A 57,671-nucleotide genomic window follows, 5' to 3' on the forward strand; every position below is an offset into this window, starting at 1 on the left:
TTCCGTTCTGTTCTTTTTTATATGTACTTCATTCTAAAAATGGCAACCAATTTATTTTTAAATTGAATCAGTTACACACCATACCCTAACATCTACGACATTCATTATATTTCACTCTTAAATCACTACATTGCTAAGTGTTCAGCATACTGTTTTTTTCTTTTATAATAATTTTTAACTTTTTTCGGCATTGAGCCACTTTGTAATTCATCTTTAGTAATAATCGGGTAATTTTTAAATACAATAGATCCTATATATCCACAAATGGCGCTTCCAGTAGCACATAAGGATGCAACAAGAACGACAGTCAACGCATTATTGAAACCAAACATAACCATCAAACCAGCAATAGGTGTAGCTGTACCAGTTGCTTCGTTAACTAAACCAAACATAGCTATAATGACACCGGATACTGCGCCGCCCATAAAGTTCGTAAGATAAACAGGAATAGGATTTGCCGTAACAATATCTGCTTGTGATAACGGCTCAATAGCTACAGAAATTGTTGTTTTACGATCTCCAAATTTCATACGCTTAAATAAAACAAAATTCATAAATGATGATCCAAAAACAGCTAAAGCTCCAATTGCCATGGGTGTGCCAGTTAACCCTAACAAAGCGGTGAGTGCCATAGAACTCAATGGCGCAGTTGCTACTACTGTTATAATGCCACCAAGCACTATCCCCATTAAAATAGGACTCGAAGTTGTAGATTCTTTAATAATATTCCCAATTTGCAATAACGTCGCATCTACTACAGGCGCTACGCCTACTGCGATTATTCTTGTAATAGGAGCAATAATAATAATTGAACCTATTAAATCTAAACCATCTGGAAATTTTTGTTCTATCCATTTCATGCCAAAACTTGCTATGTATCCTGCTACAAAACCTGGTAGTAAGTCCATGTTACCGCACGCAACTGCAATAACAAATGCGTACACCGGCGAAACACCCATCGCTAACGCTACTAGTCCAGCTGCAGCAACCCCACCTAAACTTCCAGCTGCATCACCCAGCTGTCCTAAAAAAGGAATACCTAATAGATCCCCACCAACATACTTATGAAAAGCTTCTACTAAAAATGAAGCAATTGCTGCATTCGCGAGGGCGCCCATTGCTTTACCACCATTTGGTGCTTTACTTGTAAATAGTGTAAACAAACATAATACGATACCTAAAAATATAACCCCTAAAAGTAAATTCATAAAAACACCTTCCGTTATTTGTATGCGCTTTCATTTAACAAATATTAGTATATCATAATTTATATTTTACTCAAATCATATTTTATATCAATATATAATTTTTCAAATAAATTTACACTATTCAGAATATTCATTTTTTATATATGTTACACGGCTATTTTTGAACATATCCATATTTTATTTTAAGTATGATTGTAATGTTCTAATGATTGATTCAATCCTTTTACGTTGCTTTTCATTTATGTAAACGACAACTGTCCGTTCATCTATGTCGCTTCTCTTTTTACTTAAATACTCCATTTTAATTAACTTTTGTAATGCTTTCGTTAAGTAATAAGGTTTTAACTCAGAATGTTGGGCGATTTCTTTCGCTGTAACTTCACTTGAATTACATTCATGTAGATAATTTAAAATAAATACTTCTTCATAGTTTAATTTGTGGTGCTTTTTAGTCTGCTTAAAAAATGTTTTTCCTTGTTGATATAATGAGATTAATTCATTTAATTCCTTTATCGTTTTCATAAAAACCGCTCCTTATGTTTTTTCTTGTTGTTAATATACACGAAAGTTTTCTTATCTATTTGTAACATAATTTTATCCTATTCATGCTATTTAATTCAATATAAGTAACTATGAAAAATGTTATGATTTACTACTATTTTTTTAATTTTATTTTTTATTTTCAAAATTTAGTACCTCATACATCCTTTTTATTAATAAGAAATGATTTTTATTGCATTTTCAATTCTAAAATGATTCGTGAACATAATACTTACAGATAAAGTAATCGTGGGTGAATTAAAATTCCAATTTTTCTAAAAAACATAGTTGTTAGAAAATCGTATTGTCGACTATAGTTGGATCAATATTATATTTCTATATCTAATTATGATCATTTATTTTTAATATTATAAAAAAACTTGAGATATAAAATTAAATATCCCAAGCTCTTAAAAAGGTTATAGTTATCTGCACATTTTTATTTATTTTATTCAAATATAAATGATTTTACATCATAAAGTTAAATATCATGCGAAGTAATTATTTCTTTTTACAATCTAAAGTGTCTAAGAAGCTTAGTGCTGCCATACCAGACAAGTCTAATGCATGTTTTGCGCCAGCTTTACCATGGCCTGCTTCAAAATGTTTATATGCTGCAACACCAAGAACTGAAATTGTTAATAGTGAACCAATACGTGATAATCTTTTACTTGCAAAGCTTAATACGAAAAATACAGCACTTAATGTTTCAACTGCGCCTGCTAACGGTACCGCATTTGAAGGTAAATTAAACACACCAGTAAAGGTATCTTTCATTGATTGATCACCTTTTAACTTTGGTTTTGCAGCTCCGTATAATTCTTTTGCTAATTTTAAGTTTGTTAAATAACGTAATATCATTACTTTAATCTCCTTCTATTTGTTTTCAAAATATTTATCTACAACAGGTTTTACCCGCTCAGCCAATAATTTAATTGTACGAATTGTGTTTTCGTGTGGCATGGATCCTACAGGGGTATGCAACATAAAGCGTGATAAACCTAACGTTTCAATCGTATCAATGATTTTATTTGCTACTGTTTCTGGACTACCTACATATAATGCACCATTTGGCCCTGCTTCACGTGCAAAACTATTTTCATTGTATAAAGGCCAACCTCGTTCTTTGGCCAATACATCGTGACTTGCTTTGACTGATGGGAAAAATTCCCGAAACGCTTGTTCATCTGTCTCAGCAATATATCCCCATGAATGTGTTGCAACAGTTAATTTATTGACATCATGACCATAAGATTCAGCTATTGACTTATACATCTCAATATTTCTTTGAAATCTTTTTGGGTCCCCGCCAATTATAGCATAAGTTATCGGTAAACCAAGTGCTCCTGCTTTCAATGACGATTCAGGTGTGCCACCTGTTGCGATTGAAATGGGTAATGAACCATGCTCAACCCTAGGGTAAATGCCTAAATTCTGTATACTTGGTCTAAGATGACCATCCCAATTCACAATTTCATTTTGATTCATTTGCATTAATAAATCAATTTTTTCATTAAAAAGTTGTTCATAATCATTTAAGTTATAGCCAAACAATGGAAATGATTCTATAAATGAGCCTCGCCCAACCATTATTTCAGCTCGCCCATTAGATACCGCATTTAATGTAGAAAAACGTTCATAAACTCTGACTGGGTCATCTGAAGATAATACAGTAACGGCACTGCTCAACTTAATGTTCTTTGTATGTCTAGCTGCTGCTGCTAATACAGTAACTGGGTCAGATACAGCATAATCAGGTCGATGGTGTTCACCTAGACCATAAACGTCAAGGCCATAATCATCAGCAACTTCAATTTCTTCAATAATATTCCTAATCCTTTGGGCGTTACTAATTGCAGGTGCTTTACCTTTATCAGTATATATATCACTATTATCTGCAAATGATGTCAAACCAATTTCTACCTTCATATATTCACCTCGCTTACCAAGTATATTTTTTATACCTATTATATTAAAAGCTTTTCTATTCGGTGTCAATATCAATGTTTAGCAAAATCAAAATACGTCAATCTTGATTAACCCCAATTCTTTATATATGAAATAGTATCAAAATAAAGTAATTAATTTAAATTTTAAATAACTAATTGTTAGCATTAAATAACATTTGTAATTTTCTGTTATTTTACAGCTTTGTAATAAATTAGAAAGCAATATTACACTGAATTCACCTTAAAACGCCATGGCTACAGCCTTAAGACGTAAAATAATCACCCCTTATTTTGTTACATATCCCCCATAATTATTAGAGATAAATTACAAAACGATAACATTGCACACAAAACGACAAATTTCTGATAGAGTAATGCTTGTCGTTAAAACAACGAAAAAAACTAAACATACTATAAACAACGTCATTAGAGACTGAGATAATAAATTTAAAAGCTTTATCATTATTAGGAGGATATTTTACAATGAAAAAAATCGCTACAGCTACAATCGCTACTGCAGGAATCGCTACATTTGCATTTGCGCAAAACGAAGCAGATGCTGCTGAAAATAACAATGGTTATAACCCAAATGACCCTACTTCTTATAGCTATTCATATACTATAGATCAACAAGGTGATTACCACTATACTTGGCAAGGTAACTGGAATCCAAGCCAAGCTGATCAAGCTCATTCAAACTATACTGGTAATACAAATAGTGGTCAAAATAACACTTATGGTTCTACATATGGTACTTCAACTCAATCATATACAGCGAACAACAACACAACAGGTGGCGGTGGTGCTGCTTCAAACGCTACTTCAGACCGCAACATCCAAGTAACTACAACTAGTGCACCATCAAGTTCATCAAGTTCAATTTCAAATACTTCAGGCTCTTCAAATAATTTATATACTGCTGGACAATGTACTTATTATGTATTTGATAAAGTAGGCGGTAAAATTGGTTCAACTTGGGGTAATGCAAATAATTGGGCAAGCGCTGCTGCTGCTTCTGGTTATACTGTAAACAATTCACCTTCTCAAGGTTCAATTTTACAATCATCAACTGGAGCTATGGGACACGTAGCATACGTTGAAAATGTTAACAGTGACGGTTCAATCCAAGTTTCTGAAATGAACTATGGTCAAGGCCCTGGTGTTGTTACTTCACGTACTATTTCAGCTAGCCAAGCTTCAAGCTATAACTACATTCACTAATTAAAATAGTTTATATATCCTGGGACACGAAACAATGTTCCAGGATTTTTTTGTATGTATAGTAGATTGCTAACCAGCAACAAAGCCCTAATAAAAATAGAAAGCTTTTATCCTGTTTTTTATTTAATTTCATAAAAAAGCATCAACTCACTTATTATTTCGTGAGTTGATGCTTCTTTATTTATAACCAATATGCTAGGCTTATCCAATAGATAAAAGCAAGTAAGTAAAGTAATGGAAAACTTTCTGATACTTTATCTTTCACTTGCTTATAGATAACATAGACGCCAAAAGCAAGTAATATAATACTCAATGCCATTCTTGCAACAAGCAATTCTTGTATTGATATAACCACTGTTGATGATACAGGTACCATCGCTAACAACAAGGTTAAAACCACAATCATTATTGTGTAACATATAGTATCTTTTGTCTTATTACGATGAGAATTGACCCAATATAAAATCAAACCAAATATCGTAGTAAGTAATATTTCATGTATAATAGTTGGTTTTTCAAACAAATCGGTTCTATACTGTATCATCGCTACAATATACAATATAAAACCGATTATAAAATAGATAATAGAAGGATATTTAAAATCTTTACCTATATTGAAATATTGATGAATTCCCAATCCTATTAGCAATATCGCTACAATAATTACTAGATACAACACGGAATCACCTCATCCATAGTTTACTTTATCCTTTTTATCTAACTGGTAAACATATTATTATTACTCTCGCTTTAATTTTTAAATGAACAAATGTTTATTTTTTATTGCTAATACAAAAGCACAGCCCGCTTCATTAAAAAAACACCTCCGTATAAATTCAGTTGAATATGAATTTAACGAAAGTGCCTTTATTTTATTTCTAAGTTTTGATATCTGTTCAATTTCATCTCAGATTTTTTACCCTTTTAATGTAAAGAATAATTCAATTTTTTAGCTTTGCTCATGATGCTTACTATGATTCATGGTTAACTTTAGCGCGTTTAATACCAATACCAGTAAAACCATAAAAAATCGCGAATAAAACACATAAATAACAAGGTACAGTCCATATAAAGAATTGATCAACAGACACGCCTAATTGTTGTGTATAATAGATACCTGAAGTACCCCAAGGTATAAGCGGAATAATCATTGTACCTGAATCTTCTAGCGTCCTTGATAGATTCGAACGGTCTATTCCCATCTTATTATACATATCCATCATTAATACGCCTACCATAATAATGACAACAGAAGCAACGCCTGCAGCTAGCACCATCATTAACCCACCTAATACAGTTGCAAGAATTAATGTGCCAACTGAGTTAATATTGCTAGATATTTTATTCAATATAACGTCTAGACATCCTGCTCTTTCTACAATACCTGCAAAGGCGTAACCACAAAAAATAGTGACCACAATTTCAGTCATGCTCATCATGCCGCCTTGTTCTATTAAGCTGACCGCCTTATCAGAAAGTGAATTATCTAAATGTGGTACCATACTTTGATTAAAGCCATCAAAAGTAGCCTTGAAGCCATCAGTCATATTAAATCCATTGTTGAAAGTGCCGATGATTATCGCACTAATGCTTGATATTAACATCGATGGCACTGTAGAAATTTTAAATAACAAACATACTATAATAATAATTAATGGTAGCCACACAAAAAAGTTAATGTTATAAATTGTCGATAACTCTTTAAGCATGGCATTCACTTGAGACGTGTTGACACTGCCTTTGAATTGTAGCCCAGCAAAGTACCATACGATTAACCCGATAATTGATGCTGGTACTGTAGTCCATATCATCGCTCTTATATGAGAAAAAATATTCACTTTTGTAACTAGGGCTGCTAAATTAGTCGTATCTGATAACGGCGACATCTTATCACCAAATACTGCGCCAGCAATAATTGCACCTGCAGCCATACCAGCTGGGATATTTAATTGCGAACCAATTGCCATTAGCGCTATGCCTGCCGTAGAAGCTGATCCCCAAGCAGTTCCGGTAGCAACAGAAGTAATTGCAGCTATGATAAATGCCGATACTAAAAATAAGTTAGGGTTTAAAAATTCTAAACCATAATATATTAATGCAGGCACTGTTCCTGAATACATCCAAGTGCCTACAATAATACCCACTGATAGAATAATAAATATCGCAGGCATTGCTGTTGCTAAACGGTTAGTAATGCCTTCTTCTAAATCTTTCCATTTCAAACCAACGCGTCTCGCAATGATTGCGGCATATGCTGAGGAAAGAATAAGTAACGCTTGGATAGGAATATCAAAAACAACAAATCCTGTAATTACAATAACAATCATTACCAAAATCGTTGAAATTGATTCTAAAAAAGTTGGTTGTCTTTTCATACACATTTCCCCTTATTTATATAAATGGATGCGTTTTTGACTAGTGCAATCCTAACTTATCTTTTCCTAACTCATCAATTGTTAATCCTTCTTCAAAGAAATCGCGTTCTAAAATAGTTGATGCAATGACCACGATGGCGTCTATATTAGGCGTAGGCACGTCAATTTCTCGTCCTAAGCTAGACCATAATACTAAACCATATGCGATATCTTCTGTTAAATAACGATTTTTTACATGGTTAGGTCCTTTAATTTGGGAAAAGACAGGACTTGTGTTAAACAAACGATTTAACGGTTCATCTTCATCCTGTCTTTCTAAATAGCCACGTTCAATACGTGCTTCTTTAGCAGATGATAATTCAAAACCTAATTTTCGCCCCAAGGTTAGTCGCTCTAACTCTACTGCATGTAATAAACGTACTGTATGTTTTGTTATCCCCTCTTCATACAGTGCAAATTCATCTGCATAATCAATTCTACCTACGTTTAATAGTGTGGGACCCGGATGTACTTCAGGGTTACCATTTTCTAAATTTGTTTTCCAAAGACTTTCTTCTTTGACAATGTATGGATATAATGTTTCTATTTTATCAAAGCTATCGCTTAGCTCTTCCTTATCATACGTTGAGAAATGCACTTTTCTAACGTTTAAAGATAAATCCACACGTGCTTCTTCAAAATCTACACGCGTGCCGTAAGTTAACGTATTTACTTCTGCAAATTTAGGCATAACTTCAATTTGCATATCCTCTAATACATTCATAAAACGAATAGAGCCCATAGCAGCAGCGATATTGAAGAATATAAGTTGGTCTTCTGTGATAAACGGTGCCATTGTATATGCATAATGCTCAATAAACGATGATGGTATTACAACTTGAATGACTTCGGCGTCCTCAAGTACATATTCCATATCATCACTGATATCAGTAAATTGTACGAAGCTCTCTTCGCCTTCATTACTGAATGTAAAACCACCTTGTTCTATTGCTTTATCAAATTTATCTATAGACTGGTTTCTACAGTATAATTTGACTTCATGTCCTTTGGTAATCATATCTAATGCTGCAGTAACAGCACCATTCCCTGATCCTACAATAGCTATCTTCATAAACACCCTTCTTTCTCTAAACATTGTGTATTTTTTATTAAACATTACTCTCATGTATAACCTATTAAGAAAAAGAATAAACACTGGCCTTCAACCTATTTAAGTTATCATTAAAAGTAACGCATTGCTTTATAACATTTCTATATTTTAACAGGATAATAACGCTGTATATAGTCCTATTCAAAAAATTTATAATTTTTTCAAATGATGTGCAACTGATTTTGTTATTTTGTTATAGTAATGTTAAACAAAAGGAGGCAAACTACTTATGACTGAAAATCACACAAATCGTGAAGTATTAAATCAAGAACCGAACAGTGATGCAAGATTAATGGCTACATTAATCTATGTACTTAGCTTTTTCACCACTTTTTTAGCACCACTTATAATTTGGCTTATTAAACGTGAAGATTCTGCATTCGTTGATAGAGCAGGCAAAAATTATTTTAATTTTTTAATTTCATATGTTATTTGGTTTATTATCTCTGGCATTTTAATGCTTATTATTATAGGATTCGTTCTATTTCCTATTGTGGCCATTTTGAACTTTATTTTTACAATTGTAGCTGCAGTAAAAGCATATAATGGAGAAGATTATTTACCACCTCTGTCTATTAGATTTTTTAAATAATTTCAATTTCAATTTTGTGATTTTTTACACGCGTTGTAATAAATCGATTGAGCAAACGCTTATAAGATGCTACTAAATCTTATACTTGCGCACTTTATGCAATATTACAATAAGTTGCGCTTTTGTAACCTCACATGTTGTTTATTACAGCAATATGTGAGGTCTTTTTAATTGTTTTACAAATACGTAACATTCCACACAAACACTTTTTCTTCTGTTATTGTATTAATTGTCGTTGAAACCAACGCGTTAATTAAAAAATTAATTTCTATTCAAATAATATATCTATTTAAAATTCGGGAGGACTTTTTTATTATGAAAAAATTAGTAACAGCAACAACTTTAACAGCAGGAATCGGAGCAGCAATTGTGGGATTAGATCATGGGAACGAAGCAAATGCTGCTGAACAAACAACACAAGTAGATCAAAACTCAACTCAAGCGACATCAAGTTCAAGCTCAAATCTATACACTGCTGGCCAATGTACTTGGTATGTATTTGACAAAACAGGTGGCGACATTGGCTCTACATGGGGAAATGCAAATAACTGGGCATCTGCAGCATCCGCAGCTGGTTACACAGTAAACAATTCACCAGAAGCTGGTTCTATCTTACAATCTAGTGAAGGAAGCATGGGCCACGTAGCATACGTTGAAAATGTAAATAGTGATGGTTCAGTAAATGTTTCTGAAATGAACTATAGTGGTGGGCCATTCTCAGTAAGCGAACGCACAATCTCAGCAGGTGAAGCTAGCTCATATAACTATATTCACCTTAACTAAGATTATTTTTCAAAATATTATTTGGGAGTCAAGCTGGTAAAGTCTCGTACTTTATCAGCTTTTTTTATTGAATTGCCCTTTACATATTGCAGCCAAATTAAAAATTTGAGAAAATAGTAGCGTTTAATGTGAATAAGGAGGTTGAGACAAATGCAGTGGTTTAAAGTTATTTTGGCAGGCATCATAGAAATATTATGGGTAACTGGTTTAAACACGGCTGATTCAGTTTGGAGTTGGACAGGCACGATTATCATTTTAATTTTAAGCTTCTATTTAGTCATTTCAGCTTGTAAATCATTACCTGTTGGGACAGTATATGCTGTGTTTGTAGGCATTGGCGCAATTGGTACTGTACTCGTTGATATGATATTTTTCGGTGATGCATTCAACGTGATTAAGATAGCACTGGTTATTTTACTCGTAATAGGTATTATTGGCTTAAAACTAACTACAGAGGAGGCTGAACAATAATGGCTTGGACGATACTATTTATTGCTGGTCTACTGGAGATTGTTGGTGTCATTATTTTAAATGAAATCGCACGTACTAAAAAGAAAATATTCGTAGTTTTTTTAGCCCTCGCCTTTATTTGTAGTTTTAGCATGCTTAAATTGGCAATGTCTAGTGGTATTCAAATGGGGACGGCTTATGCTGTTTGGAGCGGTATAGGCACTGGTGGCGGAACGCTAGTCGGGATGCTCATTTATAATGAATCTAAAAATATTAAACGTGTAGGTTTTATCTTCTTAATTATTTTAGCAATTGTAGGTTTAAAACTGGTTAGTTAAACTATCTTACTTTAGATTCATATCGCCGATGATAATAAAATTCTTTTTTGTTTATTCGGTTTATAGTCTGTGATATAAATCAATATACTAAAGCGTTTATTGATATTAGTTTTTATACTGACATCGGCCAACTTCGAAATAAAGTGATACTAAATTATGGTACAAATGTTTAGCTTTGCTACGCTCCGAATTAACTGTAACTTGATCAGTAAGCAAATGCTTTTAAATATAGGTTATTTTTACCTCGCTTATATGATAATATAAATTAAATTAATAACCTTTTTAATTGGCTTACAACGTAAAAATTTGTTTACTATTATGAAATTTACTATACTTTAGGTAAAGGAAGTGATTATACATGGTAAAAGTTTATATTGCAGGTCCAATACCTGAAGTTGGTTATAATTTATTAAAAGAGCAAGGTTATGAAGTAGATATGTATGAAGGCAAAGGTATTGTTGATAAAGAAACCTTAATTCAAGGTGTGAAAGATGCGGACGCTTTAATCAGCTTACTATCTACTAATGTGGATCAAGATGTAATTGATGCAGGTTCAAATCTAAAAATCATTGCAAACTATGGGGCTGGTTTTAACAACGTGGATATTGAACACGCAAAACAAAAACACATCGATGTGACAAATACGCCCAAAGCCTCAACAAATTCTACTGCCGAGTTAACTTTTGCGCTTGTACTCGCTGTAGCAAGACGTATTCCTGAAGGTGATAAATTATGTCGTACAACAGGATTTGATGGATGGGCGCCACTATTCTTCCGCGGTAGAGAAGTTTCTGGAAAAACAATCGGTATCATTGGTTTAGGAGAAATTGGCAGTGCAGTAGCCAAACGTGCTAAAGCATTTGATATGAATGTACTTTACACAGGCCCTAACCAAAAAGTCGATAAAGAACGTGAAATTGGTGCTAAATATGTTGATTTTGAAACACTTTTACAACATTCAGACTTCATTACAATCAATGCTGCATATAATCCAAGTTTACACCATCAATTTGATACTGAGCAATTCAAAATGATGAAACCAACAAGTTATTTAATTAATGCAGCGAGAGGTCCAATTGTTCATGAGGAAGCTTTAGTTCAAGCACTTAAAAATAAAGAAATCGAAGGCGCTGCCTTAGACGTGTTTGAATTTGAACCAGAAATCAACGATGAACTCAAATCATTAGATAATGTTGTTATCACACCACATATTGGTAACGCGACATTCGAGTCTCGTGATATGATGTCAAAAATTGTAGCTAATGATACAATTAGCAAACTGAACGGCGACCATCCTAAATACATTGTGAATTAATTAAAAAATACCAAAAGCCAGAAAGTACTTATAAACTGTACTTTCTGGCTTTTTATTATTTTTACTTTTCTTTAGATTTATATAAGAATTTGGTTTGGTTAGATATCAGTTGATTTGTATGATTTGCGCTATTTTATTTCTCACTTTAACCACAAATTTATTTGTTCTTTGAGCAATTTTGCCTATTTTTCTAGAACGTTTAATGACTTTCTTCGTATGCTTGACCCGTAATTTATTATAACGTTGCAATGCCATATCAAAATCGTATGTTTGTATGCAATTAGCTAAAACAATAGCATCTTCCATTGCTTGACCTGCGCCTTGTCCCATATTGGGGGTCATCGCATGTGCTGCATCTCCAAGAAGCACTACGCGTTGGTATACAAACGTTTTTAGCGGGTTTAAATCATACATGTCATGTAATAATATATCTGTTTCGCTTTGTTTATCTAGAACTTGTCTGACTTCATTAGGAAAATGATTAAATCTTGCTTGTAAATGCGGTTTTGCAAATGCGTGTATCTTAGTATCATTTTCTTTAGCTGTTATTGAAATAAACCAATAAGCTTGGTTATTTAATAGAGGCACGATGCCTACTCTGCCTTTTGAAGACCAATATTCTTTAGCCACATTGCCATCCTTAAGGTCTATTTCATCTACTAAACCTCTAAATACTGTATAACCTTGATAAATCGGTTTATTATTTGGCGCGACAGCTTGTCTTGTATTAGAATGAATGCCATCCGCACCTATACATAAATCAAAGGATTGTGAAGGTTGCTCGGAAAATTGTAACGTTACTTTTAAGTCACCGTTTTCAATATCCGTTACATAATGGTTTGTAAAAATTGCGCTATCAGGTACATAAGATTGAATTACATCTAATAAACTTTGGCGTGACATCGTTAAATTAACAGTGTTTTTTTTCAATTTAATTTTTGACAATGGGTTTGCTTTTTCATCAAGTACTTCCATGACATCAACCACTTGTCCTATATTTTTAAGTCCTTTTGCTAAATCATGATTATTTAATTTATCAATCACGTTGCCACCAATGCCAATACCAGCCCCTAGTTCAGATACTGCGTCTTTTTTTTCAAACACACTCACATCATGACCTTGTTCTATTAATAAAGCTGCTGCAGTTAAACCGCCTATGCCTGCACCAACAATTGCTATTTTCATCTTAATTCACTCCAACTTTCCCTAGTCTTTTAAAAATTTCCATACTTCATTATTAAATAATGACATTGTTTTTAATACCCAATGATATAATAACATATAAAAAAGAAAACAAATCCACTAATAAAACAATATTGTCTTTTTATATTGAATCCATTATAGGTAATAATCTTTATTGATATCATCTTTTTTAATACCTAAATTTTTATAGAAATGTTTCATAAACCATGCGATATTTTCATCCCAGTCTACATCACTCGCGTATTGATGTTCTCCTGGTTCTTTTGGATTCCATCTCATTTGATATAAAGAAATCTGCTTATTATTAAAATAATTATTTCTTACAAATTGGGCGCCCCCCATAATTGCTTTATCGGGAGAAGTCCAAGCTTGTTTTTTAGCAAAACTGCTTCCAGTATGGACAGCATTTTCATCGAACGCACCTATTCCAAAAAAGTTATAATATTTTTTCCCATTGTCTTCAATACCTTTAGCTAATTCAGATTTACCATTTCCTGTTTCTACTAAGGCATGGCTTATTAAATATAAAACGTTGACTTCATATTTATCTTGCGCTTTTAGGAAAGCTTTACCTTTTCCTTTTAACACGCCCTTACTTTTTAAAATATCATTCACTTCATCTTCAGATAACGATACTTTTTCAGAAATATCCATGTGGTTCAAATCATCTTGGTCACTGTTTACATCCATTGCTTTACTAACATCTTTCGTTGAAGCTTTTAGAAATTTACCATCTTTTTCTTTCATATTTAAAGTACCAGAACCAACTTGTTTATCTACCGCCTCATCAAATGTATGCGTTTTTTGTTTTTCAAACAAAGATGTTTCATTTATGACTAACAAAATAACAAATATTACTATAATTAATATCAATAGTATTAATGGTATTCGCTGTTTAACACGCTCATTCATTATATAAAAAACTCCCTATTTTACATTTTATTTAGTTAGTGTGAAATAAGCAAAAGCAATTGCCACAAGCACAATAATAAAAGAAAGATTAATAGCAATGCGCATGCCCTTTTTATGTCTAAATAAAGTGTTGAATATCACTAAACTGATTGCTAATGAAACAACAAACATAGTAATAGCCATAACAATATTTAAAGTGATTAAAAAAATAATACCGATAACTAAAAATATGTTAGATATGATAGCCATCGTTTTTACCATTTTTGGGTTAATAAGACTTCCACTCCTTGTAAAATATTCTAAATATATCGCTCTATTAACTGAAATTGTATCATATTTGCCTATCTTTCAGTATGTCATTTTTAATATAAAAAATTAGCACTCATGTGAGCATTTCACATTGAGTGCCAATTTGATTATACCTACATTCAATTATTTTTACTCTCTTGACATACCTCTAAGCATATTTAACATATATGTTAAACTACGGTTCATCTCATCGTCTTTAAGTACGCCCATCAAGCCAGTGATAGATGTTTTTTGATTTGGGCTCGCTTGGTTAGCCACACTTAAGCCCTTGTTTACTTTGTTTAACATTTGGCTTAAATCATTAACATTTAAATCACCCAATAAAAAGACAAGTGAAGCCATATTTGTAATTAGACCAGTGTATTGCTCTTTATTTAACTCTACTGAGAATTTATTAGCAATGACACCTCGGCTTTTTACCATACCTGATAATGCATCGAGTAATTTAGCTTCATCTAAAGTACTAATAATATTAATCGCTTTCATAATACTATCCTTATTTGCTGCAATTGCGTCTGTTACTTCAGCTAAACTTTCTTGCTTAATCTGCGCTTCTGACTTTTGCATGCGTTTAATATGCGTTATTCTCTCTGCCATTACCTATTCACCTTACTTCCTGGGAAAGTATAGTCGTCACGTTTCCACTTATCTTCAACACGCACACTGTATTGTGGTTGTCTTTGTTTGTTGATACGGAAGTTTGTTGGATTCAATGGAGATTTACCTCTCCGTGTTTTAACTTCCATACGACAGCTTGTACGTTTATATGAAGGTGTGTCTGTATCTTTGTCCACATCGCTGTTAGTCAATAAGTTAATAGCGCCTTGGTCACCATTTATCATTGCGTCATTATTTAATGGAATATAAATTTCTTTACCTTTCACTCTATCTGTAACGTGTGCAATAAGTTCTGCCTCGCCACTGTCTGAAATTAATTTAACTTCTGCCCCTTCGTGAATATCTCTTTCTTTAGCTAATTCTGGGGAAACCTCAACAAACGGATGAGGCACTTTGTATGCAATGCCTGGAACTTTATAAGTCATATTTCCTTCATGGAAATGTTCCAATAAACGACCGTTATTTACATGTAAATCATATTCTTCATTAACTTTAAAGAAGTTATCAAATGTTAATGGATAGAAGTTCGCTTTACCATCTTCAAAGTTAAAGCCATCTAAATACAATGTTGGTTGGTCTGTGCCATCTTCGGCTACAGGCCATTGAAGGCTATTGTATCCTTCTAATCTATCGTAATTAACACCTGAATATGATGGTGTTAATCTAGCTATTTCATCCATTATTTGGCTAGGGTGCGTATAATTCCAATCATATCCTAATGTTTTAGCAATTTCCTGAATAATTACCCAGTCTGGTTTCGATTCACCTTTAGGTTCTAATGCTTGGTATAAACGTTGAATACGACGTTCAGTATTTGTAAATGTTCCTGTTTTTTCCAATGAAGGACTTGCTGGTAAAACAACGTCAGCGTATGAAGCAGTGAAAGTGAAAAATTCATCTTGGACTACAAGGAAACCAACTTTTTCAAGCGCTGCTTGTACATAATTGATGTTTGAATCGACGATGCCTGTATCTTCACCGTATAAATATAATGCATCAATTTCTCCTTCGTGAATCCCTTCCATCATTTGGTGATTATCTTTACCAGGGACACTTGGTAAGGTTTGGCCATATTCTCTTTCAAATTTAGCGCGAATTTCATCGTCCGCTACTGCTTGGTAACCAGGGAATTGATCTGGCATACTACCCATGTCACTACAACCTTGCACGTTATTATGACCACGTAGTGGATACGCGCCAGTACCAGGTTTTCTATAATTTCCTGTAGCTAACAATAAGTTGGAAATTGAAGTTGATGTATCACTACCAATATCTTGTTGTGTTACACCCATTGCCCATGCAATTGAAACTGTTTCCGCATTAACCATTTGGTGTGCAAAGTCTATTAAATCTTCTTTAGGAATACCTGTTGTATCTTCTGCAAACGCCATTGTATATGGCGCTAATGATTTATAATATTCATCAAAACCATTTACCCATTCATCAACGAACGCTTTATCATGTAAATCATTGTCTATGATATATTTCGTTACAGCTGATAACCAAACTAAATCTGTACCTGGTTTAGGTTGATAGAAATTGTCTGCTCTTTCTGCCATCTCATGTTTACGTATATCAAATACATTTAACGTATTGTTATATAATTTATGTCCTCGCTTAATACGCGAAGCAATAACTGGATGTGCTTCAGCCGTGTTAGTACCAATTAAAACAACCATGTCAGCAATCTCAAGGTCATCAATTGAACCAGAATCACCGCCATGCCCTACTGTTCTAAATAAACCTTTTGTAGCTGGTGCCTGACAATAACGAGAGCAATTATCTACATTGTTTGTGCCAATGACTTGTCTAGCAAGTTTTTGCATTAAGTAAGATTCTTCGTTAGTTGCTTTAGAAGAAGAAATAAATGCTAAGGCATCTGAACCATGAGACGCTTTAACTTTTTTAAAGTTTTCAGAAACTACTTTTAGTGCTTCTTCCCACTCTACTTCTTCAAATTGATCGTTTTTACGTACTAATGGTTTAGTTAATCTTTCTTCTGAATCAATATAATCCCAACCAAATTTTCCTTTAATACATGTTGCAATTTTGTTTGCTGGGGATTCATGTTGTGGTTGTACTTTTATTACTTCTCTACCTTTTGTCCATACATCGAAAGAACAACCAACACCGCAATATGTGCATACAGTTTTAGTTTTCTCGATGCGCTCTTCACGCATAGCTGCTTCTGAATCAGATACAGCAAATAATGGACCATAACCTGGCTCTGCCTTTTTAGTTAAATCAATCATAGCTGCAAGAGAACCTGGCTCTAAATCTGTCATATAACCAGCATTTCCTTCCATCTTCACTTCCATCATTGCATTACACGGACATACCGTCGCACATTGGCCGCATCCAACACATGATGAATCATTGATGGATGTATCATTGTCCCAAATAACACGTGGTTGTTGACGTTCCCAATCAATTGTCAGTGTTTCGTTGACTTGAACGTCTTGACAAACTTCAACACAACGTCCACATAATATACATTGGTCTGGGTCGTAACGATAGAAAGGACCATAATCTTTTTCATATGGTTTTTCTTTATATTCATACGTTTGGTGTTCTAAACCCCATTGGTCCATTGTATTATGAATTTCGCAATCGCCGTTGTTATAATCACACACTGTACAATATAGCATGTGATTTTCTAAAATACGGTCTAATGCTTCTTTTTGGCTTGTTTGTACATTATCATTTTGTGTATTTACTATCATTGGTCTATCTATTGTCGTACTACAAGCACGCTGCATTTCGCCATCAATTTCGACAGTACATGTATCGCAAGTTTCTATAGGACCAAGCGATTCGTTATAGCATATAGAGGGTACAAAAGTATCTTGTGACTTAATAAATTGTAGTAAGTTTGTACCGGGTTCTACAAGATAATCTTTACCATCTAATGTAATAATTAAATGTTCCTGCATATTCTTCACCCCTATTAATGTTTGTTAAGCCCATGTTTATTCTTCAAAGATGTTTAATAACATTCCATCTTAAAAGCCCCACACTTTTTTGGTAATGTTAATTACATTGTATAGGTATTTCATCAAAATGTTAAGGTTTTCTACTATTTTCTCTCTGTTTTATTTAAATGTTAATTGATAGTGTTAAATATTAATTAATCAAAAAAGACATTCTCCATAAAAAAAAAGACAAAAAACACCCCTCAAAGTATTTTTATTGTTTACTTTGAAGGGTGTTTGTGTGATCAAATCAGACATATTTATTTTAGTCAGATGCCCAAGTTATTTTTGACGCTTGCCTCAATTTCAGTTAATGAACTTTGGCTAGGTATAAAGTAATAAAGACCGTCGTCTTGAATACCACCCTGTCCTTCTAATTGATGACGGTGCACATTATCATTTGCATCTTTATAATTTCCTCTAACTTTATTAAGTTCACCTAAAGTTAAATCTGTTTTAACATTATCTTCAACATGGTTCATCAATGAATTAAAGTGCGTTACTGAGCTAATACTTGTCAACTTATTTGCTAAACCTTGTATGACTAATTGTTGACGTTCTTGTCTGCCAAAATCTCCGCCAGCGCCTTCTTCTTTACGGCTTCTAATGAAAGCCATGGCTTCCTTACCATTCATGTGCGATTTTTGCCCATCATTAAATTGAAAACCATCATAAGAGAAAGTTGCATTACTTGTAACTTCAATACCACCCACGGTATCAATCATATCTTCCATGCCATCCATATCAATCGTGGCATAATGATCGATTGGAACATTTAATAATTTTTCAACTGATTTCACTGCCATGTCAGGCCCGCCATATGCATAAGCATGATTAATTTTTTCTGTTGTCCCTTTACCTACAATATCGGCTTGCGTATCTCTTGGTATGCTAACAATTTCAGTTGTTTTTTTATCTGGGTTGATAGATAGCACCATGATTGTATCACTACGTTGACCCCCGCCATTAGCATCTCGCTTGGCATCTGAATCAACACCAAATAAAGCTATCGTAAATGGATCCCCATTATTCAAATTGACATTTTTATCTCTTAAAGACGATTTATCTCTATCTAACGGGTTATGTATTGCCCCACCTACAGAAAATATTTTAAATCCTAAATAAATAACTGCTAAAATTGCTAAGATAATCAGTATGCCAAAGAACCATAAAAATATTTTTGTCGGTAATCCCATTTTCTTTTTACTGTATTTATCAGAACGATTCACCTTTTCATTCTCCATTCTATATTCAATTTTCTGTTTTATTATAATTAATTACTGATTATATAGTAATTAATATGAATGAACATGGTTCTTTAGTCCTATCATTAAATGAAGTCATTTACAAACAAATTTTAAACTATTTTTGATAACCTGTATTTGCATTTAAAATCTTCAAAACTTCATCATGACAAGCTTTATTACTAATAATAAAAGGCCCTGCTTTTGCAAAATCTAAATCAGTATTGTCTAATGTTGTCATTTTCAATCCTAGTTCTTTTGCAAATAAAAACTGTGCAGCAATATCCCAAGGTTTAGGATTTGTATTCACATGCGCGCCAAATTGACCTAAAAATACACGTGTTGAATCTAAGCCACATGAGCCAATAAAGCGATAGCCAAACGAAGCACTATTTAATTCATGAATCGTGGCATCATTCATCACTAAGGTGTTAAATGAAATAATCGCATCTTCTAATTTTAAGTCTTCTGGTTGGGATAACGGCTGATTATTAATATAAGCACCTTGCCCTTTAATTGCTTTATAAAGTTTTCTATGTGGGTAATCATAAATATATGATAACGTTGGTTCTCCATCTATGAAATACCCTAATATAATACAATAATCCTCTTGCTGCTTCACTAAATTTGTCGTGCCATCAATCGGATCCATAACCCAGACATGGCCTTGGTAAGCATTGACTTCTTCATTTGACTTTTCTTCAGCAAAAAGTTGATGCTCCGGAAAATGTTCATGCAAAAAATCTTCGAAATTTTGTTGGATTGATTTATCTACATTAGTTACAAGGTCAAATCGATTACGCTTTGTTGTGGTAACCATGTCTTCTATTAATTGCGGAATAATATCATCTAAGGTTGTTAACCAATGTCTCACTAAATCATCTATATTCGTTAATGCTTCTTTATTCATTTGAAACCTCCTCTTTAAACTACGCTCTATTTTTTATTATATTCATTTAATATGTATAATTTGTTTTATTTTATCATATAAACTTTATTATCGTAACAAACCTTCAGAACAAATCTTCAATCACCTAAATAAAGCCAACTAGCTATGCTAGTCGGCTAAATAGAAAGGAAAGTAAGTAATAAATATTGAAGATGTTTGCTTAGTAACTCGTACGAAAAAGATGTTAACAAAACTATATGTAATAGCTACCCCTTTGCCATCTTTTCGCTACCCCCTTGTTACTAAATATTATACTAACATAAAGGTTCAGAAAATGTAAGCGTTTTCTAAATTTTTTTGGAAAAACTTTATAAATGTCGTCATTGTCACTTTTGTGATATAATGAATGTAATATGTAATCATTTGGGAGGTGACTTTCTAATGAATAAACGCGAAAGACAAAATAAACTGGTACAAGCAATACAGAACAATAAACAAATTACTGCTACTGAACTTGCAGCAAACTTAAATGTTTCGAAACGTACAATTTTAAGAGATATTCAAGATTTAGAAGATCAAGGTGTGAAAATTTTAGCAAAACACGGAAAATTAGGCGGTTATCAACTTCAAGAAACACCGAATAGTTATGAACTTGAATTAACTGAAAATCAGCTTACTGCTTTATTCTTGATTTTGAATGAAAGTCAATCTTACACAACGCTTCCTTACAAAGAAGAGATTAATGCTATCATTAAAAAGTGCTTAAATCTACCTTACACAAAGATGAGACGTGCACTTAAAAAGCTCGATCGCTATATTAAATTCGATCAGCAAACGCACACCGATTTACCACCTATTTTTTCAGAAGTTTTAATCTATTGTACAGAACGAAATGTGATGGCAATGGAATATAACACTAATGGCAATGTCGCTACTGAAAATGTGATATTTATTGGCTTATTATGCACAGATGGATTATGGAAAGCCGTCGTCTTTGAAATTGGTCTCGGTAAAACAAATGAAATACCTATTGTTGATATTCATGATATCTCTTACTCTTTTGAGAAAACGATTAAAACACAAGATATAACCATTAATAATTATCAACAATTTTTAAATCCCACTGAGTCCTAAACAACTCACTGGGATTTTTTTAAATCAAAAACTTATGTATATAAGGTAATTATAGTAAAGATAAATGAAATCAAATTATTCAACATATGAAGACTTACACTAGCAATAAGTTTACGACCTGATTTCAAATAAACATATACCATTGCAATAGCTAATATTAAATAACTCCCTATTTCAAACGGTGACTCTGCGCCAACCACATGCATCAATGAAAAAAGAATGGTTGATACAATACCCATAGCGATGAAATTAAATTTCTTACCTAATTCACCTATTAATAAATGTCTAAAGCATATTTCCTCAACTAATGGGGCACCAATAACTATTAATAAAAATGTAACTGGCAAAAATGCAGGCTTATCAAATAGCCCCATTAATTCTAACTCATTTTGTGTTTCACTAAACCCAATTCCATCCGGTAAGTATTGCATGATTGTATTATATATAGTGCTACAAACCATCATCGTTACTGTCACTATAATAAGAAATAAGTAATGATTTTTTACAAAGTTTATATTTTTGCGCAAATGATATTTAAAATCATTCATATGTAAAAAATAAAAGCTACACGCTGTCACTAAATAGGCAAGTAATTGCGCAATTACACTTATCTTTAATGCAATTTTTTCAGATAAATTGTCTATATACAAGAAACCAATCACTATACCAAGCAGTGAAAAAACGATCATACTTGCAATTAAAATGGCAAGCAATGAAAAATCTTTCCACACAATATCTTTAAAACGGTATTTCCTTCTTTCCAATTTTAATAGGCTCCCTTCAATTTCTAATCATTTTATATTGCTTATAATATCATCATTCATTATTTAATAAAAATGAGTTCATTACTTTAATATAAATAATTTTAGAAAGGATGTCTTTCATGTATAACTTAGAATATCATCAATTAGAAGAACGTATTCATAACTTACTTAATTTAATTGAAGTTTATAAATTTGCAATCGTAACTCAAAACCGAAAAAAAGCACAACATAAAATTGATATTGAACATTTTATTAGCCAAGAACTCTCCTCATTTTCAGATGTTTCAATGCAACGATTTTCACTCCCACACTATAATTACTACCAATTTCTTGTAAAACATAGCAATCATCCAATAGAAGAATTAACAATCGGCAACACAATTAAATACATTGAAGCCATCCAACGTCACCTATTAGATATACACAAAACGTTGAGCAACTTCTTGTAATAAAATTTCAAAAACTATGCCCTTTTCAAATTAAAATTGTAATACTTTTTCATGTATTGTAAAATGAAATCGATTACAGCAATATAGGAGTGATAACAATGCATGGCTTTTCTATTTACTTAGGACAACCCATTGATAAATCGTATATTACACGAATGATCTCTTTGGGATACACTACGATTTTCACATCTGTCCAAATTCCTGAGGAGGAGGATAAAACAAAATATCGCTATTTGGGAGAACTATTAGATTATTTATCAAACAATCATCTGACGTATATGATTGATATCAATCCTTCATTGCTGGATCACTCTTTTTATGAGTTTCTGCAAGCATATCAACATGCGCAGTTTATAATTCGTATTGACCACAGCACTTCTATTGAAGTCATTAATGATATCATCAATCATGGTTTTCAATGTTGCTTGAACGCAAGTATACTTTCCGAATCAATGCTACGACAACTGTATGAACAACTAGATGATTTTTCCTATTTATGTTATTGCCATAACTATTATCCACGCCCTGACACTGGTTTAGATGATCAATTTGTAAATAAGCAAAACATATTAATTCTTAAGTATAATCCAAACGCGACTATTTTTGGATTTATCGCAGGAACAACCGCTCGAGGCCCTCTTTTTAAAGGGTTACCTACAATTGAATCAACCCGAGATAAACACCCTGTAGAAAGTGCGCAACTACTATTAAATAATGCGACGACGCAAATTTTAATCGGTGACTCTAAACTAGATGAGACAACGGCGCAGCAATTAATCAGTATATTATGTCATAGACACTTTACTTTTACGTTAAATTTATCCGACTTACAAGCAACATCTATATTACAACAGCAACATACGGTCAGGCCTGATGCCCCTAATCTTGTTGTTAGGTCCCAAGAAGCACGTCATTATTGTACATTTGACATTAAACCTAACCAAACCATACACCGAAGAACTGGCAGCGTTACGTTAGATAATAAATTGAATCATCGCTACCAAGGTGAATTACAAATTATACGCACTGATTTACCTGCCCATCAGCATGTCAATGTTGTTGGTGAAATCATTGCATCAGAACATGCATTAATTCATTGCATGCAACCAAACGATACTTTTAACTTTATTCTTAAAACAAGGGAGCAAAATTGATGAGCGATTTAACAACCGAATCTAGAAATGACGCCACAATGCATTTAGATGAAATGACAATAAAAGAAATACTTGAAACAATGAATGACGAAGATCAAAAAGTGCCTCAAGAAATCAGAAAAAGTATTCCTAATTTAACTAAAGTTATTGAAATTACGACCCAGCAATTCAGAGCTGGCGGACGCATTATTTATATGGGTGCGGGCACTAGTGGCAGATTAGGTGTACTTGATGCTGCTGAATGTGTGCCAACTTTCAATACTTCTTCAGATGAAGTGATTGGGTTAATTGCAGGAGGACAAAAAGCAATGACTATGGCGGTCGAAGGCGCAGAAGATAGTGCGCCTTTAGCAGCAGAAGATTTACAACATATACATCTGAACGAGAAGGATGTCGTAATTGGTATAGCAGCAAGTGGGCATACGCCATACGTCATAGGCGGTTTACAATACGCGAATGACGTAGGCGCACACACTATTTCAATTGCTTGTAATACTGATGCAAAAATAAGTAAAGTAGCAAACAATTCAATTGAAGTGAATGTAGGCCCTGAAATATTAACTGGTTCTACGAGATTAAAATCAGGTACAGCACAAAAACTAATACTCAATATGATTTCCACTGTGACAATGGTCGGTGTAGGTAAAGTTTATGATAATCTTATGGTAGACGTAAAAGCTACAAATCAAAAACTAATCGACCGTTCTATTCGTATTATTCAAGATATCTGTGACATTTCACAACAACAGTCCCAACAATTGTATAAATCAGCAGATCAAAATCTAAAAATTGCTATTGTCATGCATATGTGTGACATCTCTAAAGTGGAAGCAACTAAGCGTTTAGAAGATAATAATCATATCATTAAACAAGCGATTAAAAATTAAACACTGATATATAGGAGGTTTGTCTGATGTCTAAAGAGCAAACACTTGCGGAAAATATCGTCGATGCAGTCGGTGGCCTAGACAATATGGATAATGTCATAAACTGTATGACGCGCGTTAGAATTAAAGTGATTGATGAAAATAAAATCGATTATGATAAATTAAAAGCTACTGAAGGCGTTATAGGTGTTGTGAAAGATGACCGTGTCCAAATCGTAGTTGGCCCCGGCACTGTTAATAAAGTAGCGTCACATATATCTGAAATAAGCGGTGTTCGTTTAGGTGAAACGATCCCCCACCACTCAAGAAATTATAAAGCTGAGACTGAAGCAAGGGCTAAAGAAAATAAAGAAGCTTTTCAAAGTAAGCAAAAACGAGGTAAATTCAATAAATTATTAAAGACAATTGCTAATATTTTTATACCTTTAATACCTGCGTTTATTGGTGCAGGATTAATTGGCGGTATTGGCGCAGTATTGAGTAACTTATTAGCAGCTAATGTTATATCTGGAGAATGGATAACACAACTTGTCACTGTCTTTAATGTAATTAAAGATGGTATGTTAGCTTATTTAGCAATATTTACTGGTATTAATGCGGCAAAAGAGTTTGGTGCGACACCAGGTTTAGGTGGTGTCATTGGAGGAACAACATTATTAACTGGTTTAACTGACGAGAATATGATTGTTAACATTTTCACTGGTGATCCTTTACAAGCAGGGCAAGGTGGGATTATCGGCGTCATCTTTGCTGTTTGGTTATTAAGTTTAGTTGAAAAGAGATTACATAAAATTGTGCCGAATGCAATCGATATTATTGTCACACCTACAATCACACTGTTTGTAATAGGTTTATTAACTATATTTATTATTATGCCTTTAGCAGGTTTCGTATCTGATGGTTTAGTATCTGTTGTCAATGGCGTTATAGATATCGGTGGTATCTTTAGCGGCTTTGTAATCGGTGCTTTCTTCCTACCATTAGTTATGTTAGGATTACATCATATATTTACCCCTATTCATATTGAGATGATTAATCAATCTGGTGCTACTTATTTACTACCTATTGCCGCGATGGCTGGCGCAGGACAAGTGGGCGCCGCATTAGCACTTTGGGTAAGATGCAAGAAAAATACTACACTAAGAAATGCGATTAAAGGTGCGCTTCCTGTAGGTTTCCTAGGCATTGGTGAACCTTTGATTTATGGGGTCACATTACCGCTTGGAAGACCATTCTTTACCGCGTGCATTGGTGGCGGCATCGGAGGAGCAGTAATTGGCGGCATCGGACATATTGGTGCCACTGCTATCGGGCCAAGTGGTATTTCGTTATTACCTTTGATTTCAGATCATATGTATTTAGGTTATATTGCTGGATTAATCGCTGCTTATATCGGTGGTTTCCTCTTCACCTTCTTCTTAGGTACAACAAAATCAATGAGAGAATCTGATAACTTAGGTGGTTAAACTATGACCAACGTACTTTATAAAATTGATAATATGTATGGAACTTTTACAAAAAGTGAAAAGAAAATTGCTGATTTTATTTTAAATGCACCACATCGTATTATAAACATGTCTGTTCAAGATCTTTCAAATGAAATCAATACAAGTACAGCTTCGATTGTGCGTTTTAGTAAAAAAATTACTGAAAAAGGGTTTCAAGAACTTAAAATAACAATTTCACGTTATTTGCCTGAAGATGCAATCAATAATAATTCGATGGAACTAATAGATCATGAATCTGTGGATGTTATTAAATCAAAAATGCTTGCAAGAGCCACAGATACGATGAGTTATGTTGCATCCCAAATTGAGCAGCACAACATAGACAATATATGTGACGCATTAAAACAGGCGCGTACGATATTCTTATTTGGATATGGTGCATCACTCGTAATCGTTACAGATTTATATCAAAAATTGTCTCGAATCGGACTAAATGTAAGGTTAATTCAAGAAACACATTTATTGATGACTACAATGGCTACACACGATGAACAAGATTGTGTTATTTTCGTAACGAATCAGGGTACTCACAGTGAAATGCAATCAATGGCCAAAGTCGCCACAGATTACAACATTCCCATTATTACCATATCAAGTTCTACTGATAACCCTGTGGCCAAAATTTCGGATTATATTTTAACTTATGGTCAAACAGATGAAAATGAACTTCGTATGGCTGCAACAACATCTTTATTTGCACAATTATTTACAGTAGATATCCTTTATTATCGATTTATTGCGTTAAATTATCAACGTTCTTTAGATTCCATTACACAATCTAAAATGGCACTTGATAATTATCGTAAGCATTTATCTAAAATTCAATTTAAGCATTGATGCATCACTTTTTAATCTATAATATTTCAAACAAAAAATGAGAGCAGGGCAGAAATCACAGTTTTCAAAAATGATTTCGTTGTCCCGCTCTAGCAAAGAAGATTATCAAAACAGTTAGGTTAAGCGAATTACATAAGCATGCGTTCATGTATAAGTGTTACTTTAGAAGCCGCACTTTATCCGCTACGCCTATATAATATAAGAGCTCGAGACATTATTGATGTCTCGGGCTCGTTTTTATGCGAATCTTTTATCCTTATATTTCAAAACGCTTTTGAAAGTTTATTAAAAATAATCAATGTTAATAATGTATTACACCGCTACTTCACATCGCTTTGAAAGATATCAAAAATATTTTTGGCATTATCTGTATTATCTATGTTACCTTTAAATTTCTCACTGCCAGGACCATAAGCATACGTATTTACATCCTCTCCAGTATGACCTGTAGTTGTCCATCCTGTATGTGATTTATCATTAATAGGTTTTTGTACTGCATCTTGAACTTTTTGCAATTGTGCTTCATATTTATCTTTGTCTTTTTTAAAGTCTTTCAGTTTCTTAGCTTCTTCTTTTATATCATCCATTTGATTTTTTGAAATCGCGAAACCATAGCCTTTGTTAATCACTTTTTCGACGTTTTTACCTTTTTCAATTTCTTCAGTCATGTATTTACCAGAATGCTTCATTTTATGTATTGAATCTGGATTCCATACATAATCTTCGCCTTTAGCAATAGACAGTCCACCTGTCGAATGATCTGCTGTCGCTACAACCAGTGTATCTGGATTATGCTTTGCGTAGTTCGTTGCATATTCAAATGCTTTTTCAAATCCTTCCATTTCCGACATCACACCTGTTATATCATTTGGATGGCCTGCTTTATCGATAGAAGCCCCTTCAACCATTAAGAAAAAGCCTTTATCATTTCCTTTTAATTTACTTATAGCATTATCTGTCATATCTACTAATGTAGGGTTTTTATCTGGTGCATCAATTTGCAAAGGCATATTATTATCTGCAAATAACCCTAAAATTTGCTTACTTTTTGAATTTTGCATTTCATTTTTATTAGTAACTACATCATATCCATCTTTTTTAAATTTATTTTTTAAGTTATCATTATCTTTACCAAAATACGCCGCGCCTCCGCCAAGTAATACATCAACTTTGTGTTCTCCATTAATTTTATCATTATAAAATTGTTTGGCGATTTCGTTCTTTTTATCTCGGCTATCTACATGTGAAGCATAAGCAGCTGGTGTAGCATCTGTGATTTCAGCTGTAGAAACTAAGCCAGTCGATTTTCCATTTTCTTTCGCTTGTTCTAAAACAGTTTTGACTTTATTTTTATCAGCATCTACGCCAATGGCCCCATTATAAGTTTTATGTCCAGAACTAAATGCAGTTGCGCCTGCAGCTGAATCTGTAACATTTTCTTTCGAATCATTTGGATTTGTACGTTGACTCCCTACGTGGTATTTATCAAACGCAGTTTGCTCCATTTCTTTCGTTTCTGGATTATCTGCAAAATAGCGATAAGCCGCATTATATGAAGGTCCCATACCATCACCGACTAAAAAGATGACATTTTTAGGGTTTTCTGTATTACCCGTATACACGACATCTGACGTTTTTTGAGCATCTTCTGATGTGCTTTTTTGGCCAGATGCATAAGTTGTTTGTACACTACCCAATGATCCGCCTGCAATCATTACACTTGCTACAGTTGCAGTAGCTAACTTATTTAATAATTTCATAAATGATTAACTCCTTCTGATATGTATTATGACCCTGCAAGTTAAGTGTAAATCAAGTGTTTTGAGTGAATGTATCGATTAGATTAATTTTTTGTAAATAAATTATTCATGATTTACAATTTTATATCCTGCTTTAAATCACTCTTTTTAGATAGCACATAACATGGACAAATAAAAAGGTTAGGATAGAAATCTAAATTTTAAAGGTATGCATTATTCTGTATGACCTTCACTGCCTAAATAACATTTAAGGCCGAGACATTATTTTGCCTCGACCTCATTATTTGTAGCTGCCATGTAATAACTTGAAAAACAGCTGAAAATGTTATTATAGTATGCAATTATCTTATTGCTTAAAGTTGCTTATCGTCACTTAATTTATGGTAGCCTTTCATATAGTAAAATAGTGTCATAAATCCTAAAAATACGATACCAATAATAACTGAAACTACTGTTTCTTTATTAAATAACATGCCGATGAGCACCATGATAAAGAAAGCCATCGTAATATAATTCGTTACTGCTCCACCAGGCATTTTAAACGGATGATCCTTTATCTCTTCAGGATGATTTTTTCTAAATCTTAAGTGACTGATTAAAATCATAAACCATGGCACCATACCTGGCAAAATAGATGCACTATATACATAAACAAAGATGCTGTCTGCACCTTTAATAAATAATGGTAAAATGACGTTTAATAATGCACCAATTAATATGCCAACTGCAATTGCAGTTACTGTCCAAACTGGAACACCATTTTTCATAACTTTACTAAAGCTTTTAGGTAGCATACCTCTTTGAGATAAGTTCAATGTCATACGACTAGCACTAAATATACCAGAATTACATCCTGACATTGCTGCAGTTAGTACGACAAAGTTAATAAGTCCTGCAGCAAATGTAATACCTACTTTTGCAAATGTCGCAACAAATGGACTTCCAATATTTCCTAATTCGTTCCAAGGGTATACAGTTACAATTACAAAGATAGCACCTATATAAAAAATTAATATACGCCAAATGACACCGTTAACCGCACTTTTAATATTCTTTTGTGGGTCTTTGGTTTCTCCTGCTGTAATACCAATTAATTCAACACCTTGATACGAACCAATTACAATTGAAAGGGCAAAGAAGAAACCAATCCAACCGTTAGGCATAAATCCACCATGAGCCCATAAGTTAGAAAGCCCAATAGCTTCTCCACCATTACCAATTCCAAAGAAAATCAATCCAAAACCAGCGATAATCATTAAGATAATTGTTACTACTTTAATCATGGCAAACCAAAATTCAAATTCTCCAAATGCTTTGACTGATACCATATTAGCTCCCGCTAATAAAAGTACTACAATAATACCTGGGATCCATTGAGGCAAATCAGGGAACCAATAATTCATATATTCTCCGACAGCAATTACCTCACTCATACCTACTACAACCCACTGGAAAATATTACTCCATGCTGTTAAATAGCCTGTAACTGGGTTTATGTAATCACTTGCAAAATTTGCGAAAGAACCAGAAGTTGGATGTAAATATACCATTTCTCCCATAGCTCTCATTACTAAAAATAAAAATAAGCCCGCAATTAAATATGCAAATATAACTGAAGGCCCAGTCCATTTAATCGTACTGGTCGCTCCCATAAAAAGACCTACACCAATCGTACCGCCAAGTGCAATCATTCTCATTTGACGTGCACCTAGTCCCCTTTGTAATTCATTAGTCTCATTCATCATTCAAACCCCATCTCATTCAAATATAAGTGAAAACAAATCACTTATTATGTCGCTATTATACTATAAATTCAAAAAATTTAAATAATTATTTTTGTTAATGTAAGCCCTTACATCAACGCTATCATTATAGTTTATTTAATAGTAAAAAGCAATGTCATTTTTGCTTCGATTTATACATCTGGGACCTTATACTTAATTTTCGCCCTAACGCATCTTATAGTCAGTATATCACTGGTATAAAAAGTAGAAAGTGATACTTAGGTACAGCCACAAGTTCATATAATCTGCTTAACCTTAGTAACACTTATGCATGCGGCAAGCTTAAGTCATTCGTTTAAATGAATATCTCTTTGGTAGTGTGATTTACCTATATAAGGAGACTAAATCTCTTTTAGAAAAAGATGATTTTTGTCTCACTCCTCTATATCCTGTTATATAAAACCAAAAATAATTTGTGATTTATTTCACAAATGCGTTATATCATAGTATACTATCTTTAATTAACGGAAAGTGAGGTTAAGGTTTTGAACGAGAAAAATATTAAATGGGATAAAGTTTTTTATGGTAAAGCATGGGTGCATCATGTGGTAGAAACAATTCGAGCCAAAGATATTTTACAAAGCTTTTATTTAAAACGATACTTATTGCGTGCGATTATGGCAGGGTTTATCTTAGGTGTCATCACAGTGTTTGTATTACTTATTAAAGCTGCCTTAACACCTAGTGTTTCTGTGGGTTTAACTAATTTAATAGCTGCTATTGCATTTAGCTTTGCATTAGTGCTCATACTTTTCACAAATTCTGAACTTTTAACTAGTAATTTTATGTATTTTACAGTCGGTCTCTATTATCGCGTTATCACCCCTATGCGTGTCTTGAAAATATTTATAATGTGCTTTATTGGCAATGCTTTAGGCGGATTTATATTCTTTTTATTAATTCGAGCTTCAGATGTTATGACACCTGCAATGATGCAACAGCTAGAAAGTACGATTGATCATAAGACATTATCCGCAGGTTTTATAGCAATTATGATTAAAGGTATTTTTGCTAATTTTTTTATTAATATTTCATTGGTCATCGCTATGCAAATTGATGATGTTTTAGCAAAAATGTTTGTCATGATGTTTGGTGTCTCCATTTTTGCATTTATGGGTTATGAACACGTCGTATATAATACAGTACTTTTTGCCGGTGGGATAGTTTATCAAAGTGACATTTTCTCAATTATTCCAGCTGCCATTAACCTGATTGGCGCTGGTATTGGTAATTACATAGGCGGCGGCTTAGTGATTGGTTTATTCTACGCTTATTTAAATGACCACCATCAATATCATGGAGATAAAAAGCATGCCAAATATTGAATATTATTTTGATTACATTGGTATAATTTACAATAGATGAAATTATAGTTACCTTACTTTATATGGTATAATGCTCAATAGATTTTATTAAAAAGGAGTTCAATATGAATAAACATCTATTGAAGCGAACAATCACAGTTGCAATTATCTTTGGTGTGTTGTTTTTCTTAATTAATTATTTTAGTAGTAATGATGCTTCTGCAGGCCCATTAATTTTAAGAAGTCTGCTTACCATAGTCGTATTTGGTATCTTGTATTATTTTATTTTTGCCATTGTGAACTCACCAGAACGAAAATATAAATTTGGAATCACGCTTCCTATCTCATTACTAATTGCAATTATTATTAGCGCCATGTTTTCTGCACTTAAAATAGGCATTATAGTTGGACTCATCATCGGTATAATAGCTGGTTATATTTGGGAATTTGCAGAAAAAAATAAAAATGGTGGTGATCAGTCATGAGTATTTTTATAGGTATTGTTGTTGTTGTTTTATTAATTGTAAGTCTAATCCCTAATTTAAAAGCTGTTAAAAAATCGAAAGCTACAGGCGAAAAGAATCCACGTTTTGCAATTATGGTAGGTATTGACGCTATTCTGCTTGTTTTAGTTGTTGTAACGCTTATATTTCAATTCTTAAAATAATACTTACCTTTAGGGAACACGATCGTTTCCTCTATTCATAGTTTATAATAAACCCCTGATCTGAACATTTTTTCATCCAAGTGTTCAAATCAGGGGTTTTAATTTATTAAAATTGATCTTGTAATACTAAATAATATAATACGAACGCGCCCAGTAAATAAATGAAGCTTCCAACCATAAACGATTTAAATTGAATTTTCAAAGGCACTTTTTTATTAAAAATAGGACCAAGCACTAAATTGCCAATAGCTAGAACAATAGGACCGCCTAAGAAAAATAAAATTAAATAACCATTCATATTTCATTAGCCTCTACTTTTTTCAAAATAGTTTTCGATAATTTCTGTGCCGGTTAAATCTTTACCAACATATGAAACGTGGCTAAAATCTTGTTGTTCTGTCATTTCGTTTGTATTCACAATCACATCTAATCCTGCATTTACAGCTGCAGTAGCACCATTGACTGAATCTTCTATTGCTAGGCAATTAACCGGATTATAATTTAATCTTTGAACCGCTGTTAAGTATAAATCAGGACTCGGTTTGATTTCTTCTACGTCCTCACGTCCAACTACTACATCGATATACGTATCTAATCCCAATCGGTCAAATGTCGGTTGAATATCATTTCTAAAACTACTTGTAGCAATAGCCATAGGAATATGACGCTTTTTACAGTATTCCATTAGTTGCTTAATATGCTTAACCATAGGTAAATTTGCACTTGTTTCATTATGTTCTTTATATATGGCTTCTTTGCGTGCTTTGCCAAGTTGTGCTTCTAAATGCTGGTGCAATGCTGAAGCAAGCCCACCAATTGATTGTCGATAAAAATCAAATGTCACTTCCTGTAAACCATAATAGTTTAAATGTTTATTTATAATCTCGAATAAATGTTTTTCTGTGTCTACCACTGTGCCGTCAAAATCAAATACAACCGCTCTATACATACATTTTCCTCCCAAAATATATAAGTTCATATTATTGTAAGTGTATCATATTTACTACTGTGTAAGGTCACGTTTTATATTATTGAAATCAAAAAAGAGAGTGAGACAGAAATCATTTTATAAAATGATTTCGTTATCCCACCCTGACAATGATAACTAAAAAAGAGGCCCACAGCTAAAGCGCCAGTATTAATCACTAATAGAATCAAGTAGATGAACGTGAGCTAAAACACATGCACAAACGTTGTTAATTATCATTCTAGCCATCTACTATCAATATCACATCCAGGGTTGAAACATGATTGACGTGCTAGAGTCACACTAAAATATGCAAAACGATAATTCAAAAATCATAACTTTAAGTTTGTCATCATTTCAAACATCCCATGCCGATTTCAAACCGTAAATGTAATATTGATTTATTTTAAATGATTACCTCTTTTTATAATACATATATTACAATTACTTATGTCAACATTGTGTTCACCTTTTATTCCAATATTTTGCAAGTATTGGACCTGTAATATTATGTATTAAGCTAAATACGGCCCCTGGCACCGCAGATAATGGGCTAAAATGTACCGTTGCAAGAGAAACCGCAAGACCAGAATTTTGCATACCTACTTCTATCGATACAGCTTTTTTATCTGGACGATCTAATTTCATAATTTTTGCCAATGTATAACCAAGCGTATAACCAACGATATTATGCAAGATAACAACAGCAAATATAAGCAAACCAGTTTCTAATATTTGCGTTTTACTCCCGCCAACCACTGATGCGAGTATTAATGAAATAGCTACCACTGATACAATTGGTAAAGCTGTCGCAGTTTTATCCGCGAATTTTTTAAATATTTTTTGAAGTATAAAGCCAATAATAATAGGTATTAAAATAACTTGAACAACTGACCAAAACATACTTAAAAATGAAACCTGTAGCCATTCATGCGCAAATAAATATATTAAAGCTGGCGTCAAAAATGGCGCTAACAATGTAGAAACACTCGTGATAGCCACTGATAGAGCAACATTCGCATTTGCCAAATAACCCATCACATTACTAGATGTTCCACCAGGACAACATCCGACTAAAATGACACCTATAGCTACTTCTGGTGGCAAATGAAATAATTTAGCAATTAAAAATGCAGTTAAAGGCATAATTGTATATTGAAGTACAACGCCTATAATCACTGAACGTGGTGCTTGGAATACGATTTTGAAATCTTTAGGGTCTATCGTTAACCCCATGCCTAACATTACAATTCCTAATAAATAAGGTACCCAACTACTTAAAGTAGCAAGTTGCATTGGGAATATAAACCCAATAATCGCTGCAATGAGCATCCATACCAAGAATGTGTTCGTTGCAAACTTACTCACTTTTGATAACATCTAGAAACACTTCCCTTTATGTATTAATAAAGAAAAATGTACCATACTTTAAAATCCTAAACAACAGAATTTTCAAAATATTCGCAATCTGATTATATAAAAATATAAAGAAAATGAACACTTCGTTCTAAAGACCTAGTGTCTTCTTCGAAAAAGAGTGGTACAATTTAATAGAATTTAAAACATGTATAATTTTTAAGGACAATAATATATTAGGTTTAATATGCACTTGTCACTTTACATAGATACGGAGGTATAATATGTTTTTAGATAAAACTGAAACGTTTGTGTTGAACATCAGTGGTTTGAATAAACGTGCCATTCGCAAAAATTTAATTAGACTTTGCAAGCAAATTCACTTTTGTGAATCATTTAAGTTTGCTATTTTCAAAAAAAATAATTTGTTTGCTTTAGAAGTTAATTTATCAAAGCAACAATTACCTTATTTAGTAAGTTTTCTCAGTTTCCATAATTATTTAATCTATCAAATACTAGAAAGTAACCACTCACATGAACTCATCGATCTAGATCATTTGTTATTATCATCTAAACGTTTCGAACTTGCTGTTGACGGCCTTCATGACGCATTCATTAAAGATAAAGTTATCGATATCATGAATTTAATCAATCAAAAAGAAACTATCGTTTATACCTTCAATCGTAATACCATCAATGTTTCTTGTTCACCTACCGTTTTCGCTAAATTAATCCATGCTATCGCTACACACAATATTGACATCTATAGTGCAACATACCAACCGCGGTTGATGCATAAAACTAGAATTTCTTAGAAGTAATTTAAACTTAATAATATAATATGCTAAACTACGACAGAAATCATACTCAAAGTAATTTATAAAGAGGCAGGATAGAAATCTCTAAAAAACAGTTTTTTATCCTACCTCTTTTTTTTATTCATTGATTTTCCTCAAACACCAACTTTTCAAATGCTTCTCTAATTTGTGGTACAGACATACCTACAACAACTTGCACATTTTTACCGCTTTTTACTAAGCCGTGTGCCATTTGCTTATAAGTAAAGTATTCACTATCTTCAACTTTCTCTACGTCTTTTACCGTTAATCTCAGCCGCGTTGTACAATTTGTAACATCTTTAATGTTTTCTTTACCACCCAATCCTTCTAGATAATAGATAGCTTTCCCTTCGAACTCATTGCCTGTCTCTTTATTTTTAACATCATTTGTATCTCCTTTTTTACTTCTATAATCATTTTTACTATATAATTTCATATCCTTTTCTTCCTTTTTACGTCCTGGAAGTGGAATATCAAATTTTAATATTAAAAATCTAAACAAGAGGAAATAAATTGCAGTAAATCCTAGCCCGATAGCAACTTGAATCACATAAGTTAACCAATAGTTTTGCGCTAAAGGTATCCAGTTCGTTGCAAAGAAATCTAATAATCCGCCACCAAAATTTCCTACTAAACCAAACCCATACATTAATGTATCCATTGTGGCTGATAATAACGCATGTAATACAAATAAATACGGTGCAATAAATAAAAATGTAAATTCTAGTGGTTCAGTAATACCTACAACGGTAGCAGTTAATGTTGCTGGAATAAGTAATGCTGCGATTTTCTTTCTGTTTTCTTTCGGCGTAGTTGCATACATTGCTAAAGCGATACCTACTGAACCAAAGACTTTCCCATTACCTTGTAACATAAATCCATATGGGAATAATTCTTTTAAAGGTGTTTTGCTTTTAGCAAATGCATTCACATGTTCAAACCATTCTGCTTTTAAACCATGGTTTACAACTACTGGCCCCACTTCAATCGGAGCATAAATAAAATGATGTAAACCAGTGGGTATCAACACTCTTTCAAGGAAATGATACAACCAAACACCTATATAGCCAGACCCAATAATAAATCCTTGTAGAGAAGAGATGCCGCTTTGAACTGTCGGCCAAACGATACAAGTAATTAAAGCTACAGGTAACATTACAAAAAATGAAATTGTTACTACAAACGTTAAGCCTTGAAACACACCTAACATTTCAGGCAATTTTCTACTATAAAATCTATTATGTATCCATGTCACAATACTAGAAATAATAATACCACCTAAGATATTTGTATCTAAGGTTTCTATTCCTGCAATGGCTTTTAATCCTGTTACATTTTCTACACCCTTTTCTAAATTAGCTCCGAAAGTATGCGGCCATTGTGTAAGTATGGCGTTGATAAATGTATTAAACATTAAATAGCCCATTAAAGCTGCTAATGCAGCATGCCCTGGTGCTTTTTTAGCTAAAGATAAAGGTAATCCCACCACAAACACTACTTCCATATGATTAAATATTGTCCAACCACCAGATTCAATGACAGACCATATTTTGAACCATGTTGTTCCATCTTCTGCTATATTCCCCATAATAGAAGGATTTTTAAACAATGTTGCTAATCCAAGCACAATACCAAAGAATGCGAACATTAAAACAGGTACAATCATGGCGCTCCCGAATCTCTTTATTGCGTTCATGAAGAAACCCTCCTTTTTTAACTCTTTTATGCGTAACTAATCAATATTACAGATTGTTCTAAAATCGTTAGCATCAATTTATATCTTATATTAAAGTAAACGCTTACATTAAAACAATGGTTTGACGCTATTACGAACCATTTTGTACAATAAGATTATATTTTCACGACCTGAAAATTTTTTCAGAAAGCCTGAGGTGACTATTTTGCTTTTAGATGAACGTATTAATAATAACTTTAGTAAATTAAATGAAAATGACTTACAAATCGCTCATTTTATCAATACGCATATACCAGAGTGCAAATCAATGAAAATTCAAGAGCTAGCTACCTTCACCCATGCGTCAAACGCAAGTATCCATCGTTTCACTCGCAAGTTAGGGTTTGATGGATACAGTGACTTTAAATCTTACTTGAAATTCGAAACAGAACAAGTACATCAATTGTCCTCTGATTCGATGGATGCTTTCAAACAAGAAATAGAAAATACATTCACTTATTTAGAACGCGTCGACTATAATCTTGTTACTGATAAAATATACGAAGCAGAAACAATATATTTATATGGGACGGGTTTAGCCCAGATGAATGTAGCGAAAGAAGCACAAAGGATTTTATTAACGATACATAAAAATATTATTGTATTACATGATGTACATGAATTTAAAATGGTTTTAAATAAAGCTTCAGATAGCGATTTGTTCTTTATTATTTCGTTATCCGGAGAATCGATACAATTAACTGATATAACCAATTTACTACAACTACGCCAAAAATATTTTATTTCTATAACAACACTAAAAGATAACACGTTAGCCCAAAAAGCAAATTATAATATTTATGTATCTAGTAATACGTTTTACTTAACAGATGGAATCGACTATTCTAGTTTTATTAGTTACCATATCTTTTTCGAGACACTTTTACGTAAATTTAACGAACGTAAAGAGAAGAAACACCTTAATACTTAAAATTAAATTATAAAAAAAGACTTACAGCCGTTCCCTCAAAATGCCTGCAAGTCTTTTTATTTATACGTTTTTATTAATTAAATTGTAATGGCTACATACTTAAGCTTCTTCTTCATGTTCTTCTAAAGTAGTTTGGAGCTTATCAAATAGCATTTCAAAACCATGCGCAGTGGAATCATGGTATTCCTTTTTCTTTTGTTTGTACTCTAAAGATGTTAATCTGCGTTCTCTAGGTATATAAGCAGTATAACTAAATATCATTTGTGTAATACCTGGTTCTCTTTCAAATATCTCAATTTCAATTGTATCTTCAGAGTCACTCAACTCAGGCATGCCAATTGTCATAACAATATATGCATTAGTATTTAATGTAACATAGGAACCTCTTACTACATTTTCTTTACCTTTACGAACATCAACAATTTCATAACTACCATTTTGTTCAGCATTAACGTCTATAGATTTATTAGTTCGTTCTGTTGTCATAAACCATTGCTTTAGAAAACGTTGATCTGTCCACGCTTGATATACTAATTCAGGTTCAACTTTAAAAAGTCGTTCCAACTGAATCTCCACATACTCATTTTCTACATTATATCTACCCACGATTGTTCACCTACTTTCACTCTTCATACTATTCTAACTTATTATACTAGACTTCTAAACAATAATACCAAGAAATCTCACTATACTTTATTTTCACTATAAAACTGACAACTTATATATTTTATCGTTAATAGTCAGTAAACGTCAAAATTTTCACGCTTTTTATGTTTCGTATATGCGTTTCTTAGTATATTATCTCACAACTCATATGCTTATATAAGAAAAAGGGAGAGCCATCAGTCTCTGCTTAAATTTAAACCTGACGCCCCCCATATTATTATTTATTTAATTTTGGTATTCTGAAGAAAATAGCAATCAATCCACAAACACCTAAAATGATAGGATAAATGGCATACGGTGCCAAAGCGATTGGTGAAATGGATGCAACACCGGCTGCAGCTATAACTTGTGGGCTATATGGTAATAACCCTTGAAAACAACTTGCAAATATATCTAAAATACTTGCAGACTTTCTAGAATCAATATCATATTCATCTGCTATATTCTTAGCTAATGGCCCCGCCATTAATATAGAAATAGTGTTATTTGCAGTTGAAATATCAGCAGCACTTACTAATCCTGCAATACCTAATTCTGCACCACGTTTAGATTTTACTCTATTACGCACAAAATTTAATAGCCACGTTATGCCACCATTATGTTGAATCAAGGCTACGAGGCCACCAATGAGTAATGCGATAATAGCGATATCTTCCATGCCAATAATCCCTTTAGATACAGAGCTAAGTAATCCTGACCAACTGAAAGAACCATCAACAAGCCCTATAATTGCAGACAAGACCGTGCCGCCAATCAACACAATAATAACGTTAATTCCTGCAAGTGCTAATATTAATACTAAAATGTATGGAATCACTTTAATAAAGTTATAATCATATGCTTTAGTAGCGTCTATTTGGGCACTATGTGTTAAAAACCAAAGCACAATCATTGTAAATATAGCACCAGGTAATACAATTTTGATATTCACTTTAAATTTGTCGCTCATTTTCGTCTTTTGAGTACGAACAGCAGCAATGGTTGTATCAGAAATCATAGATAAATTATCGCCGAACATCGCACCACCGACTACTGTAGCCATAGTTAATGCAGCAGATACATCTGTCGCTTGACTCAAACCAAAACCAACCGGTGCAATTGCTGCCACAGTACCAACAGAAGTGCCCATCGATAAAGAAACAAACATACATATAATAAATAAACCTACTATAATTAAATTTTCAGGAATAAACGACAGACCTAAATTAACAGTAGACGTAACACCACCCATATCTTCTGTCGTCTGAGAAAATGCACCTGCAAGCAAGAATATTAACATCATTAAAATAATGTTTGAGTGTCCTGCGCCTTTGGTAAATACATCTACCTTTTTTTGAAAAGTTTCTTTTCTATTCATTAATAAACCGATAATTGAAGCTACTACTATAGCTACATTTAAAGGCATAATTGAAAAGTCACCTGTAATAAGTCCTACACCTAAAAATATCCCAACAAATATAATTAAAGGTACAAGCGCCCATGCGTTCCCTTTTTTTGTCTCCGTCATACAAAACCAACTTTCTTTAGTAATTACTATGATAATAAATCTCATATTATTCTTTAATATATACCTACAATAAAAAAACTCTTTTCTTATAGAAGAAAAGAGTAAGTCATTACATCTTCATCTTATCTTCTAGCACATATTAGGCTACTGGAATTGGCACACGCGTCATCATGTTGCCGAAGTTTCAAAGGGCCAGTCCCTCCACTTCTCTTGATAAGTTATTTTATTCATTGTATTACAGTACACTATTAATAATACTTCGTCAATTGTATACTTTCAACATTAAAATAATATGTTTATTAGTCATTATTCAGTTGGTCTAACGATTGTGAATGTGTCTCCTATAGAAGCATAATCATTACCTGCTAAGCGACAGACTGCGTTTAGTGCTTCACTATCTATTTTACTATCTTCAAAATAGACATCTTCATCAATATGAAACATCACTACTTCACCAATAATTAAATCTGAACCTTCTTCTGTATCTCCTAACGGAATCAGCCTTTCAAGCTTACATTCCATACGGATCTTAGATTGTTCAATACCAGGGATAGGTATAAGTTCCGATTCAACAAGTGATAATTCTGTTCTTTCTAATTCATTGTCTTGTCGATTGATTGGTGCTGCTGTACGATTGACTTGTTCTACTGTTGTCTCATCCGTTATATGTACAACAAAGCTTCCCATTTCTTCGATATTCAGTGAGGTATCTTTTCGTTTACCACCGAAACGACCTGTTGAAATCATCACCATTGGCGGGGCGCTACTTACCACATTAAAGAAACTAAACGGCGCTGCATTTAAGTTACCGTCTCGATCTTGTGAAGTAACAAAAGCAATAGGTCTAGGTATAATACTCCCACTCAATAATTTATAATTTTGTTTTTTTGACAAATCACTTGTTTTTAAATGTTTCATAAAATTCGCCTTACCTTTCATAAATAAAAAACGGCTATAACAAAAGTGTATAGCTCGAGTAAGTATTTTAAAACTTTCTACACTTTGAAATAGCCATCTTGTCATTGAATTAATCTAATTGGGTGCCGCCTGTAACACCATAAACTTGGCCTGTTGTATAACTTGATTCTTCAGCAGCTAAATGGACGTAGACGCCTGATAATTCTACGGGTTGCCCCGCTCTGCCTAACACTTCTTTTTGTCCAAATGTTGGGATTTTTGATTGTGGTTGTCCACCCGAAATTTGAAGCGGTGACCAAAATGGCCCTGGCGCTACACAATTGACACGTATGCCTTTTGCACCAAGCTCTTCTGATAAACTTTTAGTCAATGAAATAATTGCTGCTTTTGAAGCCGCGTAATCATGTAAAATTGGACTTGGGTTATAACCTTGAACTGATGACGTTGTCGTAATAGTTGCCCCTGGCTCAAGGTAATCTATCGCCTTTTGGACAGTCCAAAATATAGGGTAAACATTCGTCTCAAACGTATCAGTAAAGGAAGCTGTATCAAATGCTTTGATACTATCTCTGTACTGCTGATGACCTGCTACGAGTGTAACATTATCTAAGCCGCCTAGCTGTGCATATGCTTGCTCAACTAAGTCATAATTAAATTGCTCATTACGAATATCTCCAGGAATCAAGACAGCTTTTCTACCCGCTTCTTCTATAACTTGTTGCACTTCTTCAGCATCCACTTGTTCAGCTGGAAGATAATTAATCGCAACATCAGCGCCTTCTTTAGCATAAGCAATAGCTGCTGCTCTTCCAATAGCTGAATCTCCACCTGTCACTAACATCTTGTAATTTTTCAATCTGCCGTGACCAGTATAAGATGTTTCGCCACAATCTGGTTTTGGATTCAATTCTTTTTGTAAACCAGGAATCGGTTGCTCTTGTTGAGGAAAATCTGCATTTGAGTATTTCGTTCTAGGATCTTGCGCTGCCATTTATAACACTCCTTAAAAGATAATGATTATAAATATGCTTTACCCAAGTTTAACAGTATTTAACACATATTTTTAAATCTAAGACTCATTCAATAATTTTTGAACAAAGGTCACAAAATAATCAGGTACTTTTTCTAAAATACGTTCATCTGGATCATATTTTGGATGATGTAAGTCATACGCACTATTTGAGCCAATAAACACAAACACACTTGGATATTGACTTGAAAAACCTGAGAAATCTTCGCCAATTGTTAATGGTTGTTCCATCAGATTCACGTTATAACCAACCTGTTTTGCAACATTCACTGCGTCATCAGTTAACTTTTCGTCATTCATCACAGCACCTGGTAATCGGAAGTATGTGGTCTCAATTTCAACGCCAAATACTTCAGACAGCCCTTTACCAATAGCGCTTAAACGCTGTTCAATAAATGAACGCACTTGCTCATCAAAACTACGCACTGTTCCTTGTACATAAGCTTGATCTGCAATCACATTCCACGTATTACCACAAGAAACTTCGCCAATTGTAACAACTGCATTATCAAACGCGGATAAGTTCCTACTCACAATTGTTTGAACGCTATTGATTAACTGTCCTAAAACAATGATTGGATCATTTCCTTGTTCAGGTTTGGCAGCATGTGCGCCTTTACCTTTAATCTTAAATTCGAAACGATCGACAGATGATGTCACTGCACCAGGTTTCACCGCAAAGTCTCCAATGTTTAAAGTCGGATAATTATGGTAGCCAAGTACTGCTTTCACACCATCAAGCGCCCCCGTTTCTGCTAATTTCACAGCGCCATGTCCTAATTCTTCAGCAGGTTGGAAGATAAAACGAACGCGTCCTTTTAATTGATCTTCTATCTCTTTTAATCTTGTTGCTACAGCTAAAATACTCGCCATATGAATGTCATGACCACAAGCATGCATAATACCTTCATTCGTGGAGGTGAACTCATGCATAACTTCTTCATTAATTGGTAAAGCATCTATATCGGACCTCACTGCTACAAATGTATCTCCTTGGCCAACTTCAGCGATTAAGCCTGTTTCCAAAGGTAGATCTAATATTTTTATTTCATAAGATTCTAAAATACGTTTCAATCTCTTAGTCGTTTCGTACTCATTATCTGACAGTTCTGGGAACTGATGAAATGTGCGTCTCCATTTTACGTAATCTTCATATTGTGGCATTATGCGTCACGTCCTTTCTTGTTTTTAAATCGGTTATATAAATAATACAGTAGTGTTACAATGACAACACCTATGGCTAAATTATTTGAAATTAAAATAAATACCATCGTTAACAACACCATCAAGCCATGTACTAGCGGTGCTTTTTTTATAAAAGGTAGCGTGCGTCGATCAAAAGTATTTAATGAAATTGTAATCAGTACCGTAGCTAATACTGCCATGGGGATATGTCCAATAATTTCGCCGAAAACAAATAAACTTACCAATAAAAAGCTACCGGTAATCAAAGTAGACATCCTAGAATTTGCGCCCATGGTTACATTAAATCGAGATTGTCCGACAAGTGCACTACCTCCATAACCGCCAAACAAACCAACTATAAAATTGGCGATACCTTGGCCTATGGTTTCTTTATTTTTATCACTAGGCGTATCTGTAACTCCGTCCATAATACGTGCAGTTAATGTATTTTGGACGATAGCTACAACAGCCATCATTAAACCGTATAGCATGCTTATTAAAATAAAACTCATGTCGAATATTTCATGTAGAATCTCCGGCATTGGTATCTTACTATGTATTGGCGTTAAATCATATACATATTCGATATTGGGGTTTAGTAGCCAAGCAAATACGGTTAAAACAATAATGGCTATTAAAGGGGCAGGTATCAGCCTAATATATTGGTTACCCAACCAAATCATCATAAAAGAGATCAGCGCAACTATATAGGTTGCTAATGAAATACCTAAAATATGCTCTAATTGTGAAGTAAATATTAATATACCTAAGGCATTCATAAATCCTATAGTCACACCCGTGGGTATAAAATTTAGCAACTTATTAATATGACACATACCACATATCATTTGAATCATTCCCATAAATAATGTTGCTAAAATAACTGCTTGCATACCATGACTTGCTGCTAAAGGCGCCACTACTAAAGAAACACCGCTACTTGGAGCTGAAACCATTAATGTTCTATTACCAGTAATACTGATCACAAGCATCATTAACCCAGTACTCAACATCCCAATAGTAGGATTTACGCCTGCTATAAAAGAAAATGCGATTGCGCCAGGAAGCAACGCCAGTCCAAGTAAAATGCCTGTCAGCATATTTTGAATGATATTACCTTTCCATTGGTCAATATATCCAATTTTAGTCACGACTCAAGTCACCCCCAACCCCTTTAATGACTATAATATCATAATTGTCAAAATATTTTTTCAATTTAATTTCTCAGAATCATTTGTTGCAAATAGTCAAAATAAGCACACAAAACTTAAATAAATTTAATAGAAAAAAGCGAGAGAAAAATCAAACTGCTTCATTTGATTTTATCTTCTCGCTCTGCATCATTAACTCGCTTTTATTTTTTAAATTTTAATTTGATTATCAAAAAGTATTTCCCCATCCTTGATTACTTTTTCGGCATGATTGATACCATAATGGTAAGGAATATATTCATGATTAGGGGCATCCCAAATAACAATATTTGCTTTATCACCTTTGTTTATTGTACCTGCCTCAACATCAATAGCTTTAGCTGCATTCACTGTCACTGCATTCCAAATTTCATTTGGAGATAATTTTAATTTTAACGCTGCAATTGACATGACCAACTGTAAATTATTTGTCACACAACTGCCTGGATTAAAGTCTGTAGCTATAGCAATGGCACCATTGTTATCTAACATACCTCTTGCATCGGCATATGTTTCCTTACCTAAATAAAAAGTTGTCCCTGGTAGTAACACTGCCACCGTATCGCTATTTTTAAGTTTCGCTTTACCTTCCGCGCTAGAAGCAACTAAATGATCTGCGGAAATCGCATTTTCTTCAATTGCAAGTTCTAAACCACCTAAAGGGTCGATTTCATCAGCATGTATTTTAACATCAAAACCTTGTTTTTTAGCTGCTTCCATGTAAGTTTTAGACTCTTCTACAGTAAACACTCCGGTTTCGCAAAATATATCTGCAAAATCTGCATATGCTTTAACTTCTGGTAATAAATCTATCATTTCTTGTAAAAAGGCTTGGTTAGATTTAGCGTCTTTTGGCACCGCATGGGGGCCAAGAAATGTATGTTTCATATCTAAATTATATTTTTCTGCTAATCGATTGGACACACGTAATTGTTTCAATTCATTTTCTTTATCTAAACCATAACCACTTTTACTTTCTACAGCTAAGACGCCATGTTGTATCATAGTTAGTAAATTTTTTTCAGCTTTTTCAAAAAGTTCATCTTCCGTTGCTTTGCGTGTTGCTTCTACGGTAGAAAGTATGCCGCCGCCTTGTTCAAGAATCTCTAAATAAGAAACCCCTTGACGCTTCAGTGACATTTCATGTTCCCTAGAACCACCATGTACAAGATGTGTGTGCGCTTCTACTAGTGCAGGTGAAACCACTTTTCCAGTGGCGTCAATTGTGTCAGTCGCTTGATATGCTTCAGTATGTTCGCCTGAGTAAATGACTTTGCCATCTTTAATCACCACTGTGCCATTTTCAATGATTTTCAAGTCGTTTAATTCTTTACCTTTTAAAGGTCTTTCTGTAGATTTCGGCAAAATTAATTGTTTAATATTTTGAATGATTAAGTCGTTCATTTTATATCTCCTTTACCCGTAATCATTGGAATGTGAATCCCTTTTTCTTTAGCTACTTCAATAGCTGATTCATAACCAGCATCTGCATGCCTTACTACTCCCATACCCGGATCTGTAGTTAATACACGACCTAAACGTTTGTCCGCGCGTTCTGAACCATCAGCGACAACAACCATACCAGCGTGTAATGAATAGCCCATGCCTACGCCGCCACCATGATGGAAGGATATCCAAGAACCACCTGCTGCAGTATTAATTAATGCGTTTAATATAGCCCAATCGCCAACAGCATCTGAACCGTCTTGCATACCTTCTGTTTCACGATTTGGACTTGCTACTGAACCGGAGTCCAAATGGTCACGGCCAATAACAATCGGCGCAGAAATTTCACCTTCACGTACAAGTCGATTTAATGCTAATCCCATTTTTGCACGTTCACCATAACCTAACCACGCAATACGAGATGGTAGTCCTTGGAATGCAATTTTTTCTTGCGCCAAATTTAACCAACGGATGAGTTTTTCATTTTCTGGGAATAATCTTCGCATTTCTTCATCGGCACGTTCAATATCTTTAGGATCGCCACTTAACGCTGCAAATCTAAATGGCCCTTTACCTTCACAGAATAAAGGTCTAATATAAGCAGGCACAAAACCTGGAAAATCAAAAGCATTTTCTAAACCATTATTAAAGGCAACTTGTCTAATATTATTACCATAGTCAAATGCCACTGCACCCCGTTTTTGGAATTCAAGCATCAGTGCTACATGTTTATGCATAGATGCTTGTGATGCTTTCACATATTCTTTCGGATTTTTATTTCTTAATGCACTAGCTTCTTCTAACGTATAACCTTGAGGGATGTAACCATTTAAAGGATCATGTGCGCTTGTTTGGTCTGTAATAATATCTATCTTAAATCCTCTGTCTAAAATGGCTTGATGCACCTCTACTGCATTGCCAACTAATCCAATGGATAAAGGCTTGCCTTGTTTACGAGCATCTTCAGCTAAATTTAATGCCTCGTCTAAATTTTTAGTTTTTACATCGCAGTACCGAGTATCAATACGTTTATCAATACGTGTTTCATCTACATCGACACCGATAACAACACCGCCATTCATTGTAACTGCCAATGGTTGGGCGCCACCCATGCCTCCGAGACCAGCTGTTAACGTTATTGTGCCATTTAATTTACCACTGTAGTGTTGGTTTGCTAGTTCACCAAAGGTTTCATACGTGCCCTGTACGATACCTTGCGAACCTATGTAAATCCAACTACCTGCAGTCATTTGACCATACATCATTAATCCTTTTTTATCTAATTCATTAAAATGATCCCAATTAGCCCATTCAGGCACAAGCACAGAATTGGAAAGTAGTACGCGTGGCGCTTCTTCATGTGTCTTAAATACAGCTACCGGTTTACCAGATTGTACTAACATTGTTTCATCCGCTTCTAATGAACGTAATGTTTCTTCAATCGCTTCGAATGCTTTCCAGTTACGTGCCGCTTTGCCAATGCCACCATATACCACTAGATCTTCAGGTTTTTCTGCAACTTCTGGATCTAAATTGTTATATAACATGCGTAATACAGCCTCTTGTTCCCAACCTTTACATTCAATCTCTAAACCTTTTTTTGCTTTAATTTTTCTCATGAAAAATCACTCCTTCGTCTACTATAATTCAACCTTTGTTTTAATATTTAAAAAATCCACAATACAAACGGAATCGTAATTAACAGTGTAAACACGACTCTTTCGAACCAAATAAGTACGAGTTTCCATACCGAAATTTTAATTTCAGTAGATAGAATCACGGGCACAACACTGGAGAAAAAGATGATTGCTGAAACACTCATCACTGCAACTGTAAACCTTGTAGCTAAATCTGCAGATTGTGCAATGGCAGCAGGTAATAACATCTCAACTATCGAAATCGTAGAAGCTTGAGCCAATACTGAAATGTTCTCTACTGGAAATATACTTATAAAAGGATAAAAGATGTATGAAATATACTCGATAACAGGGGTATATTCTGTAATAATTAATCCTAAAAAACCAATAGACATAATAGATGGTAAAATAGCTATCGTCATTATGACCCCATCACGTAAATTCTCAATAACATTTTCTATTAGTGTCTTAGATTGTTTTACAGCTAATTTTGCTTCTAACCAAGATTCTTTTAACAATGGCATATCTCTACGAATTTCTTTTTTATAAGATTGGTTTTCGTACGTTGTCTTTTTTTCAAATCTTATAGGCGGGAGTTGTACAGTAATGGCAGTAACAATAAATGTCACTACTAATGTAAACCAAAAATATAAATTCCAATGCTGAATGATGCCTAATGTGTTAGCTACGATAATCATAAATGTAGCTGATACTGTTGAAAAACCTGTCGCTACGACGACTGCTTCCTTATGCGTGTAGCCACCACTTTTGTAGACTTTGTTTGTAATGAGTAAACCAATAGAATAACTACCAACAAACGAAGCGACCGCGTCGACCGCTGATTTACCAGGTGTCTTAAATATAGGTCTCATAATTGGGCGACAAATTACGCCGATAAATTCTAACAAACCAAAACCTACTAAAAATGATAAAAATATTGCTCCTATAGGAATTAATACACTTAATGGTATTGCCAACTTCTCGTATAAAAACGGGCCAATATTATCTTTTAATACAAATGCTGGTCCGACATTGAATACAACCATGAAAGCAATAAATATTCCTATAACTTTAAAAAAACTAAATATCATACTTGTTTTCGATTCATTCCAACGTTGATTGATAAACGGATGAATTGCGCCAATGATGATTAAAACCAATACATAATATGGAAGTACTGGTTTAACCAATAGTGTTATCCACTGCACAATATGATCAATCATTATGGTAGATTGTCCATAAATCGATATTGGAACAAAGAAAAAAATAACGCCAATCAAGCTATAAATAAAAAATCTCCACATGTACTTCACGCCCTTCACATGAAAGTACGACTCCCTCTATATTTAAAAGTATAATATGTTATTATATAGACTACCAATATCAATAAACTAATTATTAATAGCTTAAAGCTATAAATAAGCATATATCTAGGGGAGTGATGTTATTTTGAAAATAATTCAATTGGAATATTTTATCGCCGTCGTAAAATATAATAGTTTTACAAAGGCCGCTGATTTCTTACATATCAGTCAGCCATCTCTAACAAATACAATTAAAAAAATTGAAGCTGATTTAGGTTATGATTTATTTTTAAGAACTACAAAAGATATAAAAATCACAGAAAAAGGTATTCATTTCTATAATTATGCTGTCCAACTTGTACAAAATTATCACCAAACGCTTGAAAAAATGTATGACTTAAATATGGGTCATGCACCTAAAATAAAATTATCAATTCTAGAATCTTCAAATCAATGGGTTTCACAAGTGGTTGCAATGCATCAAAAACAGTACCAAGATCAAACGTACCTTGCTTCAGAAGTACACGATCAGAGTACCATATTAGAGCGATTATTAAATTTTGAAAATCATCTCGGACTAACAAATGAACAAATTGTGCATGATGATATCCATTCTATTCCTTTATACGAAGAATCTTATGTATTAATCACGCCTAAAGATACATTCCCTAATCGCAACAAAGTTTCGATTAAGTCTTTACCCCTTATCTTACCAACAAAAGGTTCCCAAGTACGTAAACATCTTGATGATTATTTTAATCGCTTAAATATTCATCCTAATATCATCATAGAGGCTGACCGGTTTGAAGCTTCAACTAATTTTGTACATCGAGGTTTAGGTTATGCAATTATCCCTCGTGTCTATTATCAATCTTTCAATGCTAGAGACTTAGACGCCATAGAAATCAAACCTACCCTTAGTCGCTCTATTTACATTAATTACTTAAAAAAAAGAAAGCACCCTGAACGTGTGCTTTCTTTTATAGACTTATGCATTTATTACTGGAATATTAAAGAATAAAATGATGTAAAAAATTAGCTGATAGTTTGGCAGTGCGGTTATCGACATCATATTTAGGATTTGTTTCAGCAATACTAATTGTTGAAACTTTTTCATTTGGTATAATACGTTTGGCTAACTCAAGCACGATATGTGGAAATAACCCTAAGACACCATTTGCGCTGACACCAGGTGCAAATGCGCTATCTATGACATCCATACATATTGTAAACATGATGACATCATGATCATGTATAAAACGTTCCACTTTGTCTTTTATAGGAGGAGAAATTTGATGCAGTAATTCGTCGGCATACACAAAGCCGATGTCTTTTTCTTCTGCATAATCAAATAATCCTTGTGTGTTACCACTTTGTTGAATACCTAAAACCAAATAATCTGCCTTTTGATCCTGTTCTAAAATTTGTCTGAAACTTGTACCAGAAGTTGACTGTGGCTCTAACCTTGTATCAAAATGAGCATCAATATTAATAACACCTAAAGATGCTTCTGAGTGCGCCTCCCTTACACCTAGGTATTGCGCATAAGCAATATCGTGCCCACCTCCTAATAGGAAAGTTTGCTTGTGTCTCTGAATTGAAGTTGCCACATATTGTGCAAATTCTTTTTGGGTTTCTTCTAAAGTATCATGATCGTGCTCAACATTACCATAATCGTAGACATTGCTCTTTCTCAAGTCGGGTAAATTGGCCAAAATTTTTTTTATCGCATCAGGACCTTCTTTTGCGCCTAACCTTCCTTTGTTCAATTCAACACCTTTATCAACTGCATAACCTAATAAACCTATCCCTTGACGAGATTCATTGAAATGGTCATTGATATTACGAAAGTTCACTGTTTGAAAGTATCTAAACTGAGATTCATCTGTTTCACTGTCCACTCTTCCTGTCCATAGTTCAGGTTGTGCTAACTTATACATAGTTCTCCTCCTTTTAAAACTATATCCACACTTAAAAGTATACGCTTACATTTATCTCAATTCAATTTATCCTTTTATTTACCCAAAAATAACGATATTAATTTTGAAAATAGCTTTTAATATTTCATTTAGATGTTTGTTTTAGCATTACTATTACATTTCAATGATAAATATCTAAATTTAATTTATTTCTGAAAGATAAGTATGTATAATTGGTGATAAATGATTTTCTGAACCCTAATGGAGGTTACATAATGAATAAACAACGTATATCAGGTTTTCAATGGGCCATAATGATTTTTATTTTCTTTATTATCGCTTATGCAGCTCCTATTATACTAAAAGATTTACAAGGTACAATATCACTAAAAACATTTGTGTTTGATTTAAGTTCTACAGCGCCATTTATCGCTGCGCTTGTTTGTATCATCGTTTTTAGCAAACGTAAAACGCAACTAGGAGGCTTGAAGCTTACTATAAATTTAAAAGTGATTGAGCGATTTATTTTAGCGCTTATTTTACCACTAGCAATATTTCTCCTAGCAATGGTAAGTTTTAATGTTTTTGCTGATAGTTTCGTTTTATTACAGACAGAAGATTTATCTGTATCCATAACGTCGATTATCATAGGACAACTTGTTATGGCGTTCTTAATAGAATTTGGTTTCCGTTCTTATTTACAAAACATTGTAGAAACAAAGATGAATACATTCTTTGCCTCAATTATCGTAGGTATCATGTATTCGATTTGGAATATTAATGTCGCTTTTAGTTTTGAGTACACATTATACGGCTTGTTATATACATTCGCTTTCTCTATGATTATTGGAGAATTAATCCGCGCTACTAAAGGTCGTACGATATATATTGCAACTATATTCCATGCTGCAATGTCATTCGGTCTTGTTTTCTTATTTAATGAAGAATTAGGTAGTGTATTCGCAATGAAAGTTATTGCATTATCTACTTCAGCAGTTGCGATCGTCTATATTTTATTAAGTATCATTATTCGTACTATCCTTTATTTCTTTACAAAACGAAATTTAGACGAAGTTGATACTAATAATTACCTAGATCATGTAAATGAGTATTCAGAAAATGAGAACCAACAGTTCAATAAAGATGATGAAACAATTGAGCATGTATCTAGTGAAAATCAAATCACATCAGATGATGAGACCGCAACTAAAAATAACAGTGTTAATACCGACGCAACATCCACTGATAAAACAGATTTAAAGGATACTGAGTCAGAAAGTGCGTCTGAACAAACCGTTACGAACAACACATATGATAATCAACAAGAAACAAATCACGATGCTAGTCGCAACAATATTATAAGTCAGCATACACCTAAATCAACAAATCAAAATCATCAACAAAGTCAAGATGATATTGAAACTCACGCAAATAGTGCTGTTGAAAACTCTACTGAGAAAGCACATCCTGAGGAAGCATCAGAACCAACAACAGACAATATGGGTGATAGCTACGCAACGCATCAAAATACACAATATAATGATAAAAAACCATCACGGTCACCTTTCAAACATAAAAATGACCACCGTCGCTAACTAAAAAAAGTAGGTTACTCTAACTATGATTTAAGATAAAATGTTGTATTTACATCACTATCCAAATATTTCAGTTAGATAACCTGCTTTTGTTATATTTTATAATACGTCGTTTGATTTATTTAAAATTCTAACGCCATTTTGAGTTCCTATAATAACTTGATCCGTTACATCAATAAAATATCCTGTTTCTAAAACGCCTACCAAGTGAATTAAAAATTCATGCATTTCATAAGGATCAATCCCTGAATGTAACGCTACGTCAAGAATATAATTGCCGTTATCAGTAATAAACGGCACGTCATCGACCATCCGACGTTTCACTTTTAGATTGTCATATGCTGCGATTTTTTTAGAAACTAATAACCAATTAAATTTATCCACTTCGACAGGCAATTTAAATGTTTGACCCAAATAATCAACACATTTAGATTCGTCTATTAAAACAATAAATGTTTCAGCCATAGCGTCAATCACTTTTTCTCTAAATAGTGCACCGCCACCGCCTTTGATTAAATTCAAATGGTTATCTACTTCGTCTGCGCCGTCTATTGCGATGTCTATTTTGCTCACGTCATTAACGTCAACCACTCGAACACCTAATTCTTTAGCGATATATGCTGTTTTATTAGAGGTGCACACACCCGTAATCTCAATCTGTTCATGGTTCATTTTCTCAGCTAGTTTTGGGACAAGCAACTCTATCGTTGAACCAGAGCCAATTCCGACAACCATACCATCTTCGATTTGGTTTAACGCGTCATTAAATGTACTAATTTTCAACTGTTTCGTATCCATAATGCGTCCCCTTTACATAACGTTCTTTTACCTATATTGTACATGAGATTGAAAAAAATAAATAGTTAAAAAAACAAGTACAAATTTAAATATATATATTCTTGCATATTCAAATAAGTGTTTTACAATAATTATAACTAATCATCAAGGGGGATTGTCATGATTTATGCTTTAAAAGCAATTACTACAGGAAAAATAGAAGACTTGTCTTATAGTTCTAGAAGACCTATGCGTTCAGCACTAAACAAAAAGCCATTTGCTGGTAAAATGTGGTTATCAAAAACAGGTTTTTCTGAAGATGAACAAGAATATAAAGGGCATGGCGGGCCACATAAAGCGGTTTGCCTATACAGTAAAAAAAATTATGATTTATGGAAAGATGATGTAACAGCATTACCTGATTACGCTATGTTTGGTGAAAATTTAACTGTCGAAGACTTAGACGAAAAGAACATTCATTTTGGTGACCAATTCCAATTAGGCAATGCCATCATTGAAGTATCAGAAATTAGAGAACCTTGTTGGAAAATACAGGAAAAATATAAAATTCCAAATCTGATTCAACGTATGTCTAGTTCTTGTAAGACGGGATGTTACTTCAGGGTTCTTAAAGAAGGGTTTGTAGATGAATCCTCTCATCTTGAACTTATAAAATATGGTAATGAAGCTTCCCTGTTGTCCGTTTTTGAACTGAATGATATTTATTACAATGACAATAAAAATGCCGATCGCTTAACATATGCTTTAAAAAATCCTTATTTAACAAAAGAAAGACGTCAAAAATTAGAAAAATTTTTAAAACGTGCTCAAAAACAAAAAAAGGAGTGAGGCAAAAAACATATTTTCATAAAATGATTTCTGCCTCGTTCCTTAATTTTATCCATATTTGATGCCAATCAAATCACAAAGATTTCAGTGTTCATTGTTGGATTATATTTCTGTATTAAATGTTTATTTTTCAGAAATTTTGTATGAAGTTTTTGAATAAAATGGTTGATTGGCTTCTAAAATCGAAGGCGCGTTTTCACCAAATAGATTAATATCGTTCGGGATAGTTTGCGTTTCAAGCGTAAAACCAGAATGCGCTTTATAAATATTAAAGTCACTGTCCCACTCACTTGTATCGTTAAAAGTGAAGATAACTACATTTGGCATATCTGTTTCTAATATTAATTGAAAATGTTTATTTTCAACTTTCATACCTTGTTTACCGATTTCAAATGGATGATCTATACCACCGTATTGTTGCATTTGCGCTTTAATATCTGGATGCACACTATTAAATATATCTTTGAATTGTATTTGGTTTGTATTGAATACACTATCAAGACTAATAGGATCTTGTTTAGCTACAAACTGATTATCATCTAATAAATACATATTTAATTTTGAACTCGAAATGCTATGATTATCGATAACATTGTTATCTCTATTCAAATTAAAATATACATGATTCATAGGATTAAATATTGTTTTCTCACTAGCCACAGCCTTATATTCAATCGTCCATTTATGGTCAACATTATAAGTATGAATCACTTCTAAATCGATATCTCCAGGAAAATAATCATCTGTCTGCTTAATCGTTGTAGTGAAAACAATCTTCACTTGGCCTACTTGTTCAAGGATTTCATAATCAAAATAACATTTATCAATACCTTTTAATCCACCATGTATGTTATTTTTACCGTCATTTGCATCTAAGTGGTATGTTTTTCCATCTAATTGAAATTTCGCCTCTGCAATACGCCCTCCATACCGGCCTACGGTAGCACCAAAATAAAAAGGGTTTTGTCGATAGAATTCGTCAGCCTCTACCACATTCCCTAATACGATGTTATTATCATCATATTTCCAAGACACAATACGCGCGCCATAGTTAGTAAAAACAATCTTAGTTGCTTCATTGTCTATTTTAATTAAGTCAATACCATTACTTTGTTTTTCTACTTTTGCAAACATCATCAATTACTCCCTTTCAAGCCAAAACATTATTCAAATTGAGATTTGGCTTTATCTTGAATAAATTATCACTCATATAAACGCCGTCTCACTAAGTATCTCTAATGAACATCTATTAATCTTAGTCAGCCAGCTCAATATCACTATTTGCGCCCATCCTAGATTGATTCTTCTATTTAAAGTGAAAGAATAATATTTAACCTATACTTACAAAACCAACAGAAATATTTAACACTTGTCAATGATTCCCTCAAACATTGTCCAAATTAAACTTTCTGTTGACTTTTAAAGTTGTTTAAAACCGTATACACAAGCCCTATTCAATTATTCTATACTTCTACATTGTAACAATTAAAGCAAATAATTATCTATCATAATCATTAATTCTATCAAATATTATTTGAAATTGTAGTGTTTTTTTAAATTTTTATAAATGCATCATTTAACTTTTAGTAAAAACACGTTTTATAGATTTCAATAAGCCTTTATCAAAACTTAATATGGTATCTTTATAACTTCTTACCGCAATATAAAGTAAAATAAATATCATTATAATAGACAAGGCAATACTTACAACGATTTCCCAAGTCATTACATCAGGTGTCGATGCTCGTACAAACATGATAAATGGTGATATCAATGGGATAAAACTTGTAATTTTTGCTAATGTCGTGTCTGGATTGATGACGCTAAATAATGCAATATAAAACGCAATCATGCTAATTAATGTCATTGGCATGAGTGATTGGTTTATATCCTCAATGCGTGCTGTAATGGAACCTAAAATAGCTGCTAAGATAATATAAGAAAGGATACCTACAATCAATGAAATAACACCAACAATAATTAATTGCACTGTTAATTCATTAGGCTGTATATCGAACCCCTTAAGCATATCTCCAATATCAAATACAAGTATACATAAAATAGCTGCTGCAACGAAAATAATAATTTGAGTTAGTGCAACAGCAATAACACCAGTCAGTTTAGCTAATATATGCGTAACAGGTGAAACACTTGTTATAATCATTTCAATAACACGCGATGTTTTTTCGGTTGCAATTTCCATTGCAACTTGATTGGCATAGTTGATAATAATGAAAAACATTAACATGACACCCGCATATACTATAACTGTATTAAATGTTTTTTGGGATTCGCTTAAATTAGATTCATTTGCTTTATCAGAAACGACTTCAGAACTCACTTTGCTTTGAGATTGTAATTGTTTCAACTCGTCTTGAGAAAGATTTAAACTAGATGCGGTAAGATTTGTTTGCATAGTTGTTAATGTCGTCTGTAATTTTTGTTCATCTTGTTTTGAAACCGTGTCTTTACTTAAAATTTTACCCGTAAGTTTATTACTATCATGTAATTGAATGACGTAAGCTTTATCTAACTTTTCATTTTTTACTTGTTGCTGTGCTTGTGCTTCCGTCACTTGTTTAAATTTTGCTTCTCCATCTAGTTGATTACTTTGGTCTTTAACGGCTTTATAAATTTGGTCTTGGTTTGTTACAACCCCAATGGTATCGGGTCCATCATCAAATAAATCAACTATTTTATTAATGTTTGCAGCCACCAACATTAAAATAACCACAATAGCAGTAAAAATCATAAATGATTTTGTTTTAACTTTACTCTTGTATGTTAGCGAAAAAGTTGCCCAAAATTTACCCATTCACATCACCTACTTTATCAATAAAGATTTCATTTAAAGTTGGCTCAACAACTTGAAACCTTTTAACAAAACCATATTTTACAACAACTTCATATATTTTTTCCGCAATAGTTTCATCCTCTATGAATGCCTTGATTTCTCTTTTATTGCGTTCAACTCTCATAACACCAGATATATCGTCTAATTCAGGCATTTCATGATGTGTTTCAACAATCACACTTTTATTTCCGTGATTTGCTTTAACTTCATTAATTGGCCCTGAAACCACGAGTGCTCCTTTATTAAGGATACAAACATCATCACAAAGTTCTTCTACATGTTCCATCCTATGTGAACTATAAATAATCGTAGTCCCGCCTTCATTCAAATCTTTTACTGCTTCTTTTAACAATTCAACGTTAACTGGATCCAAACCACTAAAAGGTTCATCTAATATTAATAATTCTGGATTATGTAACATACTTGCAAGTAGTTGAATTTTTTGTTGATTCCCTTTTGATAATGCCTCAATTTTCTTTCCTCTATTTTCTTCGATATCAAAACGGTTTAACCAATAATCAATTGCCTTAGATATCGCTTTGGGTTTCATACCTTTTAACGTAGCTAAATATCTTAGTTCATCTTCTACTTTCATTTTCGGATGTAGTCCTCGTTCTTCAGGCAAATAACCTATATTGTCATATATCGAT

General features: G+C 33.4%; 54 protein-coding genes, 1 pseudogene and 1 riboswitch (1 of these 56 cut by a window edge). Of the genes and pseudogenes, 20 read left to right on the forward strand and 35 right to left on the reverse strand.

Annotated features, from left to right (window positions below; all coding sequences use genetic code 11):
* Positions 1–125: 125 nt before the first annotated feature.
* From KA894_RS07670 to KA894_RS07685, 4 genes are all read right to left on the reverse strand, one after another.
* Complete coding sequence (locus KA894_RS07670; RefSeq protein ID WP_096808638.1) at positions 126–1,208, reverse strand: PTS sugar transporter subunit IIC; 1,083 nt, start codon at positions 1,206–1,208, stop codon at positions 126–128.
* Between the two features lie 177 nt (positions 1,209–1,385).
* Positions 1,386–1,730 carry a transcriptional regulator, SarA/Rot family gene (locus tag KA894_RS07675; protein ID WP_096808637.1) on the reverse strand — a complete coding sequence of 115 codons (345 nt, stop codon included), beginning with the start codon at positions 1,728–1,730 and terminating at the stop codon, positions 1,386–1,388.
* 519 nt (positions 1,731–2,249) lie between these two features.
* Positions 2,250–2,609 (reverse strand): DoxX family protein, encoded by a 360-nt coding sequence (locus tag KA894_RS07680; RefSeq protein WP_107644132.1) that lies wholly within the window; start codon positions 2,607–2,609, stop codon positions 2,250–2,252.
* A 15-nt stretch (positions 2,610–2,624) separates the two neighbouring features.
* Positions 2,625–3,677, reverse strand: a complete 1,053-nt coding sequence (locus KA894_RS07685) for an LLM class flavin-dependent oxidoreductase (protein WP_107644133.1) — start codon at positions 3,675–3,677, stop codon at positions 2,625–2,627.
* 503 nt (positions 3,678–4,180) lie between these two features.
* Here KA894_RS07685 and KA894_RS07690 point away from each other — a divergent pair.
* The gene (locus KA894_RS07690) at positions 4,181–4,918 is read left to right on the forward strand and encodes a CHAP domain-containing protein (protein WP_096808634.1); all 738 of its coding nucleotides are present in this window, start codon (positions 4,181–4,183) and stop codon (positions 4,916–4,918) included.
* Positions 4,919–5,099: 181 nt separating this feature from the next.
* On the opposite strand, the gene KA894_RS07695 is transcribed toward KA894_RS07690, so the two are convergent.
* The 3 genes from KA894_RS07695 to KA894_RS07705 form a co-directional block, all read right to left on the reverse strand.
* Entirely contained in the window at positions 5,100–5,597 is a 498-nt protein-coding gene (locus KA894_RS07695; protein WP_096808633.1) for a hypothetical protein, read from the reverse strand.
* 292 nt (positions 5,598–5,889) lie between these two features.
* Positions 5,890–7,293, reverse strand: a complete 1,404-nt coding sequence (nhaC, locus tag KA894_RS07700; RefSeq protein WP_096808632.1) for a Na+/H+ antiporter NhaC — start codon at positions 7,291–7,293, stop codon at positions 5,890–5,892.
* A 40-nt stretch (positions 7,294–7,333) separates the two neighbouring features.
* Positions 7,334–8,404: an NAD/NADP-dependent octopine/nopaline dehydrogenase family protein gene (locus KA894_RS07705; protein WP_119487690.1), complete on the reverse strand. Its 1,071-nt coding sequence runs from the start codon at positions 8,402–8,404 to the stop codon at positions 7,334–7,336.
* Positions 8,405–8,672: 268 nt separating this feature from the next.
* On the opposite strand from KA894_RS07705, the gene KA894_RS07710 reads away from it, so the two are divergent.
* From KA894_RS07710 to KA894_RS07730, 5 genes are all read left to right on the forward strand, one after another.
* Positions 8,673–9,035, forward strand: a complete 363-nt coding sequence (locus tag KA894_RS07710) for a DUF4870 domain-containing protein (protein WP_096808630.1) — start codon at positions 8,673–8,675, stop codon at positions 9,033–9,035.
* A gap of 315 nt (positions 9,036–9,350) precedes the next feature.
* Entirely contained in the window at positions 9,351–9,818 is a 468-nt protein-coding gene (locus KA894_RS07715) for a CHAP domain-containing protein (RefSeq protein WP_096808629.1), read from the forward strand.
* A 150-nt stretch (positions 9,819–9,968) separates the two neighbouring features.
* Positions 9,969–10,289 carry a DMT family transporter gene (locus KA894_RS07720; RefSeq protein WP_103372795.1) on the forward strand — a complete coding sequence of 107 codons (321 nt, stop codon included), beginning with the start codon at positions 9,969–9,971 and terminating at the stop codon, positions 10,287–10,289.
* A complete protein-coding gene (locus KA894_RS07725) occupies positions 10,289–10,606 on the forward strand; it encodes a DMT family transporter (RefSeq protein WP_103372794.1) in 318 nt (105 codons plus the stop codon). The genes KA894_RS07720 and KA894_RS07725 overlap by 1 nt, the downstream gene beginning before the upstream one ends.
* Before the next feature lie 358 nt (positions 10,607–10,964).
* The gene (locus KA894_RS07730; RefSeq protein ID WP_096808627.1) at positions 10,965–11,921 is read left to right on the forward strand and encodes a 2-hydroxyacid dehydrogenase family protein; all 957 of its coding nucleotides are present in this window, start codon (positions 10,965–10,967) and stop codon (positions 11,919–11,921) included.
* 61 nt (positions 11,922–11,982) lie between these two features.
* Here the strand turns inward: KA894_RS07730 and KA894_RS07735 are convergent.
* The 7 genes and pseudogenes from KA894_RS07735 to KA894_RS07765 form a co-directional block, all read right to left on the reverse strand.
* A pseudogene (locus KA894_RS07735) lies at positions 11,983–13,106 on the reverse strand (FAD-dependent monooxygenase).
* A 153-nt stretch (positions 13,107–13,259) separates the two neighbouring features.
* The gene (locus KA894_RS07740) at positions 13,260–14,036 is read right to left on the reverse strand and encodes an N-acetylglucosaminidase (RefSeq protein ID WP_096808625.1); all 777 of its coding nucleotides are present in this window, start codon (positions 14,034–14,036) and stop codon (positions 13,260–13,262) included.
* Between the two features lie 27 nt (positions 14,037–14,063).
* Complete coding sequence (locus KA894_RS07745; protein ID WP_096808624.1) at positions 14,064–14,297, reverse strand: hypothetical protein; 234 nt, start codon at positions 14,295–14,297, stop codon at positions 14,064–14,066.
* A 177-nt stretch (positions 14,298–14,474) separates the two neighbouring features.
* Positions 14,475–14,942, reverse strand: coding sequence for a helical membrane plugin domain-containing protein (locus KA894_RS07750; protein WP_096808623.1), 468 nt, complete (start codon positions 14,940–14,942; stop codon positions 14,475–14,477).
* Positions 14,942–17,896, reverse strand: coding sequence for a formate dehydrogenase subunit alpha (fdhF, locus tag KA894_RS07755; protein WP_103372793.1), 2,955 nt, complete (start codon positions 17,894–17,896; stop codon positions 14,942–14,944). The genes KA894_RS07750 and fdhF overlap by 1 nt, the downstream gene beginning before the upstream one ends.
* A 308-nt stretch (positions 17,897–18,204) precedes the next feature.
* Positions 18,205–19,131, reverse strand: coding sequence for an LCP family glycopolymer transferase (locus KA894_RS07760; RefSeq protein WP_229718985.1), 927 nt, complete (start codon positions 19,129–19,131; stop codon positions 18,205–18,207).
* A gap of 166 nt (positions 19,132–19,297) precedes the next feature.
* Positions 19,298–20,089 carry an inositol monophosphatase family protein gene (locus KA894_RS07765; protein WP_103372791.1) on the reverse strand — a complete coding sequence of 264 codons (792 nt, stop codon included), beginning with the start codon at positions 20,087–20,089 and terminating at the stop codon, positions 19,298–19,300.
* 420 nt (positions 20,090–20,509) lie between these two features.
* Between KA894_RS07765 and KA894_RS07770 the strand changes: the two genes are divergently transcribed.
* Complete coding sequence (locus tag KA894_RS07770; RefSeq protein WP_103372790.1) at positions 20,510–21,202, forward strand: helix-turn-helix transcriptional regulator; 693 nt, start codon at positions 20,510–20,512, stop codon at positions 21,200–21,202.
* Positions 21,203–21,234: 32 nt separating this feature from the next.
* Here KA894_RS07770 and KA894_RS07775 read toward each other — a convergent pair whose 3' ends face one another.
* Complete coding sequence (locus KA894_RS07775; RefSeq protein WP_096808618.1) at positions 21,235–21,966, reverse strand: CPBP family intramembrane glutamic endopeptidase; 732 nt, start codon at positions 21,964–21,966, stop codon at positions 21,235–21,237.
* Between the two features lie 119 nt (positions 21,967–22,085).
* On the opposite strand from KA894_RS07775, the gene KA894_RS07780 reads away from it, so the two are divergent.
* From KA894_RS07780 to KA894_RS07800, 5 genes are all read left to right on the forward strand, one after another.
* Positions 22,086–22,415 (forward strand): hypothetical protein, encoded by a 330-nt coding sequence (locus KA894_RS07780; protein ID WP_096808617.1) that lies wholly within the window; start codon positions 22,086–22,088, stop codon positions 22,413–22,415.
* A gap of 98 nt (positions 22,416–22,513) precedes the next feature.
* Positions 22,514–23,569, forward strand: coding sequence for a MupG family TIM beta-alpha barrel fold protein (locus tag KA894_RS07785; protein ID WP_103372789.1), 1,056 nt, complete (start codon positions 22,514–22,516; stop codon positions 23,567–23,569).
* Entirely contained in the window at positions 23,569–24,456 is an 888-nt protein-coding gene (murQ, locus tag KA894_RS07790) for an N-acetylmuramic acid 6-phosphate etherase (protein WP_103372788.1), read from the forward strand. Before KA894_RS07785 ends, murQ begins: the two co-directional genes overlap by 1 nt.
* A 26-nt stretch (positions 24,457–24,482) precedes the next feature.
* Positions 24,483–25,922 (forward strand): PTS transporter subunit EIIC, encoded by a 1,440-nt coding sequence (locus KA894_RS07795; protein ID WP_096808614.1) that lies wholly within the window; start codon positions 24,483–24,485, stop codon positions 25,920–25,922.
* 3 nt (positions 25,923–25,925) lie between these two features.
* The gene (locus KA894_RS07800) at positions 25,926–26,801 is read left to right on the forward strand and encodes a MurR/RpiR family transcriptional regulator (RefSeq protein ID WP_096808613.1); all 876 of its coding nucleotides are present in this window, start codon (positions 25,926–25,928) and stop codon (positions 26,799–26,801) included.
* Between the two features lie 320 nt (positions 26,802–27,121).
* Here KA894_RS07800 and KA894_RS07805 read toward each other — a convergent pair whose 3' ends face one another.
* Positions 27,122–28,561 (reverse strand): alkaline phosphatase, encoded by a 1,440-nt coding sequence (locus KA894_RS07805; protein WP_103372787.1) that lies wholly within the window; start codon positions 28,559–28,561, stop codon positions 27,122–27,124.
* 353 nt (positions 28,562–28,914) lie between these two features.
* Complete coding sequence (locus KA894_RS07810; protein WP_096808611.1) at positions 28,915–30,303, reverse strand: amino acid permease; 1,389 nt, start codon at positions 30,301–30,303, stop codon at positions 28,915–28,917.
* Between the two features lie 527 nt (positions 30,304–30,830).
* Between KA894_RS07810 and KA894_RS07815 the strand changes: the two genes are divergently transcribed.
* The 3 genes from KA894_RS07815 (at position 30,831) to KA894_RS07825 (ending at position 32,316) form a co-directional block, all read left to right on the forward strand.
* Positions 30,831–31,670 (forward strand): formate/nitrite transporter family protein, encoded by an 840-nt coding sequence (locus KA894_RS07815; protein ID WP_096808610.1) that lies wholly within the window; start codon positions 30,831–30,833, stop codon positions 31,668–31,670.
* Between the two features lie 104 nt (positions 31,671–31,774).
* Positions 31,775–32,134, forward strand: coding sequence for a hypothetical protein (locus tag KA894_RS07820; RefSeq protein ID WP_103372785.1), 360 nt, complete (start codon positions 31,775–31,777; stop codon positions 32,132–32,134).
* The gene (locus KA894_RS07825) at positions 32,131–32,316 is read left to right on the forward strand and encodes a hypothetical protein (RefSeq protein ID WP_096808608.1); all 186 of its coding nucleotides are present in this window, start codon (positions 32,131–32,133) and stop codon (positions 32,314–32,316) included. Before KA894_RS07820 ends, KA894_RS07825 begins: the two co-directional genes overlap by 4 nt.
* A 106-nt stretch (positions 32,317–32,422) precedes the next feature.
* On the opposite strand, the gene KA894_RS07830 is transcribed toward KA894_RS07825, so the two are convergent.
* From KA894_RS07830 to KA894_RS07840, 3 genes are all read right to left on the reverse strand, one after another.
* Positions 32,423–32,614, reverse strand: coding sequence for a hypothetical protein (locus KA894_RS07830; RefSeq protein ID WP_096808607.1), 192 nt, complete (start codon positions 32,612–32,614; stop codon positions 32,423–32,425).
* 6 nt (positions 32,615–32,620) lie between these two features.
* Positions 32,621–33,265, reverse strand: a complete 645-nt coding sequence (locus KA894_RS07835; RefSeq protein WP_096808606.1) for an HAD family hydrolase — start codon at positions 33,263–33,265, stop codon at positions 32,621–32,623.
* Positions 33,266–33,748: 483 nt separating this feature from the next.
* Positions 33,749–34,663 carry a bile acid:sodium symporter family protein gene (locus KA894_RS07840; RefSeq protein ID WP_210133865.1) on the reverse strand — a complete coding sequence of 305 codons (915 nt, stop codon included), beginning with the start codon at positions 34,661–34,663 and terminating at the stop codon, positions 33,749–33,751.
* A 260-nt stretch (positions 34,664–34,923) separates the two neighbouring features.
* Between KA894_RS07840 and KA894_RS07845 the strand changes: the two genes are divergently transcribed.
* Positions 34,924–35,454: a hypothetical protein gene (locus KA894_RS07845; protein WP_096808604.1), complete on the forward strand. Its 531-nt coding sequence runs from the start codon at positions 34,924–34,926 to the stop codon at positions 35,452–35,454.
* A 124-nt stretch (positions 35,455–35,578) separates the two neighbouring features.
* Here the strand turns inward: KA894_RS07845 and KA894_RS07850 are convergent, their stop codons facing one another.
* Positions 35,579–37,174: an alpha-glucoside-specific PTS transporter subunit IIBC gene (locus KA894_RS07850; RefSeq protein ID WP_096808603.1), complete on the reverse strand. Its 1,596-nt coding sequence runs from the start codon at positions 37,172–37,174 to the stop codon at positions 35,579–35,581.
* 205 nt (positions 37,175–37,379) lie between these two features.
* Between KA894_RS07850 and KA894_RS07855 the strand changes: the two genes are divergently transcribed.
* Positions 37,380–38,144 (forward strand): MurR/RpiR family transcriptional regulator, encoded by a 765-nt coding sequence (locus tag KA894_RS07855; RefSeq protein ID WP_096808602.1) that lies wholly within the window; start codon positions 37,380–37,382, stop codon positions 38,142–38,144.
* 99 nt (positions 38,145–38,243) lie between these two features.
* Here the strand turns inward: KA894_RS07855 and KA894_RS07860 are convergent, their stop codons facing one another.
* The 9 genes from KA894_RS07860 to KA894_RS07900 form a co-directional block, all read right to left on the reverse strand.
* On the reverse strand, positions 38,244–38,750 hold the full coding sequence (locus tag KA894_RS07860) for an SRPBCC family protein (protein WP_115341991.1): 507 nt from the start codon (positions 38,748–38,750) through the stop codon (positions 38,244–38,246).
* Between the two features lie 277 nt (positions 38,751–39,027).
* Positions 39,028–40,317 (reverse strand): Na+/H+ antiporter NhaC family protein, encoded by a 1,290-nt coding sequence (locus tag KA894_RS07865; protein ID WP_096811198.1) that lies wholly within the window; start codon positions 40,315–40,317, stop codon positions 39,028–39,030.
* A gap of 119 nt (positions 40,318–40,436) precedes the next feature.
* Positions 40,437–40,537: riboswitch (SAM riboswitch) on the reverse strand.
* An 86-nt stretch (positions 40,538–40,623) separates the two neighbouring features.
* On the reverse strand, positions 40,624–41,235 hold the full coding sequence (locus KA894_RS07870) for a flavin reductase family protein (RefSeq protein WP_103372780.1): 612 nt from the start codon (positions 41,233–41,235) through the stop codon (positions 40,624–40,626).
* A 109-nt stretch (positions 41,236–41,344) separates the two neighbouring features.
* Positions 41,345–42,226 carry an SDR family oxidoreductase gene (locus tag KA894_RS07875; protein ID WP_107644417.1) on the reverse strand — a complete coding sequence of 294 codons (882 nt, stop codon included), beginning with the start codon at positions 42,224–42,226 and terminating at the stop codon, positions 41,345–41,347.
* A 78-nt stretch (positions 42,227–42,304) separates the two neighbouring features.
* On the reverse strand, positions 42,305–43,429 hold the full coding sequence (locus KA894_RS07880; protein ID WP_096808598.1) for an amidohydrolase: 1,125 nt from the start codon (positions 43,427–43,429) through the stop codon (positions 42,305–42,307).
* Positions 43,429–44,550 (reverse strand): SulP family inorganic anion transporter, encoded by a 1,122-nt coding sequence (locus KA894_RS07885; RefSeq protein ID WP_210133871.1) that lies wholly within the window; start codon positions 44,548–44,550, stop codon positions 43,429–43,431. Before KA894_RS07885 ends, KA894_RS07880 begins: the two co-directional genes overlap by 1 nt.
* 261 nt (positions 44,551–44,811) lie before the next feature.
* On the reverse strand, positions 44,812–46,044 hold the full coding sequence (gene hutI, locus KA894_RS07890) for an imidazolonepropionase (RefSeq protein ID WP_096808596.1): 1,233 nt from the start codon (positions 46,042–46,044) through the stop codon (positions 44,812–44,814).
* Complete coding sequence (gene hutU / locus KA894_RS07895; RefSeq protein ID WP_103372778.1) at positions 46,041–47,705, reverse strand: urocanate hydratase; 1,665 nt, start codon at positions 47,703–47,705, stop codon at positions 46,041–46,043. The genes hutI and hutU overlap by 4 nt, the downstream gene beginning before the upstream one ends.
* A gap of 47 nt (positions 47,706–47,752) precedes the next feature.
* Positions 47,753–49,027, reverse strand: a complete 1,275-nt coding sequence (locus KA894_RS07900) for a YjiH family protein (RefSeq protein ID WP_210133867.1) — start codon at positions 49,025–49,027, stop codon at positions 47,753–47,755.
* A gap of 145 nt (positions 49,028–49,172) precedes the next feature.
* Here KA894_RS07900 and KA894_RS07905 point away from each other — a divergent pair, with 145 nt between their 5' ends.
* A complete protein-coding gene (locus KA894_RS07905) occupies positions 49,173–50,048 on the forward strand; it encodes a LysR family transcriptional regulator (RefSeq protein ID WP_103372776.1) in 876 nt (291 codons plus the stop codon).
* On the opposite strand, the gene hutG is transcribed toward KA894_RS07905, so the two are convergent.
* Positions 50,038–50,967: a formimidoylglutamase gene (gene hutG, locus KA894_RS07910; RefSeq protein WP_096808592.1), complete on the reverse strand. Its 930-nt coding sequence runs from the start codon at positions 50,965–50,967 to the stop codon at positions 50,038–50,040. The genes KA894_RS07905 and hutG overlap by 11 nt on opposite strands.
* Before the next feature lie 254 nt (positions 50,968–51,221).
* Between hutG and sdpC the strand changes: the two genes are divergently transcribed.
* Positions 51,222–52,541, forward strand: a complete 1,320-nt coding sequence (sdpC, locus tag KA894_RS07915; protein ID WP_103372775.1) for a peptidoglycan release complex CPBP-like subunit SdpC — start codon at positions 51,222–51,224, stop codon at positions 52,539–52,541.
* Between the two features lie 99 nt (positions 52,542–52,640).
* Here the strand turns inward: sdpC and KA894_RS07920 are convergent, their stop codons facing one another.
* Positions 52,641–53,342, reverse strand: a complete 702-nt coding sequence (locus tag KA894_RS07920) for a ribose 5-phosphate isomerase A (RefSeq protein WP_170006844.1) — start codon at positions 53,340–53,342, stop codon at positions 52,641–52,643.
* 156 nt (positions 53,343–53,498) lie between these two features.
* Here KA894_RS07920 and KA894_RS07925 point away from each other — a divergent pair, with 156 nt between their 5' ends.
* Positions 53,499–54,167: an MOSC domain-containing protein gene (locus KA894_RS07925; RefSeq protein ID WP_107644414.1), complete on the forward strand. Its 669-nt coding sequence runs from the start codon at positions 53,499–53,501 to the stop codon at positions 54,165–54,167.
* A 123-nt stretch (positions 54,168–54,290) separates the two neighbouring features.
* On the opposite strand, the gene KA894_RS07930 is transcribed toward KA894_RS07925, so the two are convergent.
* The 3 genes from KA894_RS07930 to KA894_RS07940 all read right to left on the reverse strand — a co-directional run.
* Complete coding sequence (locus tag KA894_RS07930) at positions 54,291–55,301, reverse strand: aldose epimerase family protein (RefSeq protein ID WP_170006830.1); 1,011 nt, start codon at positions 55,299–55,301, stop codon at positions 54,291–54,293.
* Positions 55,302–55,743: 442 nt separating this feature from the next.
* On the reverse strand, positions 55,744–56,982 hold the full coding sequence (locus KA894_RS07935; RefSeq protein ID WP_096808587.1) for an ABC transporter permease: 1,239 nt from the start codon (positions 56,980–56,982) through the stop codon (positions 55,744–55,746).
* Positions 56,975–57,671: the 3' portion of an ABC transporter ATP-binding protein gene (locus tag KA894_RS07940; RefSeq protein WP_096808586.1), read on the reverse strand. 203 nt of this gene lie beyond the right edge of the window; the window shows 697 of its 900 coding nt (coding positions 204–900); its start codon lies off the right edge, out of view — the gene reads right to left on this strand; the stop codon is at positions 56,975–56,977. Before KA894_RS07940 ends, KA894_RS07935 begins: the two co-directional genes overlap by 8 nt.

The sequence above is a fragment of the Staphylococcus sp. GDY8P131P genome (assembly GCF_017891975.1).
Lineage (GTDB): Bacteria > Bacillota > Bacilli > Staphylococcales > Staphylococcaceae > Staphylococcus > Staphylococcus nepalensis.

What these genes read in the sequence shown, in the direction of transcription:
- murQ (WP_103372788.1), top strand. Translation starts at nt 23,569, where the DNA reads ATGAGCGATTTAACAACCGAATCTAGAAATGACGCCACAATGCATTTA.
- KA894_RS07900 (WP_210133867.1), bottom strand. Translation starts at nt 49,027, where the DNA reads ATGTGGAGATTTTTTATTTATAGCTTGATTGGCGTTATTTTTTTCTTT.
- KA894_RS07795 (WP_096808614.1), top strand. Translation starts at nt 24,483, where the DNA reads ATGTCTAAAGAGCAAACACTTGCGGAAAATATCGTCGATGCAGTCGGT.
- KA894_RS07720 (WP_103372795.1), top strand. Translation starts at nt 9,969, where the DNA reads ATGCAGTGGTTTAAAGTTATTTTGGCAGGCATCATAGAAATATTATGG.
- sdpC (WP_103372775.1), top strand. Translation starts at nt 51,222, where the DNA reads ATGAATAAACAACGTATATCAGGTTTTCAATGGGCCATAATGATTTTT.
- hutI (WP_096808596.1), bottom strand. Translation starts at nt 46,044, where the DNA reads ATGAACGACTTAATCATTCAAAATATTAAACAATTAATTTTGCCGAAA.
- hutG (WP_096808592.1), bottom strand. Translation starts at nt 50,967, where the DNA reads ATGTATAAGTTAGCACAACCTGAACTATGGACAGGAAGAGTGGACAGT.
- KA894_RS07685 (WP_107644133.1), bottom strand. Translation starts at nt 3,677, where the DNA reads ATGAAGGTAGAAATTGGTTTGACATCATTTGCAGATAATAGTGATATA.
- KA894_RS07745 (WP_096808624.1), bottom strand. Translation starts at nt 14,297, where the DNA reads ATGGTAAAAACGATGGCTATCATATCTAACATATTTTTAGTTATCGGT.
- hutU (WP_103372778.1), bottom strand. Translation starts at nt 47,705, where the DNA reads ATGAGAAAAATTAAAGCAAAAAAAGGTTTAGAGATTGAATGTAAAGGT.
- KA894_RS07670 (WP_096808638.1), bottom strand. Translation starts at nt 1,208, where the DNA reads ATGAATTTACTTTTAGGGGTTATATTTTTAGGTATCGTATTATGTTTG.
- KA894_RS07925 (WP_107644414.1), top strand. Translation starts at nt 53,499, where the DNA reads ATGATTTATGCTTTAAAAGCAATTACTACAGGAAAAATAGAAGACTTG.
- KA894_RS07880 (WP_096808598.1), bottom strand. Translation starts at nt 43,429, where the DNA reads ATGCCACAATATGAAGATTACGTAAAATGGAGACGCACATTTCATCAG.
- KA894_RS07805 (WP_103372787.1), bottom strand. Translation starts at nt 28,561, where the DNA reads ATGAAATTATTAAATAAGTTAGCTACTGCAACTGTAGCAAGTGTAATG.
- KA894_RS07830 (WP_096808607.1), bottom strand. Translation starts at nt 32,614, where the DNA reads ATGAATGGTTATTTAATTTTATTTTTCTTAGGCGGTCCTATTGTTCTA.
- KA894_RS07875 (WP_107644417.1), bottom strand. Translation starts at nt 42,226, where the DNA reads ATGGCAGCGCAAGATCCTAGAACGAAATACTCAAATGCAGATTTTCCT.
- KA894_RS07785 (WP_103372789.1), top strand. Translation starts at nt 22,514, where the DNA reads ATGCATGGCTTTTCTATTTACTTAGGACAACCCATTGATAAATCGTAT.
- KA894_RS07845 (WP_096808604.1), top strand. Translation starts at nt 34,924, where the DNA reads ATGTTTTTAGATAAAACTGAAACGTTTGTGTTGAACATCAGTGGTTTG.
- KA894_RS07885 (WP_210133871.1), bottom strand. Translation starts at nt 44,550, where the DNA reads ATGCTGACAGGCATTTTACTTGGACTGGCGTTGCTTCCTGGCGCAATC.
- KA894_RS07765 (WP_103372791.1), bottom strand. Translation starts at nt 20,089, where the DNA reads ATGAATAAAGAAGCATTAACGAATATAGATGATTTAGTGAGACATTGG.
- KA894_RS07675 (WP_096808637.1), bottom strand. Translation starts at nt 1,730, where the DNA reads ATGAAAACGATAAAGGAATTAAATGAATTAATCTCATTATATCAACAA.
- KA894_RS07740 (WP_096808625.1), bottom strand. Translation starts at nt 14,036, where the DNA reads ATGAATGAGCGTGTTAAACAGCGAATACCATTAATACTATTGATATTA.
- KA894_RS07725 (WP_103372794.1), top strand. Translation starts at nt 10,289, where the DNA reads ATGGCTTGGACGATACTATTTATTGCTGGTCTACTGGAGATTGTTGGT.
- KA894_RS07870 (WP_103372780.1), bottom strand. Translation starts at nt 41,235, where the DNA reads ATGAAACATTTAAAAACAAGTGATTTGTCAAAAAAACAAAATTATAAA.
- KA894_RS07715 (WP_096808629.1), top strand. Translation starts at nt 9,351, where the DNA reads ATGAAAAAATTAGTAACAGCAACAACTTTAACAGCAGGAATCGGAGCA.
- KA894_RS07850 (WP_096808603.1), bottom strand. Translation starts at nt 37,174, where the DNA reads ATGAACGCAATAAAGAGATTCGGGAGCGCCATGATTGTACCTGTTTTA.
- KA894_RS07835 (WP_096808606.1), bottom strand. Translation starts at nt 33,265, where the DNA reads ATGTATAGAGCGGTTGTATTTGATTTTGACGGCACAGTGGTAGACACA.
- KA894_RS07840 (WP_210133865.1), bottom strand. Translation starts at nt 34,663, where the DNA reads ATGTTATCAAAAGTGAGTAAGTTTGCAACGAACACATTCTTGGTATGG.
- KA894_RS07800 (WP_096808613.1), top strand. Translation starts at nt 25,926, where the DNA reads ATGACCAACGTACTTTATAAAATTGATAATATGTATGGAACTTTTACA.
- KA894_RS07760 (WP_229718985.1), bottom strand. Translation starts at nt 19,131, where the DNA reads ATGGGATTACCGACAAAAATATTTTTATGGTTCTTTGGCATACTGATT.
- KA894_RS07750 (WP_096808623.1), bottom strand. Translation starts at nt 14,942, where the DNA reads ATGGCAGAGAGAATAACGCATATTAAACGCATGCAAAAGTCAGAAGCG.
- KA894_RS07680 (WP_107644132.1), bottom strand. Translation starts at nt 2,609, where the DNA reads ATGATATTACGTTATTTAACAAACTTAAAATTAGCAAAAGAATTATAC.
- KA894_RS07770 (WP_103372790.1), top strand. Translation starts at nt 20,510, where the DNA reads ATGAATAAACGCGAAAGACAAAATAAACTGGTACAAGCAATACAGAAC.
- KA894_RS07730 (WP_096808627.1), top strand. Translation starts at nt 10,965, where the DNA reads ATGGTAAAAGTTTATATTGCAGGTCCAATACCTGAAGTTGGTTATAAT.
- KA894_RS07825 (WP_096808608.1), top strand. Translation starts at nt 32,131, where the DNA reads ATGAGTATTTTTATAGGTATTGTTGTTGTTGTTTTATTAATTGTAAGT.
- KA894_RS07820 (WP_103372785.1), top strand. Translation starts at nt 31,775, where the DNA reads ATGAATAAACATCTATTGAAGCGAACAATCACAGTTGCAATTATCTTT.
- KA894_RS07810 (WP_096808611.1), bottom strand. Translation starts at nt 30,303, where the DNA reads ATGAATGAGACTAATGAATTACAAAGGGGACTAGGTGCACGTCAAATG.
- KA894_RS07935 (WP_096808587.1), bottom strand. Translation starts at nt 56,982, where the DNA reads ATGGGTAAATTTTGGGCAACTTTTTCGCTAACATACAAGAGTAAAGTT.
- KA894_RS07710 (WP_096808630.1), top strand. Translation starts at nt 8,673, where the DNA reads ATGACTGAAAATCACACAAATCGTGAAGTATTAAATCAAGAACCGAAC.
- KA894_RS07865 (WP_096811198.1), bottom strand. Translation starts at nt 40,317, where the DNA reads ATGACGGAGACAAAAAAAGGGAACGCATGGGCGCTTGTACCTTTAATT.
- KA894_RS07780 (WP_096808617.1), top strand. Translation starts at nt 22,086, where the DNA reads ATGTATAACTTAGAATATCATCAATTAGAAGAACGTATTCATAACTTA.
- KA894_RS07705 (WP_119487690.1), bottom strand. Translation starts at nt 8,404, where the DNA reads ATGAAGATAGCTATTGTAGGATCAGGGAATGGTGCTGTTACTGCAGCA.
- fdhF (WP_103372793.1), bottom strand. Translation starts at nt 17,896, where the DNA reads ATGCAGGAACATTTAATTATTACATTAGATGGTAAAGATTATCTTGTA.
- KA894_RS07930 (WP_170006830.1), bottom strand. Translation starts at nt 55,301, where the DNA reads ATGTTTGCAAAAGTAGAAAAACAAAGTAATGGTATTGACTTAATTAAA.
- KA894_RS07690 (WP_096808634.1), top strand. Translation starts at nt 4,181, where the DNA reads ATGAAAAAAATCGCTACAGCTACAATCGCTACTGCAGGAATCGCTACA.
- nhaC (WP_096808632.1), bottom strand. Translation starts at nt 7,293, where the DNA reads ATGAAAAGACAACCAACTTTTTTAGAATCAATTTCAACGATTTTGGTA.